Source organism: Romboutsia sp. BSD2780061687b_171204_C1 (assembly GCF_015560225.1).
Lineage (GTDB): Bacteria > Bacillota > Clostridia > Peptostreptococcales > Peptostreptococcaceae > Romboutsia_C > Romboutsia_C hominis.
Window position 1 is genome coordinate 22,584 of sequence record NZ_JADMRK010000009.1, and the last position, 40,611, is coordinate 63,194.

31 protein-coding genes, 2 rRNA genes and 2 other annotated features are annotated in these 40,611 nt (G+C 31.7%); all 33 genes read right to left on the reverse strand.

The features are described from left to right. The coding region (tuf, locus tag I2H23_RS12700) for an elongation factor Tu (RefSeq protein WP_195581716.1) at nucleotides 1–1,141 on the reverse strand (1,141 nt) is incomplete at its 3' end. A gap of 81 nt (nucleotides 1,142–1,222) precedes the next feature. Then, nucleotides 1,223–3,289, reverse strand: a complete 2,067-nt coding sequence (fusA, locus tag I2H23_RS12705; RefSeq protein WP_092921786.1) for an elongation factor G — start codon at nucleotides 3,287–3,289, stop codon at nucleotides 1,223–1,225. Nucleotides 3,290–3,338: 49 nt separating this feature from the next. Continuing rightward, complete coding sequence (gene rpsG, locus I2H23_RS12710) at nucleotides 3,339–3,809, reverse strand: 30S ribosomal protein S7 (RefSeq protein WP_092921784.1); 471 nt, start codon at nucleotides 3,807–3,809, stop codon at nucleotides 3,339–3,341. Between the two features lie 125 nt (nucleotides 3,810–3,934). Beyond that, on the reverse strand, nucleotides 3,935–4,357 hold the full coding sequence (rpsL, locus tag I2H23_RS12715; protein WP_092921782.1) for a 30S ribosomal protein S12: 423 nt from the start codon (nucleotides 4,355–4,357) through the stop codon (nucleotides 3,935–3,937). 297 nt (nucleotides 4,358–4,654) lie between these two features. Beyond that, nucleotides 4,655–8,143, reverse strand: a complete 3,489-nt coding sequence (gene rpoC, locus I2H23_RS12720; RefSeq protein WP_092921780.1) for a DNA-directed RNA polymerase subunit beta' — start codon at nucleotides 8,141–8,143, stop codon at nucleotides 4,655–4,657. Nucleotides 8,144–8,186: 43 nt separating this feature from the next. Further along, nucleotides 8,187–11,891 (reverse strand): DNA-directed RNA polymerase subunit beta, encoded by a 3,705-nt coding sequence (gene rpoB, locus I2H23_RS12725; protein ID WP_092921778.1) that lies wholly within the window; start codon nucleotides 11,889–11,891, stop codon nucleotides 8,187–8,189. A gap of 241 nt (nucleotides 11,892–12,132) precedes the next feature. After that, the gene (rplL, locus tag I2H23_RS12730; protein ID WP_092921776.1) at nucleotides 12,133–12,495 is read right to left on the reverse strand and encodes a 50S ribosomal protein L7/L12; all 363 of its coding nucleotides are present in this window, start codon (nucleotides 12,493–12,495) and stop codon (nucleotides 12,133–12,135) included. Between the two features lie 78 nt (nucleotides 12,496–12,573). Then, nucleotides 12,574–13,077, reverse strand: coding sequence for a 50S ribosomal protein L10 (gene rplJ, locus I2H23_RS12735; RefSeq protein ID WP_092921773.1), 504 nt, complete (start codon nucleotides 13,075–13,077; stop codon nucleotides 12,574–12,576). Between the two features lie 46 nt (nucleotides 13,078–13,123). Beyond that, nucleotides 13,124–13,254 (reverse strand) — a sequence feature (ribosomal protein L10 leader region). 52 nt (nucleotides 13,255–13,306) lie between these two features. Further along, nucleotides 13,307–14,005, reverse strand: coding sequence for a 50S ribosomal protein L1 (gene rplA / locus I2H23_RS12740; protein ID WP_092921771.1), 699 nt, complete (start codon nucleotides 14,003–14,005; stop codon nucleotides 13,307–13,309). A gap of 76 nt (nucleotides 14,006–14,081) precedes the next feature. After that, nucleotides 14,082–14,507 (reverse strand): 50S ribosomal protein L11, encoded by a 426-nt coding sequence (rplK, locus tag I2H23_RS12745; RefSeq protein ID WP_021121982.1) that lies wholly within the window; start codon nucleotides 14,505–14,507, stop codon nucleotides 14,082–14,084. Nucleotides 14,508–14,543: 36 nt separating this feature from the next. Beyond that, nucleotides 14,544–15,086, reverse strand: coding sequence for a transcription termination/antitermination protein NusG (gene nusG, locus I2H23_RS12750; RefSeq protein WP_166506189.1), 543 nt, complete (start codon nucleotides 15,084–15,086; stop codon nucleotides 14,544–14,546). A gap of 15 nt (nucleotides 15,087–15,101) precedes the next feature. Next, a complete protein-coding gene (secE, locus tag I2H23_RS12755; protein WP_092921768.1) occupies nucleotides 15,102–15,326 on the reverse strand; it encodes a preprotein translocase subunit SecE in 225 nt (74 codons plus the stop codon). 22 nt (nucleotides 15,327–15,348) lie between these two features. Then, the gene (gene rpmG / locus I2H23_RS12760; RefSeq protein ID WP_092921766.1) at nucleotides 15,349–15,498 is read right to left on the reverse strand and encodes a 50S ribosomal protein L33; all 150 of its coding nucleotides are present in this window, start codon (nucleotides 15,496–15,498) and stop codon (nucleotides 15,349–15,351) included. A gap of 219 nt (nucleotides 15,499–15,717) precedes the next feature. Continuing rightward, nucleotides 15,718–16,911: an elongation factor Tu gene (gene tuf, locus I2H23_RS12765; RefSeq protein WP_092921788.1), complete on the reverse strand. Its 1,194-nt coding sequence runs from the start codon at nucleotides 16,909–16,911 to the stop codon at nucleotides 15,718–15,720. Between the two features lie 69 nt (nucleotides 16,912–16,980). Next, nucleotides 16,981–17,628 carry an RNA polymerase sporulation sigma factor SigH gene (gene sigH / locus I2H23_RS12770; protein ID WP_166506188.1) on the reverse strand — a complete coding sequence of 216 codons (648 nt, stop codon included), beginning with the start codon at nucleotides 17,626–17,628 and terminating at the stop codon, nucleotides 16,981–16,983. Between the two features lie 61 nt (nucleotides 17,629–17,689). After that, nucleotides 17,690–18,217: an NYN domain-containing protein gene (locus I2H23_RS12775; protein WP_166506187.1), complete on the reverse strand. Its 528-nt coding sequence runs from the start codon at nucleotides 18,215–18,217 to the stop codon at nucleotides 17,690–17,692. Between the two features lies 1 nt (nucleotide 18,218). Further along, nucleotides 18,219–18,953 carry a 23S rRNA (guanosine(2251)-2'-O)-methyltransferase RlmB gene (rlmB, locus tag I2H23_RS12780; RefSeq protein ID WP_166506186.1) on the reverse strand — a complete coding sequence of 245 codons (735 nt, stop codon included), beginning with the start codon at nucleotides 18,951–18,953 and terminating at the stop codon, nucleotides 18,219–18,221. Nucleotides 18,954–18,965: 12 nt separating this feature from the next. After that, nucleotides 18,966–19,724: an FAD-dependent thymidylate synthase gene (gene thyX / locus I2H23_RS12785; protein ID WP_166506185.1), complete on the reverse strand. Its 759-nt coding sequence runs from the start codon at nucleotides 19,722–19,724 to the stop codon at nucleotides 18,966–18,968. A 134-nt stretch (nucleotides 19,725–19,858) separates the two neighbouring features. Next, nucleotides 19,859–20,254, reverse strand: coding sequence for a Mini-ribonuclease 3 (locus I2H23_RS12790; protein WP_166506184.1), 396 nt, complete (start codon nucleotides 20,252–20,254; stop codon nucleotides 19,859–19,861). A 2-nt stretch (nucleotides 20,255–20,256) separates the two neighbouring features. Next, nucleotides 20,257–21,654, reverse strand: a complete 1,398-nt coding sequence (gene cysS, locus I2H23_RS12795; protein WP_166506183.1) for a cysteine--tRNA ligase — start codon at nucleotides 21,652–21,654, stop codon at nucleotides 20,257–20,259. Nucleotides 21,655–21,792: 138 nt separating this feature from the next. Continuing rightward, the gene (locus I2H23_RS12800) at nucleotides 21,793–21,948 is read right to left on the reverse strand and encodes a hypothetical protein (protein WP_166506182.1); all 156 of its coding nucleotides are present in this window, start codon (nucleotides 21,946–21,948) and stop codon (nucleotides 21,793–21,795) included. Between the two features lie 371 nt (nucleotides 21,949–22,319). After that, a complete protein-coding gene (gltX, locus tag I2H23_RS12805) occupies nucleotides 22,320–23,801 on the reverse strand; it encodes a glutamate--tRNA ligase (protein WP_166506181.1) in 1,482 nt (493 codons plus the stop codon). Between the two features lie 320 nt (nucleotides 23,802–24,121). Next, a complete protein-coding gene (locus I2H23_RS12810; protein WP_166506180.1) occupies nucleotides 24,122–25,837 on the reverse strand; it encodes a proline--tRNA ligase in 1,716 nt (571 codons plus the stop codon). Between the two features lie 69 nt (nucleotides 25,838–25,906). Then, nucleotides 25,907–26,113, reverse strand: a binding site (T-box leader). 135 nt (nucleotides 26,114–26,248) lie between these two features. After that, a complete protein-coding gene (ispF, locus tag I2H23_RS12815) occupies nucleotides 26,249–26,728 on the reverse strand; it encodes a 2-C-methyl-D-erythritol 2,4-cyclodiphosphate synthase (protein WP_092921748.1) in 480 nt (159 codons plus the stop codon). A gap of 13 nt (nucleotides 26,729–26,741) precedes the next feature. Next, nucleotides 26,742–27,425, reverse strand: a complete 684-nt coding sequence (gene ispD / locus I2H23_RS12820; protein WP_092921746.1) for a 2-C-methyl-D-erythritol 4-phosphate cytidylyltransferase — start codon at nucleotides 27,423–27,425, stop codon at nucleotides 26,742–26,744. A 99-nt stretch (nucleotides 27,426–27,524) separates the two neighbouring features. Then, nucleotides 27,525–28,610, reverse strand: a complete 1,086-nt coding sequence (locus I2H23_RS12825) for a PIN/TRAM domain-containing protein (RefSeq protein WP_166506179.1) — start codon at nucleotides 28,608–28,610, stop codon at nucleotides 27,525–27,527. 106 nt (nucleotides 28,611–28,716) lie between these two features. Then, the gene (gene disA, locus I2H23_RS12830; protein ID WP_092921742.1) at nucleotides 28,717–29,787 is read right to left on the reverse strand and encodes a DNA integrity scanning diadenylate cyclase DisA; all 1,071 of its coding nucleotides are present in this window, start codon (nucleotides 29,785–29,787) and stop codon (nucleotides 28,717–28,719) included. 2 nt (nucleotides 29,788–29,789) lie between these two features. Further along, nucleotides 29,790–31,163: a DNA repair protein RadA gene (gene radA / locus I2H23_RS12835; RefSeq protein WP_092921740.1), complete on the reverse strand. Its 1,374-nt coding sequence runs from the start codon at nucleotides 31,161–31,163 to the stop codon at nucleotides 29,790–29,792. Between the two features lie 167 nt (nucleotides 31,164–31,330). Next, the gene (locus I2H23_RS12840) at nucleotides 31,331–33,784 is read right to left on the reverse strand and encodes an ATP-dependent Clp protease ATP-binding subunit (RefSeq protein ID WP_092921738.1); all 2,454 of its coding nucleotides are present in this window, start codon (nucleotides 33,782–33,784) and stop codon (nucleotides 31,331–31,333) included. Nucleotides 33,785–34,015: 231 nt separating this feature from the next. Next, nucleotides 34,016–35,947, reverse strand: coding sequence for an elongation factor G (locus I2H23_RS12845; protein WP_092921736.1), 1,932 nt, complete (start codon nucleotides 35,945–35,947; stop codon nucleotides 34,016–34,018). Nucleotides 35,948–36,512: 565 nt separating this feature from the next. Beyond that, nucleotides 36,513–39,950: a pyruvate carboxylase gene (locus I2H23_RS12850; RefSeq protein ID WP_092921734.1), complete on the reverse strand. Its 3,438-nt coding sequence runs from the start codon at nucleotides 39,948–39,950 to the stop codon at nucleotides 36,513–36,515. A gap of 407 nt (nucleotides 39,951–40,357) precedes the next feature. Next, nucleotides 40,358–40,474, reverse strand: a 5S ribosomal RNA gene (rrf, locus tag I2H23_RS12855). Between the two features lie 58 nt (nucleotides 40,475–40,532). Further along, nucleotides 40,533–40,611, reverse strand: a 23S ribosomal RNA gene (locus tag I2H23_RS12860); the annotation flags it as partial.

Consider the following 40,611-nt stretch of genomic DNA (forward strand, 5'->3'; position numbering starts at 1 on the left):
TTATTGCGAATCTTAATCCTTCTTCTATTGCTATTGAGTTTATTAACTCTATAGTCATTTGTATGTTATCTCCAGGCATAACCATTTCTGTACCTTCTGGTAACTTACAAGTTCCTGTTACGTCAGTTGTTCTGAAGTAGAATTGTGGTCTGTATCCATCGAAGAATGGAGTATGTCTTCCACCTTCTTCTTTTTTAAGAACGTATACTTCTGCATTGAACTTAGTGTGAGGCTTAACTGTTCCTGGCTTAGCCATAACTTGTCCTCTTTCTATTTCATTTCTTTGTACACCTCTTATTAATGCTCCTATGTTATCTCCAGCTTGTGCTTGGTCTAATAACTTTCTGAACATTTCTACTCCTGTTACTACAACTTTTCTTGGCTCGTCAGCAAGTCCTACTATTTCAACTTCGTCTTGAACCTTTAATACTCCTCTTTCAACTCTACCTGTAGCAACTGTTCCTCTACCTGTTATAGAGAATACGTCTTCTACTGGCATTAAGAAGTCTTTGTCAACGTCTCTTTCTGGAGCTGGTATATATTCATCTATTTGCTCGAATAATTCAACTATTTTGTCTCCCCACTCTGAAGAAGAATCTTGTAATGCCATTAAAGCAGATCCTCTTACTATTGGAGTGTCATCTCCTGGGAATTCGTACTCATTTAATAAGTCTCTAACTTCCATTTCAACTAACTCTAATAATTCTTCGTCGTCTACCATATCACACTTGTTTAAGAATACTACTATGTATGGTACACCAACTTGTCTTGATAATAATATATGCTCTCTTGTTTGAGGCATTGGTCCATCAGTTGCTGAACAAACTAATATAGCACCATCCATTTGAGCTGCTCCTGTTATCATGTTCTTAACGTAGTCAGCATGTCCTGGACAGTCAACGTGTGCGTAGTGTCTGTTTGGAGTTTCGTATTCAACGTGAGCAGTTGATATTGTGATTCCTCTTTCTCTTTCTTCTGGAGCTTTATCTATGTTAGCGAAATCTACTGCTTCTCCTAATTGATATCTATCGAATAAAGTTTTTGTTATTGCAGCTGTTAATGTAGTTTTACCGTGGTCAACGTGTCCTATAGTTCCTATATTAACGTGCGGCTTATTTCTTTCAAATTTAGCTTTAGCCATTTTGAAATACCTCCCTATATATATTTTATGTAAGACGAGGTAACCTCGTCTTACTTATTATACTTATTTTTAAAAAAATTATTATTTTCCTTCAGCTATTTTCTTAGCAACTGAAGCTGGAACTTGCTCGTAGTGGTCGAATATCATTGTGTATGTTGCACGACCTTGAGTAGATGATCTTAACTCAGTAGAGTATCCAAACATTTCTGAAAGTGGAACGAATGCATTTATAACTTGTGCACCAGATCTAGCTTCCATACCTTGTATTAAACCTCTCTTAGAGTTTAATCCACCCATAACATCTCCCATGTACTCTTCTGGAGTAACAACTTCAACTTTGAAGTAAGGCTCAAGTAATACTGCATTACCTTTCTTCATAGCTTCCTTCATAGCCATAGAACCAGCCATCTTGAATGCCATTTCTGATGAATCGACTTCATGGTAAGAACCATCGTATAATTCAACAGCAACGTCAACAACTGGGTATCCAGCAACTATACCAGATTGCATTGCACCTTGTATACCTGCATCAGTTGGTCCAACATATTCCTTAGGAACAGATCCACCAACAGTTTTGTTTTCAAACTTGTAACCAGCACCTGGCTCTTGAGGATTAACTCTGATCTTAACGTGTCCGTATTGTCCTCTACCTCCTGATTGCTTAGAGTACTTGTATTCAACATCTACTGGTTGAGTTATAGTTTCTCTGTAAGCAACTTGTGGAGCACCAACGTTAGCTTCAACTTTGAATTCTCTTAATAATCTATCAACTATTATCTCTAAGTGTAATTCACCCATACCAGATATTATAGTTTGTCCTGTTTCTTCATCAGTCTTAACTCTGAAAGTTGGATCCTCTTCAGCTAATTTTTGAAGAGCTATACCCATCTTTTCTTGAGCTGCTTTAGACTTAGGCTCTATAGCAACAGATATAACTGGCTCAGGGAATTCCATAGATTCAAGTATTATTGGATTAGCTGGATCACATAAAGTATCTCCAGTAGTAGTATCTTTTAATCCTACTGCTGCAGCTATGTCTCCTGCGTATACTTCTGTTATTTCTTCTCTTGTATTAGCATGCATTTGTAGTATACGTCCTATTCTTTCTCTCTTACCTTTAGTAGAGTTTAGTACGTATGATCCACCTTGCATTATTCCAGAGTAAACTCTGAAGAATGCTAACTTACCAACGAATGGGTCAGTCATTATTTTGAATGCTAAAGCTGAGAATGGTTCTTCATCAGATGAGTGTCTTTCTGCTTCTTCACCATTTTCTAATATACCTTTTATAGCAGCTATATCAGTTGGAGCTGGTAAATAATCAACAACTGCATCTAATAATAACTGAACACCTTTGTTCTTGTAAGCAGATCCACAGAATACTGGGTTCATTTCACAAGCTATAGTAGCCTTTCTTATAGCAGTTTTTAACTCTTCTATAGTTGGCTCTTCACCTTCAAGATATTTCATCATTAGATCTTCATCAGTTTCAGCTACTGCTTCAACCATTTTTTCTCTCCACTCTTGAGCTAATTCTTTCATATCTTCTGGTATTTCAGTTATTTCTATTTCTTTTCCTAAGTCGTCTTTATAGATATGAGCTTTCATTTCTAATAAGTCAACTTCACCTTCTAACCAATCTTCTTTACCTATTGGTAATTGCATTGGTACAGCATTTGCATTTAATCTTTCTCTCATCATTGATACAACGTTAAAGAAGTCTGCACCCATGATGTCCATTTTATTTACGAATGCTATTCTAGGTACACCGTAGTTATCAGCTTGTCTCCATACGTTCTCAGATTGAGGTTCAACCCCACCTTTAGCACAGAATACAGCAACTGAACCGTCAAGAACTCTTAGAGATCTTTCAACCTCAACTGTGAAGTCGACGTGTCCTGGTGTATCTATTATGTTTATTCTATGGTCTCTCCATGCAGCAGTAGTAGCGGCAGAAGTTATTGTTATACCTCTTTCCTTCTCTTGCTCCATCCAGTCCATTTGAGAAGCTCCTTCGTGAGTTTCTCCTATTTTATGTGTTTGCCCTGTATAGAATAGGATTCTTTCTGTAGTAGTAGTTTTTCCTGCATCTATATGAGCCATGATTCCTATATTTCTAGTTCTTTCTAAAGGAAACTTTCTAGCCATGGTTCTCCTCCTTACGATATCCCTTAAAAGGTATCTTTATATCCTACTATTAGAATCTGTAGTGAGCAAATGCTTTATTAGCCTCTGCCATCTTATGAGTATCTTCTTTCTTCTTAACTGAAGCTCCTGTGTTGTTTGCAGCGTCCATTATTTCTTTCGCTAACTTTTCAACCATTCCTTTTTCTCCACGAGCTCTAGTGTAGTTTACTAACCATCTTAAACCTAAAGTTTGTCTTCTTTCTGGTCTAACTTCAACTGGAACTTGGTAGTTAGCTCCACCAACTCTTCTAGCTTTAACTTCTAAAACAGGCATTATGTTATCCATAGCTCTGTTGAATACTTCTATGGCTTCTTCTCCTGTTCTTTCAGCTACTAAAGCAAAAGCATCATATACTATTGTTTGAGCTTTTCCTTTTTTTCCATCTATCATTAAATTGTTTATTAACTTAGTAACAACTTTACTTCCATACATTGGATCAGCTAATACTTCTCTCTTTGGAACATTACCTTTTCTTGGCATTTTGCTTCCCTCCTTAATTATTTGATATTATTAAATCATAGGTACTCGACATCATAATATGCCGTGATGCCATAAATATCTATATATATTTAAAGCACCGCACTATAATCAATTGTTAATTTTTACTATTTCTTTGCAGCTTTAGGTCTCTTAGCACCGTACTTAGATCTTGCTTGCATTCTCTTATCAACACCTGCAGTATCTAATGTACCTCTTAATATGTGGTATCTAACCCCTGGAAGGTCTTTTACTCTTCCTCCTCTTATAAGAACAACACTATGCTCTTGTAAGTTGTGTCCTTCACCTGGTATATAAGCAGAAACTTCTATTCCGTTTGTTAATCTAACTCTGGCAACTTTTCTTAAAGCTGAGTTAGGTTTCTTAGGAGTTACTGTTTTAACTGAAGTACAAACTCCTCTTTTTTGTGGTGAACTTGTGTTAGTAGATTTCTTGTGTAAAGAATCGTACCCTTTTTGTAATGCTGGAGCAGTAGATTTCTTTTCTATTGCTTGTCTTCTTTTACGAACTAATTGGTTAATTGTTGGCATCATCTGCACCTCCTTTTCCAAATTTTCGATCTTAATGACCGCCAACTACATCAATATGAAAGCATATTGATTCATAGTAACTTACGTTACTCACAATTAAATGTCTATTAACTCACATTCCTGTGGTTTTAGCTCTTTGCAGTTTGGTGCTGCTAGTTCTTTAATTATATAAAGTCCAATTGAAAACTCTAAGAGCCATAAGCTCTTAGATAACTTTCAATTGCACACTTTAACATTTTATCACCAGACATAATTACTGTCAAGTTACTTTCTAGCTATTAATCGGCTAGTTCAAGCTTACTCTTCAATTTTTTCAACAGCTATGTTCTTGTATCTCTTCATACCTGTTCCTGCTGGTATTAATTTACCTATTATAACATTCTCTTTAAGACCTATTAAGTGATCTTCCTTACCTTTTATAGCTGCTTCAGTAAGAACTCTTGTTGTTTCTTGGAATGAAGCTGCAGATAAGAATGATTCTGTAGCAAGAGAAGCTTTAGTTATACCAAGTAAAGTTCTCTTAGCGACTGCTGGTCTTAAACCGTTAGCAATAGCTTCTTCATTACATTTATTGAATGTTAATACATCTTCATAACCACCTGGTAATAATTCTGTATCTCCTGGATCTTCAACCTTAACTTTAGATAGCATTTGTCTAACTATAACTTCTATATGCTTATCGTTAACGTCAACCCCTTGCATTCTATAAACTCTTTGAACTTCTTTAACTATATAGTTTTGAACTCCACTTATACCTTGTACTCTTACTATATCATGTGGATTTATAGAACCTTGAGTTAATGGATCTCCTGCTTCAACCATTTGACCTTGCTTAACTCTTATTCTTGATCCGTAAGGTATTGCATATACTTGAGTTTCTCCTTCTTGTGGTATTACAGCTACTTCTTTTCTCTTACCAGTTTCATCTATTTCAACTCTACCAGCAACTTCTGTTATAACTGCTAAACCTTTTGGTTTTCTGGCTTCGAATAATTCCTCAACCCTTGGAAGACCTTGAGTTATATCTCCACCGGCAACCCCACCTGTATGGAATGTACGCATTGTAAGCTGTGTTCCTGGCTCCCCGATTGATTGAGCAGCTATTATACCTACAGCTTCACCTATGTTTACTTCCTTACCTGTTGCAAGGTTTCTACCATAACACTTAGAACAAACTCCGTGGTTTGTCTTACAGTTAAGAACTGTTCTTATTTCAACTTTTTCTATTCCAGCTTCAACTATTCTATCAGCATCAGCTTCTTGTATCATAGCATCAGCTTCAACTATAACTTCACCAGTTGTAGGATTTACTATAGGAGCTATAGTATATCTTCCAACAATTCTATCGTATAGTTCTTCTATTACTTCGTTTCCATCTTTTATTGCAGTAACTTCTGTTACATCACTAGTTCCACAGTCTATTTCTCTTACTATAACATCTTGACTGACATCAACAAGTCTTCTTGTTAAGTAACCTGAATCGGCTGTACGAAGCGCTGTATCGGCAAGACCTTTTCTAGCACCATGTGATGATGTGAAGTATTCCATTACTGTTAACCCTTCACGGAAGTTAGATTTAACTGGAACTTCAACTGTTTTACCAGATGCATTGGCCATCAGACCACGCATACCAGCTAACTGTCTTATCTGGTTCTTAGAACCTCTGGCTCCAGAGTGAGCCATTATGAATATATTATTAAGCCTTTCTAGACCTGACATAAGAGCATCTGTAACTTTTTCAGTAGTCTCTGTCCAAGTTTCTATAACTCTTTCATATCTTTCTTCGTCAGATATAAGACCTCTTCTATATGCTTTTTCATATTTATCAACTTTTTCTTCTGCAGCTGCTATATGATCCTTCTTCTCTTCAGGTATCTTCATATCTGCAACGGCAACTGTTATACCACCTCTAGTAGAGAATTTAAATCCTAAAGATTTTATGTGGTCTAACATCATAGCTGTTCTAGTGTTTCCATGTCTTCTGAAACACTTATCTATTATTTTACCTAGAGATTTTTTGTCAACTAAGAAATCAACTTCTAATCCAAATGGATCTTTCTCTCTATCAACAAATCCTAAGTCTTGAGGTATATTTTCATTGAATATAAATCTACCTACTGTACTTTCAACTAAAGAACTTCTTCCATCTTCAAGTACAACTCTCATCTTTACTAATGAATGTAATTCAACCGCTTTATTCTCATAAGCAAGTAACATTTCATTGTAATCTTTAAATATTGTACCTGTTCCTTTTTCTCCACCTTGGTCTTCTATTGTTAAGTAGTAACAACCTAGAACCATATCCTGAGAAGGAGTAGTTATTGGTGTACCATCTTTAGGTGCAAGTATGTTGTTTACAGATAGCATTAAGAATCTTGCTTCTGCTTGTGCTTCTACTGATAAAGGAACGTGAACCGCCATCTGGTCACCGTCGAAGTCAGCGTTGTACGCTGTACATACTAGTGGATGTAGTTTTATTGCTTTACCTTCTACTAATACAGGTTCAAATGCTTGTATACCAAGTCTGTGTAGAGTAGGAGCACGGTTAAGTAGAACTGGATGACTCTTTATAACTTCTTCTAAAACATCCCAAACTTCTGGCTTAACTTTTTCTACTATAGTTTTTGCACTCTTTATGTTGTGTGCATAACCTTCTTTAACTAATCTATCCATAACGAATGGCTTGAATAATTCAAGGGCCATTTTCTTTGGAAGACCACATTGATAGAATTTAAGTTCTGGTCCAACAACTATAACTGAACGTCCTGAGTAGTCAACACGCTTACCAAGTAAGTTTTGACGGAAACGTCCTTGCTTACCTTTTAGCATGTCTGATAAAGACTTAAGTGGTCTATTACCAGGTCCTGTTACAGGTCTACCTCTTCTACCATTGTCGATTAAAGCATCTACAGCTTCTTGAAGCATTCTCTTTTCATTTCTAACGATTATGTCAGGAGCTCCAAGTTCTAATAATCTCTTTAATCTGTTATTTCTATTTATAACTCTTCTGTATAAATCATTTAGGTCAGAAGTTGCAAATCTTCCACCATCAAGTTGTACCATTGGTCTTAAATCTGGTGGTATTACTGGAATAGCATCTAATATCATCCACTCAGGCTTGTTTCCTGACTTTCTGAATGCTTCCACAACTTCTAATCTTCTTATAGTTCTAACTCTCTTTTGTCCAGTGCTGTCCTTAAGGTCAGCTCTTAACTCTTTGCTTTCTTGCTCTAAATCAATATTTTGTAATAATTGTTTTACAGCTTCAGCACCCATACCTACTGTGAAAGTATTGTATCCATACTTATCAACTGCAGTTCTGTATTCTTTTTCTGTTAATAATTGCTTAGCATTTAATCCAGTTTCTCCTGGATCAACTACTACGTATGAAGCAAAGTATAGTATCTTCTCTAAAGATCTAGGAGACATATCAAGTAAAAGTCCCATTCTACTTGGTATCCCTTTGAAGTACCAGATATGAGACATAGGAGCTGCTAGCTCTATATGTCCCATTCTTTCTCTTCTTACTTTAGCTTTAGTAACTTCTACTCCACATCTATCACAAACTACACCTTTGTATCTTACTCTTCTATATTTACCACAGTGACATTCCCAGTCTTTTTGAGGTCCAAATATTCTTTCACAGAAAAGACCATCTTTTTCTGGTTTTAGTGTACGGTAGTTTATAGTTTCAGGCTTTTTTACTTCTCCTCTAGACCATTGTCTTATTTTCTCTGGAGAAGCTAGTGCTATCTTTATCGACTCAAAATTGTTTAATTCAAACAAGGAGTTCTCTCCCTTCTATTTGATATTTACATTAATAAAAATATTATACATCAAAGTCTTCTGTATCATCATAGTCTATTTCATCATAAACTATGTCTTCTTCAAATTCAATGTTATCCATATCACCATTCTCGAAATCTTCTTCTTCGATTTCTTCTATTATATGGTCATCTTCCATTTCTTTAACATTTTCTATTATATCTAATTCAAATTCACCAGTAGTTTCTTCTACATCTAGTGATTCTCTGACTTCTATTTCTTGATCTTCATCAGTTAATACCTTTACATCTAAGCATAAACTTTGAAGTTCTTTTATAAGAACCTTGAATGATTCTGGTATTCCTGGTTCAGGTATATTTTCACCTTTTACGATTGCTTCGTATGCTCTAACACGTCCTACAACGTCGTCAGATTTAACAGTAAGTATTTCTTGAAGTATATGAGCAGCTCCGTATGCTTCTAGAGCCCAAACCTCCATCTCACCGAATCTTTGTCCACCGAATTGTGCTTTACCACCTAGTGGTTGTTGAGTTACTAATGAGTATGGTCCTGTACTTCTAGCATGTAACTTATCATCAACTAAGTGATGTAGTTTTAACATGTACATGTATCCAACTGTTATTGGGTTATCGAAAGTATCACCTGTTCTACCATCATATAAAGTTATCTTTCCATCTTCTGGGTATCCAGCTTCAACTAATGCTTTTCTTATATCTGGCTCTTTTGCACCATCAAATACTGATGTAGCAACATGCCATCCTAAAGCCTTAGCAGCAAGACCTAAATGAACTTCAAGAACCTGTCCGATGTTCATACGAGATGGTATACCTTGTGGGTTAAGAACTATATCTAATGGTGTTCCGTCTGGCATGAATGGCATATCTTCTTCTGGTAAGATTCTAGATATAACCCCTTTATTACCATGACGTCCGGCCATTTTATCCCCAACAGTTATCTTTCTCTTCTTAGCTATATAACATCTAACTAATTCATTAACACCTGGAGATAAATCGTCACCATTTTCTCTAGTGAACACTTTAACATCAACTATTATACCAGATTCTCCATGAGGAACCTTAAGTGAAGTATCTCTAACTTCTCTAGCTTTTTCTCCGAATATAGCACGAAGTAATCTTTCTTCTGCAGTAAGCTCAGTTTCTCCTTTTGGAGTTACTTTACCAACTAATATATCTCCAGAATCTACTTCAGCACCTATTCTGATTATACCTCTTTCGTCTAAGTTCTTTATAGCACTTTCTCCAACGTTAGGTATATCTCTAGTTATTTCTTCAGGTCCTAACTTAGTATCTCTAGCTTCACATTCATATTCTTCTATATGAATTGTTGATAATCTATCTTCTTTAACTAATCTTTCATTTATTAAGATGGCATCTTCGTAGTTATAACCTTCCCAAGTCATGAACGCTATGAAGCAGTTTCTTCCTAATGCTACTTCTCCAAGATCTGTTGAAGGTCCGTCAGCTATAACATCACCTTTTTCTATCTTATCTCCTTTATTTATTATAGGAGTTTGATTTATACAAGTACCTTGGTTTGAACGCTTAAACTTAAGTAATTTATATCTATCTTTGTTTCCATCTTCTCTTTTAATTATTATTTCATCAGCTGTAACTCTATCAGCTATACCAGAGTTCTTAGCAACAACAACTGCTCCAGAGTCTTTAGCAGCTCTGTACTCAACCCCTGTACCTATGATTGGAGCTTCTCTTCTCACTAGAGGTACTGCTTGACGTTGCATGTTCGATCCCATCAGCGCACGGTTGGCATCGTCATTTTCTAAGAATGGTATCATTGCAGTTGCTATAGAAACAACTTGCTTTGGAGATATATCCATGTAGTCAACTCTTGATACTGGAACTAGTTCAACAGCACCATTTTTAGTTCTACATACTAATCTCTTGTTTATGAATGTTCCATCTTCTTCTAATGGTTCATTAGCCTGAGCTCTTATGAATAAATCTTCTTCATCAGCTGTTAAGTAATGTATCTCATCAGTTACTCTACCATTTTCCTTATCTACTTTTCTATAAGGAGATTCTATGAAACCAAATTCATTTATCTTAGCATAAGTACCTAATGAGTTTATAAGACCGATGTTTGGTCCTTCTGGTGTCTCTATAGGACACATTCTTCCGTAGTGAGAATGATGAACGTCACGAACTTCGAACCCAGCTCTTTCTCTTGAAAGACCCCCTGGTCCTAGTGCAGATAATCTTCTCTTGTGTGTTAACTCAGATAATGGGTTAGTTTGATCCATGAACTGAGATAACTGTGAACTACCGAAGAATTCTTTTATAGCAGCAGAAACAGGTCTTATGTTAACTAGAGCTTGAGGAGTTATTGCTTCCATGTCTTGAACAGTCATTCTTTCCTTTATAACTCTTTCCATTCTAGATAAACCTATTCTAACTTGGTTTTGTAATAACTCACCAACTGATCTTATTCTTCTGTTACCTAAATGATCTATATCATCTATGTAACCTATTTCATGGAATAAGTTGAATTGGTAGTTTATAGATGCTATTATGTCATCTAATAGTATATGCTTTGGTATAAGCTCTTTTATTCTAGATTTTATAGCTTCTTTTATTTCTTCTTCGTCACTATATTCATCCATTATCTCTTTTAAAGTTGGGTAATGAACTTTTTCTTTTATATTTAAATCATCTATATTGAATTCTATATGTGATTTTATATCAACAAAGTTATTACCTATAACCTTAGCAGTCTTTTCATCATCTAGTAATAAACTAACTACGTTTATTCCAGAATTTTGAATATCCTTAGCTACTTCGTAGCTTATTTTTTCTCCAGCTTTTACAAATACTTCTCCAGTTTCTGGATTAACTATATCTTCAGCTGAAACTCTGTTCATTATTCTGTAGCATAGAGCAAGCTTTTTGTTAAACTTATATCTACCTACTTTTGCTAAGTCATATCTCTTAGCATCAAAGAATAATGCATTTAATAATGATGATGCACTTTCTACTGTTGGTGGTTCACCCGGTCTTAACTTCTTGTATATCTCAATTAAACCTTCTTCAACAGAAGTAGTATTATCTTTTTCTAATGTTGCAGCTAATCTCTCATCTTCTCCAAGAAGTTCGATTATTTCTGCATCCGTACCTATTCCTAGAGCTCTTAATAATACTGTTACTGGTTGCTTTCTAGTTCTGTCAACTCTTACAGATATTACATCATTAGAATCTGTTTCGTATTCTAACCATGCTCCTCTGTTAGGGATTACAGTAGATGATATTAACTTCTTACCTGTTTTATCTCTCTCTAAAGCATAGTAAACGCCAGGAGATCTAACTAACTGACTTACTATAACTCTCTCAGCACCATTTATTATGAAAGTTCCTTTTTCTGTCATTAAAGGGAAATCTCCCATAAATACTTCTTGCTCTTTTATTTCCCCAGTTTCCTTATTTATAAGTCTAACCTTAACTTTTAGAGGTGCACAGTATGTGGCATCTCTATCTTTACATTCTTCTATGTCATACTTAGGCTTATCGTCTAAAGAGTAATCAACAAATTCTAATATAAGATTACCTGTGTAATCTTCTATTGGAGATATGTCTTCGAAAACTTCTTTTAATCCATCTTCGATAAACCACTTATAAGAATCAACTTGTAATTCTATAAGATTTGGCACATCAGCTATTTCTTTTATCTTAGAAAAGCTCATTCTAGTTCTTTTACCTATCGTGACAGGATGTGGCATTCACTTTTCACCTCTCAATAATAAAAAATAAAACCATAGTTTATTCTAACGCATCTAATAATTTTATCATAATGTCAAGCATTTTTCAATATGTATATTATTCTATTCTTTACATTTAATTTATCCTACAAAATATGCATTATTTATTATGCGCAAAATATTAAACTAAAATTCTCATTTTTTACATATTTTTTTAGAAAACAAAAAAGGTGCCCCAAACAGGACACCTCTTAAAAGAAAACTACTTAACTTCTACTGAAGCTCCAGCAGCTTCTAATTTTTCTTTCATTTGGTCAGCTTCTTCTTTAGAAACTCCTTCTTTTAATGTCTTAGGAGCGTTGTCAACTAATTCCTTAGCTTCTTTTAATCCTAATCCAGTTATTTCTCTAACAGCTTTTATAACTCCAACTTTTGAAGAACCAGCGTTAGCTAATACTACGTCGAATTCTGTCTTTTCTTCAGCAGCTCCACCAGCAACTGCACCAGCCATCATAACTGGAGCTGAAGCAGATACACCGAATTTTTCTTCAGCAGCTTTAACTAATTCATTTAATTCTAAAACTTTCATATTTTCTATAGCTTCTAATATTTGTTCTATTGTCATTTTTAGCACCTCCGAATTATTTTCGTTAATTTTTAATTAATTATATAACCAATCCAATTTTTTCTTGGTTAATGTTTATTAAGCTTCTTGACCTTCTTGTTTCTTTATCATTGCATCTAATAAGTATGCGAAGTTTGACATTGGAGCTTTTAAGCTTCCAAGTAATTTTGCAAGAAGAACTTCTCTTGATGGTATGTTAGCGAACTCAACTATTTGAGACTCGTTGTAGAATTCTCCTTCTACTATACCCATCTTTAATTGCATTTTTGGATGAGAATCCATGAATTCTTTTAATATTCTAGCTGGAGCAACAGGGTCTTCGTATCCGAAAGCTATTGCATTAGTTCCAACTAATAATTCATCGTTGAATTGTTCTATACCAACTTCTTTAGCAGCTTTTCTAACTAAAGTGTTTTTGTATACTTTGTATTCAACACCAGCTTCTCTCATTTTCTTTCTTAGTTCAGTAACCTCTTCAACTGTTAATCCTTTGTAATCAACAACAACAGCAGCAGATGACTTTTCTAATTTTTCAACTATTTCAGCCACAACTTGTGATTTAAGTTCTATAGCTTTTCTCATCTAGATGTGCACCTCCTTCACCTGATTAGGTTTAGTATTCGCCGCAATCTCATTTAAAAAAGCTTTCGTGTCTAAAAGTAGACAACAAAAGCTTTAGTAATTTCAATTTATCTAAAACCTCGGTAGGATATTAAGCCCTTAAGCACCTACTGTCTACGGCAAATCTATTCTTTTTTATATCAACAAATGTTATATTAACATTTTTGTTTAGCCATGTCAACAGTTTTTATTATTCTGCTATTTTAGCTGGGTTTATTTTAACTCCAGGTCCCATAGTAGATGCAACTGTTATACTTCTTAAGTATTGTCCTTTAGCAGCAGCTGGCTTAGCTTTAACTATTGCTTCCATTAAAGTTGCAAAGTTTTCAGCTAACTTTTCTCCACCAAATGATACTTTTCCTACTGGAACGTGTATTATGTTAGTTTTGTCTAATCTGTACTCAACTTTACCTGCTTTTATTTCATCTATAGCTTTAGCTACATCAAATGTAACTGTTCCTGATTTAGGGTTTGGCATTAAACCTTTAGGTCCTAATACTCTACCTAATCTACCAACTACACCCATCATGTCTGGAGTAGCAACAACTATATCGAAATCAAACCAGTTTTCACCTTGTATTTTTTGAACTAATTCTTCAGCTCCTACAAAGTCAGCTCCAGCTTGTTCAGCTTCCTTAGCTTTTTCACCTTTAGCGAAAACTAAAACTTTCTTAGTTTTACCAGTTCCGTGAGGTAATACTACAGCACCTCTAACTTGTTGATCAGCGTGTCTTGAGTCAACACCTAATTTTATATGAGCTTCAACAGTCTCATCGAACTTAGCAGTAGCTATTTCACTAACTAATGCTAAAGCTTCTGTAGCATCGTAGAATTTAGCTCTGTCTACTTTGCTTAATGCTTCTACATATTTCTTTGCTTTTTTAGCCATTTTTATTTTCCTCCTTGTGGTTATATTCGGTTTTTAAACCTCCCACTTCTTAAAGAAGTGTCTAATTTATTTGAAATTAGTCTTCTACAACGATTCCCATACTTCTTGCAGTACCAGCTATCATTCTCATAGCAGATTCTACTGAAGCAGCGTTTAAGTCAGGCATCTTTAATTCAGCTATTTCTCTTATCTTAGCTGAAGATAAAGTAGCAACCTTCTTCTTGTTTGGTTCTCCTGATGCAGTATCTAAACCAGCAGCTTTCTTTAATAATACTGCAGCTGGTGGAGTTTTTGTTATGAATGAGAATGATCTATCTTGGTATACAGTTATAACAACTGGTATTATCATTCCAGCTTGATCTGCAGTCTTAGCATTGAATTCTTTTGTGAATCCCATTATGTTAACACCGTGTTGTCCTAATGCTGGACCAACTGGTGGTGCTGGAGTAGCCTTTCCTGCAGGTATTTGTAATTTTATTTGACCTATAACTTTTTTAGCCATTTTTCGTACCTCCTTATTTTTATATTTGAGTAACTATTATAATTTCTCTATACTATCTGACTCTACAACAAATAGAGTCTTCTTTCCAAATGCATCTATGCACACTTTAACTTCTTTAGCTTCTACGTCTATCGCTTCAACTGTACCTACTTGTCCAGCGAATGGTCCGTTTGAAACTTCAACAGCATCTCCTATTTCTAAGTCGATATCGCTGTTACCTATTTTAGGTTCAGTTAATTCTATGCCCATAGCTAGTACTTCATCTTCACTTAATGGTACTGGCTTAGACCCTGGTCCAACAAATCCAGTAACTCCCTTAGTATTTCTTACGACATACCAAGATTCATCAGTGATTATCATTTTTACTAGAACATAACCTGGAAATATCTTACGTTGTCTAGTTTTTTCTTTCCCTGTTTTAGTAGTTTCAACTACATCTTCAGTAGGTACAACTACTTGCTTTATGTAGTCTTCCATACCTCTAGTTTTTACAGCTTTTTCTATCGTAGCTTTAACCTTATTCTCATGTCCTGAATAAGTATGTGCAACATACCATCTTGCTTCTTGTAATTCCGACATTTTGATTCTCCTTTTCTATTTTAGTATCAGCCCTAGTGCACCAGATAATACACTATCTAAAACCCACACTAATATAGTAGATGAAATAACTACAGTTAAAACTACCCCTGTATTTTTAAGTAATTCTTTCCTACTTGGCCATGAAACTCTACTAAGTTCTTGTTTTGTTTCTTTTATATAAGATACTAAACCAGTTCTCTTTTTCTTAGTTCCTGCGCCTTGATTTGCTTGGGCAGCCATTTAATCCACTCCTTATAAAAAACTATTTTGTTTCTTTGTGAGTAGTGTGCTTCTTACAGAATCTACAGTATTTTTGTAATTCTATTCTGTCTGGGTTGTTTTTCTTGTTCTTAGTAGTGTTGTAGTTTCTTTGATTACACTCTGTACATGCTAAAGTTACTTTAACTCTCATCTGCTACACCTCCAACTTTTTTATGCAATAATAATTAATATATATATAATAATATAACACCTTAATTATTTATTGAGGTATTATTACCTTCCTGAATCATTACCTTGTATAAGTTATCACAAAATTATAGTGGTGTCAATGTTTTTGTGGTTTCTCTCTTTAAAAAAAGAGGGGGTTAAAACCCCTCTTTTATCTATAGATTAATCACCTAAGAAAAGATTACTCTATTATAGAAGCAACAACACCTGATGCTACTGTTCTTCCACCTTCTCTTATCGCGAATCTTAATCCTTCTTCTATTGCTATTGAGTTTATTAACTCTATAGTCATTTGTATGTTATCTCCAGGCATAACCATTTCTGTACCTTCTGGTAACTTACAAGTTCCTGTTACGTCAGTTGTTCTGAAGTAGAATTGTGGTCTGTATCCATCGAAGAATGGAGTATGTCTTCCACCTTCTTCTTTTTTAAGAACGTATACTTCTGCATTGAACTTAGTGTGAGGCTTAACTGTTCCTGGCTTAGCCATAACTTGTCCTCTTTCTATTTCATTTCTTTGTACACCTCTTATTAATGCTCCTATGTTATCTCCAGCTTGTGCTTGGTCTAATAACTTTCTGAACATTTCTACTCCTGTTACTACAACTTTTCTTGGCTCGTCAGCAAGTCCTACTATTTCAACTTCGTCTTGAACCTTTAATACTCCTCTTTCAACTCTACCTGTAGCAACTGTTCCTCTACCTGTTATAGAGAATACGTCTTCTACTGGCATTAAGAAGTCTTTGTCAACGTCTCTTTCTGGAGCTGGTATATATTCATCTATTTGCTCGAATAATTCAACTATTTTGTCTCCCCACTCTGAAGAAGAATCTTGTAATGCCATTAAAGCAGATCCTCTTACTATTGGAGTGTCATCTCCTGGGAATTCGTACTCATTTAATAAGTCTCTAACTTCCATTTCAACTAACTCTAATAATTCTTCGTCGTCTACCATATCACACTTGTTTAAGAATACTACTATGTATGGTACACCAACTTGTCTTGATAATAATATATGCTCTCTTGTTTGAGGCATTGGTCCATCAGTTGCTGAACAAACTAATATAGCACCATCCATTTGAGCTGCTCCTGTTATCATGTTCTTAACGTAGTCAGCATGTCCTGGACAGTCAACGTGTGCGTAGTGTCTGTTTGGAGTTTCGTATTCAACGTGAGCAGTTGATATTGTGATTCCTCTTTCTCTTTCTTCTGGAGCTTTATCTATGTTAGCGAAATCTACTGCTTCTCCTAATTGATATCTATCGAATAAAGTTTTTGTTATTGCAGCTGTTAATGTAGTTTTACCGTGGTCAACGTGACCTATAGTTCCTATATTAACATGTGGTTTATTTCTTTCAAATTTAGCTTTAGCCATTTTGAAATACCTCCTGTTTTTATATTATTAGTTATAGCTTACATTAAGCTTATGATAAGTATTTTACTATTAATTATTCCTGTTTTCAAGATGTTTTTCTAATTTTCTCTTGACTCTTTGAAGAGCATTATCTATTGATTTTACATCTCTTCCAAGCTTGTCTGCTATATACTGATAAGACTTACCATTTAAGTATAGTTCTAATACTTCTTGTTCTAGATCACTTAAAAGCTCATCCATCTTACTTTGAATGTGTTTTAGCTCCTCTTTACTTATTATAAGCTCTTCTGGATCACTAACTATGCTTGTTGCTATTATATCTAAAAGAGTTCTATCAGACTCCTCATCATATATCGGTTTATTTAATGATATGTAGGAATTTAACGGTATATGTTTTTGCCTAGTTGCTGTTTTTATAGCAGTTATTATTTGTCTAGTTATGCATATTTCAGCAAATCCTCTAAAAGAATTTGTTTTAGTAGCATCAAAATCTCTAACTGCTTTGTATAAACCTATCATACCTTCTTGTATTATATCTTCTTTGTCTGCCCCTATTAAAAAATATGATTTCGCTTTTGCTTTAACGAAATTTTTATATTTTTTTATAATATATTCTAATGCTATTGTATCCCCCTTACTCGCTTTTAATACTATTTCATACTCATCTTGTTGCGAATTATCTATTAACCCATATTTTTCGTCATTAGCTACGAACATGTAAATCTCCCCCAATAAAACATTTTCATAGCTATATTATAAGCGAATAATTTTAGTAATTTCAATGCATTCTACGAATGTTCTCAAGTTTCGACAATGTCTCTTTATCTAATCTTTCTTCTAACCAATTTCGCTGTATCTTTTTTTGGTTACTACTGTTTTTTTCCCTTATATTCGACTTAGCTTTGTCTAAGTCTAACTTTAACTCTCTGGCAGATATTCTTGTTGCTCCTTTTCCTAAAATAATTTGCTGTTCTGCATAATCATTTGTAGCAACTTTTATATCGTCGTATCTGGAAAGAGTACTTATAAATTTTTCTATGTAGCTATCTGCAGTTTGATGCTCTCTAGTGTATACCACAGTTATATATTTCCTGTCTTCTACAGTTTCTCTACTATGCTTTACATTATATGCATCAAACACTATTATAGCTTTTCTTCCTGTAAATTCAGCATATTCGATTATTATGTCTATTAATTTTTCCCTAGCACTTTCTAGACTTGTTTGAGCAATGTCCTTTAATTCATCCCATGCGTTTATTATATTGTAACCATCTATTATTAGATAACTTTTTACATTTCTTCTCAATTTATTTTACACCTGATCTTTGTTTAAATATCTCATAAAGAAGTATTCCACCTGCTACAGATGCATTTAGCGATGTAACATTACCTATCATAGGCATTTTTATAGTGAAGTCGCAGTTTTGTTTAACTAATCTAGATATACCAAAACCTTCACTTCCTATTACAAGACCTATTGAACCTGTAAGGTTTTGCTCATAAAATACTTGTCCATCCATATCAGCTGCTGCTATCCATAGTCCTTCTTCTTTTAGTCTCTTTATCGTATTAACTATATTAGTTACCTTACATATAGGTACATATTCTACAGCTCCTGCTGATGCTTTAGCAACTACTGGGGTAACGTGAACTGATCTTCTTTTTGGTATTATAACCCCATGAGCTCCAACTGCATCTGCTGTTCTAATTATTGAACCTAAATTGTGAGGGTCTGTTATTTCATCTAGTATTATAAAAAATGGATCTTCTCCTTTTTCTTTAACACTATCTATTAAATCATCTAATTCCCAATACTTAAGTTCACTTACTTGAGCTATTACACCTTGATGAGAGTGACTTGTACTAATTTCATCTAATTTATGCTTATCAACATATTGAACTATTATGTTCTTTTCTTTAGCCATTGCTATTATTTTTTTTATTGATCCTTCTTTTGCAGAGTTAGATACCATTATCTTATCTATTTCTCTACCATTTTTTATTGCTTCTATTACAGGATTTCTACCTTCTATACTTGCCAATTCTTTCACCGCCTATAAATTTTTAAACTTGTCTCTTATCTGAACTATATTCCCACATGTCATGTTACCTTCTGGGCAAGGTCCTTTTACACATTTAGGTCCTATATTTTTAAATAAGATTGGAGCTACTTGCTTTAATTGTCTTAGCATTTCTATTGATAGCTCTCTTATTTCCCATTGTGCCCTCTCACAGCATCTATGATTTAAGAAATTATATAAACTTCTTGTATTCATAGTAAATACTACTTTTGTTTCACATGCATTAGGAAATACATATCTAGCATCTTCTATTGCTTTCTTTTCAGCTTGTCTTTTAGCTTCTTTTTCATTTTTTCCATCTTTTATCATATTATTATAATGTTTATCAAATAATATATCCACTAATTTATCATATGATTTTTGATCTTCTTCCATAGCTTGTATAAATACTTCTTTAGCTTCTTTTACTGCTTCTATCTCTGGTGGTACTATATACTCAAATTGATCTAACTTTACATACCTTTGACTTTGTTGTGAATAGCTTGCTATACGATGTCTAACTAATTGGTGAGAACAAGCTCTTGATATTCCTTCAACTGCAAATGTAAATGATACATGCTCTAATGGAGATTCATGCCCTATATTTATTAACATATTTAGAAATCTATCTACCGATTCATCTGTTAGATTTTCTTCTATTTGATCCACCCCTACTGCTGAATAACATAGTTTTGCAGCCATTGATATTACCTTTTCTGGTTCTGGTGTATGTGCTAATAATTTTACTTTCATCTCTAAAACCTCTTCCTTAAAATATTCATATTTTTTATTATACAATATTAAAATTATATTTTTTTATTTATTTTGTCTATCATAAAAAAGTATATATACTCGTATATAAAAAGGTATTGTTTTTAACAATACCTTTACATATTTTTTTCTATGATATTTATGCCTTTTTCAACTATGTAGTCAAGCCTATCTTTCTCTCCGCCTAAATGTAGATATCCCACTAAAGCTTCGAACCCAGTTGCACATTTATAGTCTATAATATCTGCATTTTTAGGAGAAGTATGAGATTTTTGATTTCTACCTCTTTTGTAGATTCTTAATTCATCTTCACTTAACTCATCTTCTATTTCATGCATTACTGTCGCCTGTGCCTTAGCATTAACATACTTTATAGCTGACTTGTGAAGGTCATTGACCTTTTTGTTGATGTTCTTTCTTATTAGATACTCTCTTATATATGACTCATATATTGTATCACCTATATAGGCTAATACTAATGGAGACATTGTTATTAATTCCGTTCTATTCATAATTATGCTCTCTTCCACTTAGTTCCTTGTCTAGTATCTTCTAGTATTATGCCTTTTTCTAATAACTCTTGTCTTATATCATCTGCTAATTTATAATCTTTATTTTTCTTAGCATCTACTCTTTTTTGTATAAGATTTTCTATTTCTTCATCTAATATATCATCATTTTTCTTATTAACTATATTTAATACAGAAGTTAATTCATTAAATTCATCTAGACATAATTTAGCAAATTCTAAAGAAGAATTTTCATTTACATTAGTGTTTATAAACTTAGATAATTCAAATATAGCACTTATTGCATCTGCTGTATTTAAGTCATCTTCCATAGCGTTTATAAACTTTTCTCTGTAACTATTTAATTCAGATACTAAATCTTTTTCTCCTTCAGTTAAAGAACTTTCTTTTAAGTTTTCTATTGTGAATTCTAATTTTTCTTTAGCATTGTAAAGTCTTTCAAGCCCTGCTTTAGCTTGTGCTAACATTTCATCACTGAAGTTAACTGGATTTCTGTAATGTGCAGATAACATGAAGAATCTTACTATTTCTAAATCATATTTTTCAGATATCTCTCTTACTGTAAAGAAGTTTCCTAGAGATTTACTCATTTTTTCATTGTTTATGTTTATGTATCCATTGTGTACCCAATAATTAGAGAAAGTTTTTCCACTTCTAGCTTCACTTTGAGCTATTTCATTTTCATGGTGAGGGAATGTTAAATCTTGACCTCCAGCATGTATATCTATAGTTTCACCTAAGTATCTCTTAGACATAACTGAACATTCTATATGCCATCCTGGTCTACCTTCTCCCCATGGACTTTCCCATCCTGGTTCTCCTTCTTTTTTTGCTTTCCAAAGAACGAAATCCATTGGATGTCTCTTTTGACTATTAACTTCTATTCTTGCTCCAGCTTCTAAATCGTCTTGATTTTGTTTAGAAAGTTTTCCGTATCCTTCAAATTTTTTAGTGTCAAAGTATACATCTCCGTTAGATTCATAAGCATATCCTTTTTCTTCTAATTCCTTAACAAAATCTATTATTTGTTGTATGTTATCTGTTACTCTAGGATGAACATCTGCTCTTTTTATTCCTAATCCATCAGCATCAACAAAATACTCATTTATGTATTTATTAGCCACTTCTTCTGGTGCTATGTTTTCTTCATGACCTCTTTTTATTATTTTATCATCTACATCTGTAAAGTTTTGAACGTAAGTTACATCAAAACCTCTATATTCTAAATATCTTCTAAGTGTATCAAACATTATGAAAGGTCTAGCATTACCTATATGTATATAGTTGTAAACTGTAGGTCCACACACATACATTTTTACCTTTCCTTCTTCTAATGGAACAAATTCTTCTTTTGTTCTTGTTAATGTATTGTATAACTTCACTCTTATCACCTCACTGATTGTTATATTATTTCTTAACTATCTATATATTATATTATAGTTTAAATTCTTTACAATTAATAGTACTACTATTATGTCCTTATGATTTTAAAAAAATCTGATTGCAAAAAAATTATAGGTTTATTCTTCTAAAAATGAAATTTTTTTTAAGGAACAAGTATTATAAGTTTCTTCACTTATAATTTTTTCTTTTTTTAACTTCTCTAGTATGTTAACATAATCTGCACATAAACTTTTCAATTCTTTTTTTATATCATCTTTATTATTACTATACATAGTTACCCTCCCTGGTATAAAGTAAAACTATATTGTATTTTAAAAATAACTTTTCAAATAATTTATTTTCTTATGCTTTTTATATATTAACTTTGTTTTAAATAATCCCTTTAGTTATACCCATAAATCTTTTCATCAAAATACTACACAAATAATTTTTTACTCTTCATAGTACTAAAAATTAACATATATTTCTTTCTATTTTGTTTATTTCTCTTATTATATATAAAACTCCTAGATATGCTACATTTTTTGAATATAATATATTTAGTAAAATTTTAAAATAAATATAATTATTATTTAATGCTATTTATATAATCTATGTTGAAATTAATAAAAAAACTCACCTAACTAGGTGAGCTCTTTTCATATTATAATATGTTGTTTTTAACGTATGCTATTCTCTCTAAACAATTTTCTTTTCCTAGAACTTCCATAGTCTTTGGTAAATCTGGTCCATGCATTTGTCCTGTTAATATTACTCTAGAACCCATGAATAAGTTTTTACCTTTTATACCGTGTTCTTTTTGTATTTCTTTAAACATAGCTTTAACAAATGCTTCATCTACAACTTCTGCATTTTCTATCTTAGTTTGTAATGCATCTATTAAAGTTGGTATATGTTCTAAGTTTAAGAATTCTCTACATTCTTCAGTTTCTAATTTAACTTCATTTGAGAAGAATATATTAGCATGTTCAGTTATTTCTTTTACATATTGTAATTTTTCTTTAACAACTGATACCATTCCTTTTATAAAATCATACTTAGTAGTAGCTTCTTCTTCTGTTATAAGACCAGCTTCAACTAAGAAAGGTATAGCTAAGTCTGTTAAGTAGCTATCATCTGCTTCCTTTATATAATGTTGGTTAACCCAGTTTAGTTTTTCTGTATCAAATACTCCACCACTCTTAGATACTCTTTCTACAGAGAAAGCTTTCTCTAATTCTTCCATAGTGAATATTTCTTGGTTGTCTTCTGGAGACCAGCCAACTAATGCAACATAGTTAACTAATCCTTGTGGTAAATATCCTTTTTTCTTGAAGTCTTCAACTGCAACATCACCATGTCTCTTACTTAACTTTTTCTTTTCTTTGTTAAGTATATTTGGTAAATGTACAAATGTTGGTGCTTCCCATCCAAATGCTTCATATAAGTAAACATGCTTTGGAGTTGAAGAAACCCATTCTTCTCCTCTTATAACATGAGTTATTTTCATTAAATGGTCATCAACTACAACTGCAAAGTGATAAGTTGGGAATCCATCAGTCTTTATTAAAACTTGGTCATCTAAATCATTAGTGTTAAATTCTGTTTCACCTCTAACTAAGTCAGTGAATTTTATAACATGATTTTCAGGTAATTTTAATCTTATAACGTAAGGTTCTCCTGCTGCTATCTTAGCTTCAACTTCTTCTTTAGAAAGATCTCTACAGTGACCATCGTATCTTGGAGTTTCTCCAGCTTCTTTTTGCTTTTCTCTTACTTCGTCTAATCTTTCTTTTGTACAGAAACAGTAGTATGCTTGTCCATTATCTAATAATTGTTTTATATAATCTTTATATATATCTAATCTTTCAGATTGTATATATGGCCCATTTTCACCTACTTGAGTTATGTTTCCATTTTCATCTATCATAACACCTTCGCTATGATTAACTCCAGCCCAACTCATAGCATTAAGCATATTTTCTATTGCACCATCCACTAATCTAGTTTGGTCTGTGTCTTCTACTCTTAATATGTACTCTCCACCCATTCTCTTTGCAAATAAGTAGTTATATAAAGCAGTTCTTAAACTACCTATGTGTACAAATCCAGTTGGACTTGGAGCAAATCTTACTCTTACATTCATTTGAATAGCCTCCTCTAATAGTTGTTATGTATAAATTTATAATATCAGAATAACACATATATTGTAATGTTATTTTACCCAAATCTATGTTAAAATCGCGATATTATTATATTTTTATACCTACAAGTATACACCTATAAATCTATTTTATAAGTACTAACTTAAAAAAATTTAAATTTATCTTATTTTAAGCTCTTATTTTATATTAAAATTTTGTGGATAATATGATTTTCTACACAATTAAAATAGTATATATATCCACATATTAACCATTTTTTGTTGATAGTTTAGTGAATTATATATACTATTTATTATCTATACTATCCTAACTTAACGTTATTCTTAACAAACTCAGCTTCTATTTTAGATTTTATTTCATCTAAGCTTATTAATTCTTTATCTTGGGCATCTCTTAATTTAAATTCAACTTTACCGTCAGTTATATCTTTACCAACTGTGATTCTCATTGGTATACCTACTAATTCGCTATCCTTGAACTTAACTCCAACTCTTTCGTCCCTATCATCTAATAATACTTCTACACCCATAGATTGTAACTCATTGTATATCTTTTCAGCAGCTTCCATTTGCTCTGCTTTTTTGATATTCACTGGTACAACTACTACATGATATGGAGCTATTGATAATGGCCATATTATACCATTTTCATCATGATGTTGCTCTATTATAGCAGCAGCAGTTCTTTCTATACCTATACCATAGCATCCCATTACTATTGGCTTAGATTTTCCATCTTTATCTATATAGTTAGCTCCCATAGTTTCTGAGTACTTAGTTCCTAACTTGAATATATGACCAACTTCTACCCCTCTAGCTATTTCTAATTCAGAACCACATTTAGTACATTTATCTCCTTCAGTAACATTTCTGAAATCTCCAACTGTACCTTCGAAATCTCTTCCATAGTTAGCATTTTGTATGTGGTATTCATCTTTATTAGCACCTATAACTAAATTATTTTGTTCAGCTACTTCATTATCTATAAATACATAGTCAGCTTCAACACCTATTGGTCCAGCAAATCCTATACCTGCTTTAGTTACAGCTCTTACAACTTCTTCTCTAGCAAGTTCAAACTCTACTGCTCCACCTATAGCATTAGCAACCTTAGTTTCATTAACTTCTCTATCTCCTCTTACTACAACCACAACAGTCTTTCCATCTACTTCATATACTAAAGTCTTAGCAAATCTATTTGCTGGTAAGTTGAAGAATTTTTCTAAATCTTCTATTGTATGAACATTTGGAGTGTGTATTTCTGTTAATTCTTTCATTTCTTCTTTATCTAAAGAAGTATTTACTGAAACAGCTTTTTCCATATTTGCTGCATAGTCACATCCACTACAGAATACTATTTCATCTTCTCCTACTTCTGATTTAACCATGAATTCTGCTGAAACAGATCCACCTATTGCTCCTGTATCTGCTTGAACTGGACTATTATCTAATCCACATCTAGCGAATATATTTGTATAAGCATCATACATATCTTGGTATGATTTATCTAATCCTGCTTCATCTATATCAAAACTATATGCATCTTTCATAGTGAAAGTTCTAGTTCTCATAACCCCAAATCTAGGTCTTCTCTCATCTCTATATTTAACTTGTATTTGATATAAGTTAAGTGGTAATTGCTTGTAAGAAGTTATTTCTTGTCTTATTAAATCTGTGAACACTTCTTCATGAGTTGGTCCAAGGCAGAAATCTCTATCATTTCTATCTTTCACTCTCATCATTTCTGCACCCATTACGTCCCATCTTCCAGACTCTTTCCATAACTCAGATGGTATTAATCCTGAACATAGTATTTCTTGGCATCCTTTTTTCTCTAATTCCTCTCTTACTATGTTTTCTATTTTTTTGAAAACTCTTATACCCATTGGTAATTGATTATATACTCCTGATGCCATCTTTCTTATCATACCAGCTCTCATCATTAATTGATGACTTGTTATTTCTGCATCAGCTGGAACTTCTCTTAATGTTGGCATAAACATTTTTGACATTTTCATAGTTATTTCCTCCTGTTTTATATTTTGAAAGTCTTAATATTAAAAAAACCTTCCGTCTCTATACATATGTATAGAGACGGAAGGTTGAATTTCCGCGGTACCACTCTAATTAGCCATTAGCCCTCTTTAGGGGATATAACGGTCCCTACCGTAAAGGTTTGTTACCACCTTTATGCTAAAAGATTGGTTCAAAGATTATATCTTAGGAACTTTCACCAAATGTTCCCTCTCTGTGAAGACTCTAGTCTTTTACTATTTCTTTATTATAGCTTTGATTTATGTTTTTTATTTATTGTATGTTGTTATTAATAATAATATTATTGTATTCATTTATTGTTGCACATTTTAAGGAATAATTAATTATTAATTTTATTTTTCCATACTTATGAGATAATATTATATTATTTCATATTAGTTGTCAACTTTAACTAATAAACAAATACTTTGTGATGCTATACCTTGCTTTGTACCTGTAAAACCAAGTCCTTCTTCTGTTGTTGCTTTTACATTTATTCTGTCTAAGTTAGTATTTAAAGCATTAGCTATATTCTCTCTCATACTTTGAATATGTGGTGCCATTTTTGGCGCTTGCGCTATTATTGTAGCATCTATGTTACCTATAGTATATCCCTTTTCTATTATTAGATTATTTACATGTCTAAGTAATTCTATACTATCTGCTCCTTTATATCTTTCATCTGTATCAGGGAAATGCTTACCTATATCTCCTAATGCTAATGCTCCTAACATAGAATCCATTATTGCATGAACTAAAACATCTGCATCTGAATGTCCTAATAATCCTGTTTCATGTGGAACATTAACTCCACCCATTATAAGTTTTCTACCTTCAACTAATTTATGAACATCATATCCTAATCCTACTCTCATTATATAGCCTCCGTTAAATTTGATCTTTTAATATTTGTGATCCTATACTTAAATCTTCTTGTGTTGTTATCTTAATGTTATTATATGAACCTTCTATCATTTTAACCTTATATCCTATTTCCTCTACTAACATTGCATCATCTGTTCCGTAGAAATTATTTTTAAAGGCATCTTCATATGATTTTAGTAATATATCGTATTTAAATGTCTGTGGTGTATGAACTGCCCACAAAGTACTTCTATTCGGTGTATCTATTATATCTTTATTTTCATTAACCACTTTTATAGTATCTTTTACCGGTACTCCTACAACTACTGCATTATTTTCTTTGGCTTCGTCTATTGATTTTCTTATAATTTCTTTTGTTACAAATGGCCTTGCCCCATCATGTATTAATACTATCTCACAATCTTTATTTAAACTTTTAAGTCCATTATATACAGAGTCTTGTCTTTCCTTCCCACCAAAAGCAATCTTTATGTTATGTAAATTATACTTTTCTATAATTTCTTTCTTAAAGAATTCTTCTTCTTCTTTTTTTATAACTACAACAATATCTTGTATATCATCATTTTTATAAAACTTTTCTATTGTATATGCTATTATTTCTTTGTTATTAAGCTTTATAAATTGTTTATTTATCCCCATTTTCATTCTACTTCCACTACCAGCTGCTACTATAACAACGCCATTCATTTAATCACCTCTTTATATACAATTAACACTTATATATTAACTACTTTATCTAATAAATTATATCAAAAAAGCCTTCGAAAATACGAAGACTTTTAAAATTTAAACTTTAGGTTTTCCAAATATCATTCTTCCAGCTGGAGTTTGTAATACAGATGTAACTAAAACACTTATAGTTTGTCCCATGTATTTTTTACCTCCATCTACAACTATCATAGTACCATCATCTAGGTATGCTATACCTTGACTATGTTCTTTACCTTCTTTTACTACTTGAACCACCATAGCTTCTCCTGGTATTGCTACTGGCTTAACAGCATTAGCTAGTTCATTTATGTTTAATACCTCAACACCTTGAACTTGTGCTACTTTGTTTAAATTGTAATCGTTAGTTACAACCTTACCATTTAGAGTCTTAGCTAGCTTTAAAAGCTTACTGTCTACTTCAGCTATATCGTCAAAATCAGTTTTAGTAATTTCAACTTCTATTTGTAGTTCTTCTTTTATTATATTAAGTATATCTAATCCTCTTCTTCCTCTAACTCTTTTTAAGTCATCTGAAGAGTCCGCTATATGTCTTAATTCATCTAAAACGAATTCAGGTATAACTAATTTACCTTCAACGAATCCAGTTTTGCATATGTCTGCTATTCTACCATCTATTATTACACTCGTATCTAATACTTTAGGTGGTATAACCCTGTTTATTTCCTTCTTAGATCCTTTATCTTTCATAGATCCTGAAATTTTGCTTAACTTTCCTAAGTTAAATAAGTCATCTTTACTCTTTAATGCTACTCTTATACCTAAGTAGCCCATAAACCCATATGTAATAAAAGCTAAGAATCCTCCGATTATAGGTATTGTGCTCATTATACCACTTACTAAGTAAGCTATTACGAACCCAACTATAAGACCTATAGATCCTAGTAATATATCTGTTTGAGGATATTTTGATATTTCTTTATCCATAACCTTAGCAATATCCTTAAATTTATCAGTAAACCACGGCTCTATTGCATAGAATATGATTCCTACAACTATCCCAACTGAAACAGATGCAATTAAACCATATATCTCTGCACCAAATTTAAGTGCCGGAAATGCTTTCATTAAAGTTGCATATGTAGTCATACCTAGAGCAAACCCCAGTATGCTTGTTATAAATCTTATCACTTTTGGTATCAATTCTTCACCCCCGGATTAATACTTAATATTTTTTTATTATAATCTATAATACCATATTTATTCAACAACAAAGTCCTTAAATATATCTTAAATCCTTATTAATAAATTATATAAATCTATCTAGTAATACTAATTGTTTCATTTTTATTAGTCCATTTCTTATATATGTTGCCCTTATTTCACCTATCCCCTCTACATCATCTAAATCTTCAATAGATGCATCTAGTATTTCTTGGAAATCTTCAAAGTAATTTACTAAATTTTCAATTATAGTTGATGGTAATCTATGTATCTTATTTAATACTCTATACCCTCTTGGTCTTATCTCCATATCCATATTTTCAGAGAATCCACTATAACCTAAAAGTTTAGCCATATTAGTTAAATCTACTAATTCTTCAGGAGATAATGTTTTTATTTTCTTTTTAAATAACTTTATGTCTATATCTTCTTTGCTATAATCTTTTAGTATAAGTTTTTGGTCAATTTTAGTTGTTCCAACTAATTCTTCTAACTGCATTCTGACTAGTGTTCCTTCTTGCCCAAGCTCTATAATATATTTTTCTATTATACTTGTAATTCTCATAACCATTTCCATTTTTTGAAGTACAATTGCTACATCGTATATAGTTACTAAATCATTAAATTCTAATGCATTTAGGCTTGCTACAGCTTGATCTAATACTGCTTTATATTTTTCTAAAGTCTGTAATGCTTGATTAGCTTTTGTAAATATTTTTGATATTTCTTCTAGCGCATACTTTTGATCTCCTCTGTATACAGTTATTACATTTCTTCTTTGAGATATAGCAATAACTATAGAACCTGTCTGCCTTGCAACTCTCTCTGCTGTTCTATGTCTTGTCCCTGTTTCAGATGTAGGAATAGAATAATCAGGTATTAATTGTGCATTTGCAAATAATATCTTCTTAACATCTTGACTAAGTACTATAGCCCCGTCCATTTTTGCTAATTCATATAAATATGCAGGTGAATAATCTGCATTTATATTAAATCCTCCATCTACAACCTTCATTGTATCTTCTCCATTTGATATAACTATCAAACCACCGGTCTTAGCTTTTAGTACATTTTCTAAACCTTGTCTTAATGGACTTCCAGGAGATATCATTTTTAATGCGTGTAATACATTCTTATTATTTAAGATATCTTCCATTATTATTTATTACCCCCTAGTACTATATTTATAGCTTGTCTTAAATTATCAACTGGCCATATTTCTATACCTTTAACATCTTTTACTGCATCATAATTACTTCTTGGTATAACCATTTTTGAAAATCCTAATTTTTTACACTCAGCTATTCTCTTTTCTATATAGCTAACTGCTCTTACTTCTCCTGTTAAACCTACTTCTCCTGTTACTGCTATTTTTTCATCAACTTCAATGTTTCTAAAACTTGATGCAACGGCAATTATTATACCTAAATCTATTGAAGGCTCATTTATTTTTATACCCCCTACAATATTTAAATACACATCTTGATTTTGAATTTGCAATCCTACTCTCTTTTCTAAAACAGCTAATAACATAGCAACTCTATTATAATCAACCCCTGTAGCTGTCCTTTTAGGAATACCAAAACTAGTTGGGGATACTAATGCTTGCAGTTCTAAAAGCATTGGTCTGGTCCCTTCTACTGTAGATATTATTACAGAACCAGCCACATCTTTTGGCTTTTCTGATATAAGTATCTTAGATGGATTTTCTAACTCTACCAAACCTAAATCTCTCATTTCAAAGACACCTAGTTCATTAGTCGAACCAAATCTATTCTTTACAGCTCTTACTAATCTATATGTATTATATCTTTCTCCTTCAAAATATAAAACTGTATCCACCATATGCTCTAATAATTTAGGACCTGCCAATGAACCTTCTTTTGTTACATGTCCAACTACGAAGGTTGATATACCCATTTTTTTAGAAATTTTCATGAATTTAGATGTACCTTCTTTAATTTGGCTAACAGTTCCTGGAGCTGATGATATTTCTGGGCTATAAACAGTTTGAATAGAATCTAATATGATAAGTTCTGGATTTATACTTTCTAAATGAGCTTCTATTATACTTAAATTATTCTCTGCGAATATATACAGATTATCTGAACTTATACCTAACCTTTGAGCTCTCATTTTTATTTGAGATTCAGACTCTTCTCCTGATATGTAAAGTACTCTTTTTCCTGAGTTTGCAACATTGCTTGAAACTTGTATTAGTAGTGTAGATTTACCTATCCCTGGGTCTCCTCCAACAAGAACTAATGACCCCTTTACAACACCTCCACCTAACACTCTATCCAATTCATTTATACACGTTGAAAATCTTTCTTCTTCTTTAGTTTGTATAGAATTTATACTTACTGGTCTTGATGATGATTTATCTATAATGAAAACTTCTTTTTTACTTCCTTTTTGCTCAATTTCCTCTACGAAAGTATTCCACTTTGTACATTCAGGGCATTTCCCTAACCATTTTGAAGTTTCATACCCACATTCTTGACATACATATTTTGTTTTTATTTTTGCCATATAATTCACCCTTAAATTCTTTTTGTCTATATAATTTTAGCATATCTATATAATATTATGTAGAATCTTTAAAATCCTTTATAGCTAATATACCTATATATTATACTAATATTTTTTGCTTATAAAAATAAAGGGGAATACTCTCCCCCTTATTATATATATTACTACTATTTGCACTTAAATACTATCTTATTATTTTCTACCTCTGCTATAACAACATTTCCACCTCGTATGTCTCCTTTTAGTATTACTTCTGAAAGTGGATTTTCTATCTCTTTTTGTATGGCTCTTTTTAGTGGTCTTGCACCATACTGTAAGTCTAATCCAACTTTTGATATAAATCTTATGGATTCTTCGGTCATATTTAGGTTTATGTTCATAGCTTGCAACCTCGATGCTAATTCTTTTGTCATTAATTTTACTATTTCATCTAAATCTTCCTCTGTTAGTGAATGGAATACTATTATATCATCTATTCTATTTAAAAATTCAGGTCTAAATTTTTGTTTAACTTCTTCCATTATACATTCTTTCATATTTTCATAATCACTCTTGACTTTTTCCTCTTTATTTCTATTTGTAGAGAATCCTAATATTCTTTGAGAGCTTATTTTTGTTGCCCCTACATTAGAAGTCATTATTATTATAGTATTTTTAAAGTCTACAGTTCTACCTTTGGAATCTGTTAGTCTTCCATCATCTAATATTTGCAATAAAATATTAAATACATCTATATGCGCTTTTTCTATTTCATCAAGTAAAATTACAGAGTAAGGATCTCTCCTTACTTTTTCTGTTAATTGGCCACCTTCTTCATAACCTACATATCCTGGTGGTGACCCTATTAGTCTAGATACTGCATGTTTTTCCATATACTCAGACATATCAAGTCTTATTATCTTATTTTCATCTCCAAATTGCACTTCTGCTAAGGCTTTTGATAATTCTGTCTTGCCTACTCCTGTAGGACCTAAGAATAAGAAAGATCCAATTGGTCTATTTGGATCTTTTAATCCTGCTCTTGACCTTCTTATAGCTCTCGAAATTGACTTCACTGCCTGCTCTTGACCAACCACTCTTTCATGTAATATTTTCTCTAACCTTAATAATTTGCTAGATTCAGATTCTACTATTTTATTTACAGGTATACTGGTCCATAATTCTACAACTTCTGCAATATCTTCTGGTTTAACTACTTCTGTATATTTTCCCATAGCATTCCATTGTTGTTTTACTTCTTTAAGTTCTTTCTTCAAATTTTCTTGCTGTTTTTTTATTTTATCAATTTTCTCAAAATCTTGATACATTACTGCTTTGTCTTTTTCCTTATCTATGCTTTCGATTTCTTCTTCTAATCCTAAAATTTTAATTGATGATTTGCCTATTTTTAACCTAACTCTTGATGCAGCTTCATCTATTAAATCTATAGCTTTATCTGGTAAAAATCTATCAGTTATATATCTTATAGATAAATCTACTGCTGCAACTAAAGATTCATTACTTATTTTTAATTTATGAAAATCTTCATATTTATCTCTAATACCCTCTAAGATTTTTATACTTTCTTCTCTAGATGGTTCTTTAAGCACTACTGGTTGAAATCTTCTTTCAAGAGCTGAATCCTTTTCTATATGCTTTCTATATTCATCTATTGTTGTTGCTCCTATAATTTGTAGTTCTCCTCTTGATAGTACAGGTTTAAGTATATTTGATGCATCTATTGTACTTTCTCCAGTTGCACCTGCACCTATTATTGTGTGTATTTCATCTATAAATAGAATTACATTGCCATTTTTTATAACCTCATCTATAACTTGCTTTATTCTATCCTCAAATTCACCTCTATATTTTGCACCTGCTAGCATAGAACCCATATTTAAAGTATATAAGCTTTTATTTTTTAAAGTTTCAGGCACATTTCCTTCTGATATGTTTATAGCTAATCCTTCTATTATAGAAGTTTTTCCTACGCCTGGATCTCCTATTACAACTGGATTATTTTTTGTTCTTCTACTTAATATTTGTATAACTCTCTCTATTTCAATTTTTCTACCAACTACAGGGTCTAATTTACCTTGGGAAGCTAGTTTTACAAGATTCTTACCATATTTATCTAAAAGTTTTAGAGATTCCTCCTGTACCTTAACTGTGTATTTTTCTTCTTTTTCTTGTTGTATTGAGTACTCCTCTAATCCCATCATATCAATTATTAACTGCACAATAGCTCTCTCATCAATACCTTCTAAGTTTAATATTTTCATAGCAGTACCATTGCCTTCTTGAACTATCGCTAACAAAATATGCTCTGTTCCTATATAATTAGTTCTTAACTTATTAGCAAACATACCAGAGAGCTCTAATATTTGTTTACTCCTTGGACTTAATGTTACATCTTCTACTGGCTCATTAGCGTTGCCTTTTACTTCAATTATTTTTGATTTGATTATGCTATCTGTTAGTCCTAACTGCATTAATACTTTTCCTGCTATTCCTTCCTTTTCCTTTATTAAGCCAAATAAGATATGTTCACTACCTACCACTTTATGACCCAATCTTTGTGCACTTTCTATACCTATATCTATTGATCTCTTTGCCCTTTGAGTAAATCTGTTAAAATACAAACTTTACCCTCCTCTCTATTATAATAATTACTTAATGCTATCTATATTTGATTAATTTAGTAATTAATTATAGTCAACCTTTTTAATATCATTCAGTTACTTCATAATACACATCTACTAAATGTATATTTAATCTAATTTATATGCATTTTTTTCATTATTGTTCCAAGGTTTAACTTGTACTTTCTAAAAAATTTAAGGCTCTAGATGAGCAATCTAGAGCCTTAAATTTTATTTATTATTTTCCAACTCTATTATTTTTTGAGCTAATTGAGCTGGAACTTCTTCATATGTTTCTAAGTCCATCTCAAAATAACCTCTTCCCTGAGTCATGGCCCTTAAATCTATTGCATATTTAAAAGTTTCTGCTTGTGGAGCATTTGCATATATTATTTGTTTTCCTTTTTCATCAGATTCCATTCCAAGTATTTTTCCTCTTCGCTTATTTATATCCCCCATTATATCCCCCATATACTCTTCTGGAACAGTTATCTTAAACTTCATTATAGGCTCTAGTAAAACTGGCTTAGCCTCTTCCATACCCTTCTTAAATGCTATACCTGCTGCTAATTTAAATGCCATTTCTGATGAGTCTACATCATGATATGACCCATCATATAAAGTTGCTTTTATATTTGTAACTGGAAAACCTGCTAAAACTCCCTTTACCATGGAATCCTTTATACCTTTTTCTACTGCTGGGATATATTGTTTTGGTACAGATCCACCAAATATTTCTTCAGCAAACTCAAAATCTAAATTACTTCTTTCAAATTTAATTTTGACATCTCCGTATTGCCCATGACCTCCTGACTGCTTTTTATGCTTACCTTGAACTTCAGCTTTTCCTTTTATAGTTTCTCTATAAGCTACTTTTATATCTTCTAAGCCAATATCTACACCAAACTTTGACTTAATCTTATTTTTTATAGTATTTATATGGAGTTCCCCTTGACCTCCTATTAATACTTGTTTTGTCTCAGGATTTCTATACCACTTAATAGTTGGGTCTTCTTCAACCACTTTATTTAATGCAGAACCTATCTTATCTTCATCTCCTTTATTTTTAGGAACCACTGCATAATATATTTGTGGCTTTGGTAAGTTTATATCTTCTAATTCGTATTCATCCTTACTTATAGATACAGTGTGGCCAGTTTGAAGTGAATTTACTTTTGTTACAATTATTATATCTCCACATCTAGCCTCACTTAGCTCTATAAGGTCTCCATTTTTCATAGTATATATATTATATATTTTTTCTTTCTCTGATTTATTCAAATTAAATAATTCACAGTCTTTATTTATTTTACCTTGAGTTACCTTTATATAAGACATTTTTCCTATGAATGGGTCTACTATTGTTTTAAATACTTGCCCTTTAAATTTAGCCTCTATATTAGAGTACTTTGGCTGCAAATATTTTGAAACAGTTTCTAATATTTCAGCTGTTCCTATATTGTTTATCGTTGAACCACATATAACAGGAATTATATCTCCTCTTTGCATACCTATAGTTATACCTTTTTGTATATCTGCATCACTTAAATCGTCTCCACTAAAATACTTATCTAATAACTCATCATCTGTTTCTGCTATAAGCTCCATTAACGCTTCTTTTACACTCATAGCTTCTTGCTTAAATTCTCCATCTAATCCATCCATATTTTCAAAAACATTATGTAATTTTATAAATTCTTTATTCTTATATATAGGTATAATCATTGGTACTACTTTATTGCCATACTTCTCTCTAAGCATAGCTAGTGTATCTTTATATCTAGATTTTTCATTATCAATTTTATTTATGAACATTATTTTTGGCATGTTTTCAGTTAACTCTAATGATTTTTCTGTTCCCACTTGGACGTCAGTTGTTGCATCTATAACTATTATAGCTGCATCACTTGCATTAAGAGATGATATTACTTCTCCACAGAAGTCAAAGTAACCTGGTGTGTCTAATAGATTGTATTTATAGTCATTATACTCTACTGGAGTTAATCCTATACTGTATGTCATATTCATTTTATCAGTTATTCTCGGTATTTTACTAGTTAACTTTGATGTGTATGCTATGGCTTCAATTAAGTTTGTCTTCCCGCATCCACTATGACCTAGTATTGCTATATTTCTTATATTACTACTATCGTAAATTTTCATATAAGCACCTACCTTTATAATTTATAAATTACTTTGAGTATTTCACTATAATTACATAACTAAATTTTATTTTTTGATAATAAGTATGTAAACATCTTAACTCTAGGTGGTGATATAAGTATTTCCCAAGAAATAGTTAGTACTTAAGGTCTTAGTCATTAATTCTATACTTATTACCTCTTTCCTCTCTTTTACTGTAATTTCATATTTAATAATAAATTTTATTTTATATATATATATTCAATAATCTATATATAATTCCACTTATTATTTATACAATTCTAATGCAGTATATTAATAATATTTTTTCTCATATTTCACTATTGATATACATTTTATCTATTTATCGAAGTTTAATTTATTCAATTGATTATGTCCTTATACTGACAATTATTTCTTCTATTTTTCGATAAATAAAAGAACTTATGCCTTTTAAGCATAAGTTCTTTTTTAGCTTATCATATTATTACAAACTAACTTTAAAGAAGAATATCTTCATATTTTAATCTATTTAATTTATATTAGAAATTCTTAAGTATTGTTTTATATGAGTTAAGCGAATTTTTTATTTATCTTTCATAGTTATAAGTAATTGCTTATCTCTTACTAATTCCCCTTCTTCAACTTTTATTGATTTTACAATACCATCTGCTTTAGCAACTATTATAGTTTCCATTTTCATTGCTTCTATAATAATCATTGGTTGATTTTGTTTTACTTCATCATCTTCTTTAACTAAAATTTTAACTACTTTTCCAGGTATACTAGCTCCTATTTGCATAGGGTCATTCATATCAGCTTTTATTATATCTTTTATGTTCCCAGAGTAGTTATTGTCTTTTATATCTATATCCCTCATCATACCATTTAATTCAAATGATACTGTTCTATTTCCATTTTCTTTAACATCACCTATATCTACTAACTTTATAGTAAGTATTTTACCTTCTTCTATCTCTACTTCACACTCTTCACCTTTATTTAATCCATAGAAATACACATGACTATCTAGCTTTGATATATCATTATATAGTTGCAGATGTTTTAGGTAATCTTCATATACCTTTGGATATAAAGTATAACTTAATATATTTCTTATATTTGTATTCATTTTGAATCTCTTATCTAAATCAGCTTTTATACTTTCAAAATCTTCCTTTGGAATTAATTTACCAGGTCTTTCTTCTATCGGAGTGTCTCCTTTTAATACTACCCTTTGAATATCTTTTGGTATTCCTCCTTCTGGTTGACCTATCATTCCTTTACAGTAGTCTAATACAGAATCTGGAAATGATAATTTTTCACCTTCTTCTATTATGTTATTCTTATCTAATTTATTTTTTACCATAAATATAGCAAGGTCTCCTACTACTTTAGATGATGGAGTTACTTTTATAATATCTCCCAATATTTCATTTGCTTCTTTATACTTTTCTTTTACTTCATCAAATTTATTTGACAGTCCTAAGCTATCAGCTTGTGGTTTTAGATTTGTATATTGTCCTCCTGGTATCTCATATTTATATATTTCAGCAGAAGGATTTGATAAATCACTTTCAAATCTAGAATATATTTTTCTTAAATCTTTATAATAGTTTCCTATTTCTTCATATCCATATAAATTAATCTGAGTATCTCTTTCAGTATTTTTAAGTGCTTCTACAATAGCGTTTAGTGATGGTTGGCTAGTTAAACCTGCCATAGTTTCTAATGCTCCATCCACTATGTCCACCCCTGCCTCAGATGCCATAAGGCAAGTTGCAATACCATTTCCACTTGTATCATGTGTATGAAGATGTATAGGAGTATTGACATTATTTTTTAATTCTTTTATAAGAGTATATGCTGAATATGGCTTAAGTAAGCCTGCCATGTCTTTTATACATATTATATCTGTACCTAATTCTTCTAGCTCTTTAGCCATTCTTATATAATATTCTAAATTATATTTATTCTTTGTTGGATCTAATATATCTCCTGTGTAACATATACTAGCCTCTACTATTTTTCCAGTTTCTAAAGCTGTTGATATAGATGGCTTCATATTTTCCACCCAATTTAGAGAGTCAAATATTCTAAATACATCTATTCCCTGTTCTGCTGATTGTTTTATAAATTCTTCAATTACGTTATCTGGATAATTTTTATATCCAACTCCATTTGATGCTCTAAATAACATTTGGAATAATACACTAGGTATCTCTTCTCTAAGTTTTTGTAGTCTAATCCATGGAGATTCTTTTAAAAATCTATATGCAACATCATAGGTTGCTCCGCCCCACATCTCAATAGAAAATAAATCTTTCATATACTCATTAGTTGGTTTTGCTACTTTTAATAAGTCATATGTTCTAAGTCTTGTAGCTAGTAATGATTGATGTGCATCTCTCATAGTTGTATCTGTCAGCAATAGTTTCTTTTCATTTTTAATAGATTCCATATACTTTTCTTTACCTAATCTATTAAACAGATCCCTACTTCCTTCATTAAGTATTATATCTTTATTTATCTTAGGCTGATATATTGAATCAAATGAAGGTTTATCTTCGCATTTATTTTCATTTACTACTGTATTCCCTATAAATTGAAGTAATTTTGTACCTCTATCTTTACTTTCTCTTATCTCAAATAATTCTGGATTAATATCTATAAATCTGGTGCTACATTTTCCCTCTACGAATATAGGATTATTCAATACATTTACCAAAAATCCTATATTAGTTTTAACACCTCTAACCCTAAATTCTTTGATAGATCTTATAGTTTTATTTATTGCACCTTTAAATGTTCTATCCCAAGATATAGTCTTTACAAGTAGACTATCATAGTATGGACTTATATTTGCCCCTGCAAATCCATTACCTCCATCTAGTCTAATACCAAATCCTGAACCAGTTCTATATACTTGTATTTTACCTGTATCTGGCATAAATCTATTTTTAGGGTCTTCTGTTGTTATTCTACATTGAATAGAATATCCTCTTAGTTTTACATCTTCTTGAGATTTTATATTTATCTCATCACTATCTAATCTATATCCTTGAGCAATTAATATTTGACTTTGCACTATATCAATACCGGTTACCATTTCAGTTACCGTATGTTCTACTTGGATCCTTGGGTTCATTTCTATAAAATAGTATTCTCCACTATCATCTACTAAAAATTCTAAAGTACCTGCATTTATATATCCTACATGCTTAGCTATTTTAACTGCGTCATTGCATATATTTTCTCTCAATTTATCGCCTAGAGAAAATGCTGGTGAATATTCTATTATCTTTTGATGTCTTCTTTGTACTGAACAATCTCTTTCATACAAATGTACTATATTTCCATACTTATCCCCTAATATCTGTACCTCTATATGTTTAGGATTAGCTATATACTTTTCTATGAATATCATATCTTCACCAAAAGCTTTTTTTGATTCACTACATGCTGTTTCATATTCTATACTTAAATCTGATTCGTTATAAACAACCCTCATACCTCTACCGCCACCGCCGTTAGAAGCTTTAAGCATTATTGGATATCCTATTTCTTTAGCTATTTCTTTGGCTCTTTTAATATCTTTGATTGGTTCATCTATTCCTGGTATAGTAGCTACATCCACCTCTTTTGCTATTCGTTTTGAATTTATTTTATCTCCCATCATATTCATTATATCTGCTGATGGACCTATGAATGTTATTCCATTTTTCTCACACTTCTTTACGAATTCTGGGTTTTCAGATAAGAAACCATATCCTGGATGAATTGCATCTACATTTTTCTTCTTAGCTAATTCTATAATACTATCTATATCTAAGTATGCGTCTATTGGACCTTTATCTTCTCCTATTAAATAAGATTCATCTGCTTTTGTTCTAAATAAACTATATTTATCTTCTTTACTATATATCCCCACGCTCTTTATCCCCAATTCAGAGCAGGCTCTAAATATCCTTATAGCTATTTCTCCCCTGTTAGCAACTAAGATTTTATTAAATTTTTTAAACATAATCCTAATCCCCTCCCTTTTTCTTTTAATATTAAAGATTATAAACTATGTTATTTAATGTTTAAATACGTTTACTTGAAGTCCTTAATAAATAATATAAATACATTTAAATAAATAACTTTTATCTTATATAACAAAAAATACCTAACTTTAGTTAAGGCGGTTTAGATTATATTATTAAGTATTTAAATTTTTTTATTTTTAATATAGAAATTTATTGGAATTGATGCATATTTTGAACTAATCGTTTGTTTAGATATCATTTAATATAGCAAATTTATCGCATTTGCATTAAATAAATGATTTTGGAAATATTGTATAGCTTAGTATTGATTTTTATAAAGACTTATTTTTTATTATATGCTTTAAAATATAAATATTACTATTTTTTCACATAAAAAAAGATTACGTGGCTACGTCTTACTCTCCCAGGGGGTCGCCCCCCAAGTACCATCAGCGCTAAAGAGCTTAACTTCTGTGTTCGGTATGGGAACAGGTGTATCCTCTTTGCTATAATAACCACATAATCTTTATCTTTTAGAGTTAATACTCTGAAAACTGTATATCATTTAGTTAATGATTTTGGTCAAGTCCTCGACCTATTAGTATCGATAAGCTAAATACATTACTGCACTTACACCTTCGACCTATCAACCAGGTA

Excerpts from the sequence above, each read along its gene's own strand:
- fusA (WP_092921786.1), bottom strand. The coding sequence starts at position 3,289 with ATGGCTAGAAAGTTTCCTTTAGAAAGAACTAGAAATATAGGAATCATG.
- ispD (WP_092921746.1), bottom strand. The coding sequence starts at position 27,425 with ATGAATGGCGTTGTTATAGTAGCAGCTGGTAGTGGAAGTAGAATGAAA.
- rplA (WP_092921771.1), bottom strand. The coding sequence starts at position 14,005 with ATGGCTAAAAAAGCAAAGAAATATGTAGAAGCATTAAGCAAAGTAGAC.
- rplK (WP_021121982.1), bottom strand. The coding sequence starts at position 14,507 with ATGGCTAAAAAAGTTATAGGTCAAATAAAATTACAAATACCTGCAGGA.
- rplJ (WP_092921773.1), bottom strand. The coding sequence starts at position 13,077 with ATGAGAAAAGCTATAGAACTTAAATCACAAGTTGTGGCTGAAATAGTT.
- nusG (WP_166506189.1), bottom strand. The coding sequence starts at position 15,086 with ATGTCGGAATTACAAGAAGCAAGATGGTATGTTGCACATACTTATTCA.
- I2H23_RS12845 (WP_092921736.1), bottom strand. The coding sequence starts at position 35,947 with ATGAAAATTTACGATAGTAGTAATATAAGAAATATAGCAATACTAGGT.
- rpsL (WP_092921782.1), bottom strand. The coding sequence starts at position 4,357 with ATGCCAACAATTAACCAATTAGTTCGTAAAAGAAGACAAGCAATAGAA.
- I2H23_RS12810 (WP_166506180.1), bottom strand. The coding sequence starts at position 25,837 with ATGAAAATGTCAAAAATGTTTATGCCAACATTAAGAGAAGTTCCAGCT.
- gltX (WP_166506181.1), bottom strand. The coding sequence starts at position 23,801 with ATGAATGTAAGAGTAAGATTTGCTCCAAGTCCAACTGGATTTGTACAC.
- disA (WP_092921742.1), bottom strand. The coding sequence starts at position 29,787 with ATGGAAGATATCTTAAATAATAAGAATGTATTACACGCATTAAAAATG.
- rplL (WP_092921776.1), bottom strand. The coding sequence starts at position 12,495 with ATGACAATAGAACAAATATTAGAAGCTATAGAAAATATGAAAGTTTTA.
- ispF (WP_092921748.1), bottom strand. The coding sequence starts at position 26,728 with ATGAGAGTAGGATTAGGATATGATGTTCATAAATTAGTTGAAGGTAGA.
- rpoB (WP_092921778.1), bottom strand. The coding sequence starts at position 11,891 with ATGCCACATCCTGTCACGATAGGTAAAAGAACTAGAATGAGCTTTTCT.
- rpmG (WP_092921766.1), bottom strand. The coding sequence starts at position 15,498 with ATGAGAGTTAAAGTAACTTTAGCATGTACAGAGTGTAATCAAAGAAAC.
- rpsG (WP_092921784.1), bottom strand. The coding sequence starts at position 3,809 with ATGCCAAGAAAAGGTAATGTTCCAAAGAGAGAAGTATTAGCTGATCCA.
- secE (WP_092921768.1), bottom strand. The coding sequence starts at position 15,326 with ATGGCTGCCCAAGCAAATCAAGGCGCAGGAACTAAGAAAAAGAGAACT.
- sigH (WP_166506188.1), bottom strand. The coding sequence starts at position 17,628 with ATGTTCGTAGCTAATGACGAAAAATATGGGTTAATAGATAATTCGCAA.
- thyX (WP_166506185.1), bottom strand. The coding sequence starts at position 19,724 with ATGAAAGTAAAATTATTAGCACATACACCAGAACCAGAAAAGGTAATA.
- I2H23_RS12800 (WP_166506182.1), bottom strand. The coding sequence starts at position 21,948 with ATGTATAGTAATAATAAAGATGATATAAAAAAAGAATTGAAAAGTTTA.
- radA (WP_092921740.1), bottom strand. The coding sequence starts at position 31,163 with ATGGCAAAAATAAAAACAAAATATGTATGTCAAGAATGTGGGTATGAA.
- tuf (WP_092921788.1), bottom strand. The coding sequence starts at position 16,911 with ATGGCTAAAGCTAAATTTGAAAGAAATAAACCACATGTTAATATAGGA.
- I2H23_RS12790 (WP_166506184.1), bottom strand. The coding sequence starts at position 20,254 with ATGAATAGAACGGAATTAATAACAATGTCTCCATTAGTATTAGCCTAT.
- I2H23_RS12850 (WP_092921734.1), bottom strand. The coding sequence starts at position 39,950 with ATGTTTAAAAAATTTAATAAAATCTTAGTTGCTAACAGGGGAGAAATA.